The sequence below is a fragment of the Thermoactinomyces sp. CICC 10735 genome, assembly GCF_016055175.1.
Taxonomy (GTDB): Bacteria; Bacillota; Bacilli; order Thermoactinomycetales; family Thermoactinomycetaceae; genus Thermoactinomyces; species Thermoactinomyces vulgaris.
Genome location: NZ_JAECVT010000004.1, coordinates 459897 through 516831 on the forward strand (window position 1 = coordinate 459897; position 56935 = coordinate 516831).

Genomic DNA, 56935 nt, shown 5'->3' on the forward strand with positions numbered 1-56935 from the left:
GGGTTGTCGGTTACGGCCACAGCAGCGTGGCGGAACATGCCGTTGCACACATCGGAATTGAAAAGATCAGCCGGCTGGCATCGGCCGAATTGGAACTGTCCAACCCGTTTAACAGTTTCACCGAATACAGCCAGCGTTATCAGCGGCCAAAACGGGGCGATTTTTATGTCCCTCCCGTTCTGGAACAAAACCCCGGGTTGAAAGAAAAATTTTTGTCTTTGCAGGACAAAGCTTATGACACGTATGAGCAATTGCTCAGCGGCCTGACCGCGTATTTGGTGAAGGTGATCCCGCAAAAACCGGAAGAATCAGAGCGTGCCTACCGGATGCGGATTGAAAAAATCGCGTTTGAAGATGCCCGTTATGTCCTCACTTTGGCCACGTTCACCAACCTTGGCATGACCGGGAACGGACGCGCATTACGGGACACTTTGGTCCGTCTTCTGTCCAGCCCTTACGACGAATGCCGCAAACTGGCCAAGGAAATGGAACGGGAAATCAGCCAGGTGATCCCGACGCTGTTGAAATATGTAAAACCGAACGATTATCTGCTACACACCAGAAAAAAGCTAAAGGAGCTTTTCTTTGAACAAACAGCGTCTTTGCAACCGGTCCAAGGCCCGCGCGCCCGCATGGTTCACATTCCGGACTATGAAGAAGCTTTGACCGAATTGGTCACCCGTTTGATCATCAGCGAAACGGCTCTTTCTTATGAGCAAGCACACCAACAAGCCCGTTCGTATTCCAGAGAACAAAAAGAACAAATTGCCGAAACGGCTTTAAGCGAACTGCGCTTTTTTGACAATCCCCGATGGGAATTTGAACATATTCATTACCAGTTTGAATTGCTCATTTCCGAGGCAAATTGGCACCAACTGCTCCGCCACAACCGTCGCACGCACTTCAGCCATGGTTTGCCAACCATTCATCTCGGATATACCATCCCTCCCCACATCCGGGAAGCCGGACTGGAAGAACGTTACCAATCCTTCCTCCATGAAGCGGAAAACGTCTACCAAGACATTGAGTCATGGAATCCGGAAGCCGCCGCCTATGTGGTGACGAATGCGCACCACCGGCAAGTCACCGCCACGGCCAGCCTGTGGGAGCTGTACCATCTGATCAATTTGCGAACATCCCCGGAAGCTCAATGGGATATTCGCCAAACGTTTTTATCTTTGTTTGAAGAACTGAAAAACCACCATCCGGCACTGGCCAAATATGCACAGCGCCGGATTAATAACTGACCGCTTTGTCACGGCATGGAACCCGCTTTCATGCCGTGATGTATTATTCTGTTTCAGTAAAAGCAAAATATTCATGAATTACCCGATAAAAGGTATAATAGACTTATAACAGAAACGGAGGTGTTCGATCCCGTGTCCAAACCTTTTGCTCAAAATGAACTGATTTCCACCAGCGAGCTCAAGGAAATGAATAACCGCCACTTCTTTGATGATCTGTTGAACACCTGCAAAAAGCTCGGATTGGTCCATGACAATCAGTTGCGGGCCGTGATTTTGGATATAAAGACGTATGAAAAGCTGATGCACCGTTTGGAAGAACTGGAGGAAATCTTGGAGGACATGAAATGGAATGAAATGTTGCAGGAACGGATCCGGCTTCCTGAAACCAAATGGCTGGAAAAGCCGGAACAAATGTCCCGCCTTGCCTTCTTTGAACAAACGATCGACAAAGGGTCATCGTCCTCATGATTGAAAAGTATCACCCGCAATTTCGCGACGACTTGTTATTCATCGCCAGCAGGTTGGGACGAAAACGGTTCCAGGAATTTTTGATCCAACTGGATCGCGCCATTGTCCAAGTCATCCGAAACCCTTACAAAGCCGCCCGGTTAAAATATCCCCCGCTGACCGGATTCCGGAAGAAAAAATTTTTTTCCGTCGCTCGCCCACGCAAAAGACAACGCCCTGATCTCCGATTGATCTACCGGTATATTCCCGAAAAAAAAACCATCTATTTTGCAGCCGTCGGATTTCGTATTGCTCAAAAGCCCCGCAACCCCCATGACGTTTACCAACGGGCCAAGAAAAGAGATTTGTCGGAAGGAATCGAAAACAATTCATCTTCCAATTAATCACCTCTGTTCATTCGGATTGTTATATTCATCCAATGACGAAATGTATTTTTTTGTGATATAAAATAAATTGTGTAAATGTGTAAATTTCTTGAACAGAGGTGATCGGATGGTCGATCTATTAGACAAGTATGTACTGGCAATCAATGATGTGTTATGGACGTATGTCATCGTGGCTTTGTTAATTGTTGCGGGTTTATATTTTACCATTCGTTCCCGCTTTGTCCAATTCCGGTTTATCAAAGAAATGTTTCGTTTGCTCGGCGAAGGAATGGGAAAAAAAGACGGGATTTCATCGTTTCAGGCATTTTGTATCAGTACGGCATCCCGCGTCGGCGTCGGGAATATTGCCGGTGTTGCCATGGCAATTGCAATCGGCGGTCCGGGTGCTGTTTTTTGGATGTGGCTGATTGCCCTCATCGGCAGTGCCTCCGCATTCATTGAAGCAACCTTGGCGCAAGTTTATAAAGTAAAGGACGGGGATACGTTTCGCGGCGGACCCGCTTATTATATGGAAAAAGGGCTCAACAGGCGGTGGATGGGGATTTTGTTTGCGATCCTGATCACCTTGTGCTTCGGCCTTGTTTTCAACTCCGTACAGGCAAACACCATTACGGTGGCTTTTGAATCCACCTACGGCATCAACCGGGCCGTTCTCGGACTCATCATTGCTGCGGTTTTTGCAATCATTATTTTTGGCGGAATCAAACGGGTGGCCCGCTTTACAGAATGGATTGTTCCGATCATGGCGGTCATCTATATTTTGCTCGCTCTTTATGTCGTGTTGACAAATATTACACAGTTGCCGGCCGTATTCAAGCAAATTTTCGCCGGTGCGTTCGGGCTGGAACAAGCAATCGGCGGCGGAATTGGTGCGGCCATGATGCAGGGGATCAAGCGCGGACTGTTTTCCAATGAAGCCGGAATGGGTAGTGCGCCGAACGCGGCGGCAACCGCCACGGTTTCACATCCAGCCAAACAAGGGCTGATTCAAGCTCTCGGCGTCTTTGTGGATACATTGATCATCTGCAGTTGTACAAGCATGATTGTCTTGTTCTCCAGCGCGTTTACCCACGACAACCTTTCCGGCATTGAAATTGCCCAATTGGCTTTGAACCAGCAAGTGGGTGTGTGGGCGGAACACTTTTTGACCATCAGCATTCTCCTGTTTGCTTTCTCCTCCTTGATCGGCAACTACTATTACGGAGAAACCAATATCGAATTTATTCGCGAAAACAAAACCTGGCTGTTGATTTACCGTTTGGCCGTAATCGCCATGGTCATTTGGGGCTCCATCACTCAAGTTCAAGTCGTTTGGGATCTGGCCGATTTATTTATGGGCTTAATGGCGATTCTCAACCTGATTGCCATCCTCCTTTTGGGAAAAGTGGCATTTGCCGTGCTCCAAGATTATCATCAACAGCTGAAAGAAGGGAAAAACCCGAGTTTCGCCAGCGATCAGATCAAAGACTTGGCCAATGCCGATTGCTGGGAAAAAAGCGAGTCCGCCCGTCGGACAGGATGACACCATCCCCCCGCCCGGGGGATTTTTTCATTTCTGAAACGAAGGGAAAAAACGGTGTTTCTTCATGATTTCATCCGGATCTGCCCCATACATTTGCCAAGCTTTTTCCTCCGCGGGAATGCGAATCAAATAAAGGAAAAGGAAGTTTACGAGAGGAAAAACGATCAACGTGCCATAGGCTCCGAAACAAAGCGGCAACAAAACAAACTCCAACAGGACCACAACATAATTCGGATGTCTTACGTAGCGATACGGGCCGCGGTTTTGGGGCTTCCTGCCAGGAATCACATAAATCCGTGTGTTCCAGAATTTCCCCAGAGACCGCATGACCCATATCCTTAACCCTTGCACCCCCAGAAACAACAGAAACGGCACCCACCACCATGCAACCGGCTCCGTCCTTCCCCATCGTCCCTCCAAAAGCAAACTGAGAAAAAAGCATCCATGAATCAAAACCAGCCACGGATAATGTTTTCCGCCGTATTCAACACCACCTTGTTCCCGGATCCACCGGGCGTTTTTTTGTGCAATCCGCAGTTCATAAAGCCTTTGCACAATGACCAAGACCCATAACAGCCAACTTCCCCAGGCCGGCATGATCATCCCTCCTTATCCCAATGCAACAAAGATAATTCCAAACTGAAACCCGGTCCCATCGCTGCCATGAGGCCGTAACTTCCCGCAGGATGCGTTTGCATGAGCTCCCGTTCCAAAAGAAACAAAACTGTCGCTGATGACATGTTGCCGTAACCGGCCAATATTTCAAAGGCTCCGTTCAGGCTCCCGGGAGGAAGATTTAACGCTTTTTGATAAGCTTCCAACACTTTTTTCCCACCCGGGTGGGTTAGAAATACATCGATTTGTGATAAAGGGACCCCGGCTTCATCCAAAAACCGTTGCACCACCGGCTTCACTTTTTTCAACACCAGTTCGGGAATGCTCCGGGAAAAAATGACTTTTAATCCGTCCCCGGTCAAGTCCCATCCCATCACCTCTTCCGTGTCCGGCCACAAAAAACTTTGTGCCCCGGTGATTTCCGGAAATGTCCCGTCCGGAAGCGAAACCTGATCCCCGCAGATCAAAACGGCGGCCGCCCCGTCCGCAAACAACGAAGTTGCCACCAGGTTGCTTTTGGAATGATCCAAGGGACAAAAGGTCAAACTACAACATTCCACGGCAAGCAGCAATATTTTTTCCGATGGATTGGCTTTGGCAAATTCATAAGCTTTGGATAATCCTGCCACCCCTCCGGCACAGCCCAATCCCCAGACCGGGGTGCGCTTCACATCGCTTTTCATCGACAACCGGTTGATCAAACGGGCATCCATACTGGGCGTTGCAATCCCGGTCGTTGAAACAAACACCAAATGATCGATATCCTCCGGGGTCCATCCTTGCTTATCCAGACACGTTCGGATGGCCTTTTCCCCCAGTTCGATCGCAGTTTCGACGTAAATCCGGTTCTTTTCCGTAAACGGGTGTTGTTGTTTATACCAAGAGATCGGTTGGCTGATATAACGGTTGTGAATGGAAGCATGATCAAAAATGGACATGTAACGTTCGATTTGCGGAAAAGATGGGGCAAAACATTCCCTGGCAAATGTTTGGGCTTCTTCCTGTTTCACAGAATACGGGGGGACTGCGGTTCCCACGGCAAGGATTTTGGGCATGACAGACACTCCTAAACAAGTGAAATTGTTTAGGAGTATTTTTTTACTTTTCCCTTCAAAACATACTGTTTTTTATCAATTGAAGACTGGCGGTTATTTTCGCAACCATTTTTCCAAAAGAAAACGCAAAACCCCGACCGCCAATGCAAAGATGACGGCAAAGAGCATGCCGGAGGAATCCTCTTGGGTCATCGTCAAATAAATCATGGTCCCCCAAGCAATCCCCTTGACCAGGGAGTGCCAGATAAATGAACCGATCATCAAAACGATAAACAAAATGATCCCGGTGGAAGTCGACTCCAAATGCCTGGAGATCACAAACGTTAAAAACAATGTTTCAATAATAGGAATCAGATTGGCAAAAAGCCCAAAAATTGCTTTGATCAGGTTCCCCAATTTCTGTCTTCCTCTCTGTCGAAAAGTGGAGAAGAACCGATCCTTCAACCGGACCGGTTCTGTTTTGCTCACGATCAGTTGGCATTTTCCGAAGGCGGATTTTCATATAAAGTACGATCCATATAATCCGAAATTTCTTTGTCCACCTGTTCAATGGGAAGTGTCTCCCCGTCATGGTAAAGAGCATTTAATCCCCATTCCAATCCCCAATTCATGGCTTCATCTTTCTCTGCCGTGCGATGGTCCGCCGGCTTGCCGTCGGGCCGGTACACGACCGGCGGTTCATTTGTGACCACACATGTCGTTACATCGCTCCGGCCTTTCCGCTTGGAGCGGATGTAGACCGCTGCATTTCGTTCAGGCAACGATTCCACCAGACTGGTCTTGATATATTTCCGCGTCAGGCTTTCCACTTCATCCGAACCTTCCGTCTGACCGCAACTGATGACCATCCCGATATAGGAACGGATCGCTTGCATCAATTCTTGATTTTCGAAGTGATCGATCTCTCTGGTCACAAGCCCCAGCCCAAACGGATATTTTTTATCCTCTTGCAAAATCTCGGTAAGGAGCGGAATTTGAACCATGTGGGCTTCTTCCACCAGCATTAAATGGAATTTGGAAGCAGTGTTCCGTTTTCGTGCTGCCTGATAGTAAAGGTTGATCAAATAACCGACCAAAACCCGCAAGTTGTAGTCTTTGATTCCATTGGTGTCAATCAAGACAATATGTCCTTCATCCATATACTTTTGGGGATCCAGGCTCAACCCTTTCTGGCAGAACAGACGGCGCAGCGTTGAATGTTGCAAGATCCGGTCTAACCGGTACAGCACCGGCTCCACTTCTCTTTTGATTTCCTGCTCATCGGTGTTGACCCAGAAGCGTTTGATATAAGGATCTTGCACGTTTTTGACCACTTTTTCCCTGAACTGATGGTTTCTGAACAGATCATCGATGCCCAAAATCGTATGGGTTTCCTTATCTTCCAACAGGCTCTGCACCGCAATTTCAACGAGCCGGCGCGAGCGTTCAATGGATTCTTCTTTAAATTCAAAGTCCACTAGTATAGTGGCCAACTGTTGGGCCATCTGTCCGGGGATGACGTTCTCCGGACAGTGAAGCATATTCAAAGCCGGAAGATGAGTGGTATCATCCGACAGATTCAGGTGATGGATTTTCTCCCGGGGGAACTTCACGCCGAATTTTTCTGCGATGCGCAGACGGTTTTCAATGATCGCCACCAACTCTTTGGCCGGGTCAATAATGGTGAAACCCGGGCTTTCATCCGGATTGTCAAACCACTCATCCAAAAGTGACTGGACCATGTCCATCGCGACACTGGATTTCCCCATGCCGCTGGCACCCGTTAAAACAAAATGTTTGTTTAACTGTTCAAAGTTGACGCGCACTTCCCGGTCATCAAAAGGATGTTTCAATTTTCCGATTTTCACGCCCTCCGTCAATTCGCCCGGCTCCAATGTCCTTTCGTTTTCTTGCAAATGGGCCACATATCCCCGCGCGTTGGGGCCATCTTCTGCCGGAGGACGATAAATGTAATGATTGGCCGGAGGCAAATGGAACAAGCTCGAAATCTCATCCGACGTCCAAGCCATCAGGGTCAACGGCCAGGGAATCGGAACCAGGTTGTTGTCTTTCATGGGATTCCACCAAGGTTGGCGGATAAAACGGAGTTCCCCGTCATACTTCATCGCGGTTTGAACCGACTCTGCCGTGGAACGGACCACCGCTTCCGCGTTTTCGTGATTGGACCAGATGGAAAGGCGCACTTGAAAGGAAAGTTCACGCCCGGTCAAGCGTTGAATCAAACCGGCGCGACGAATCCGCTCTTCCGGTCCCATGTCTTTCTTCTTTTTGCTGGTCAACAGGCTCCGGGCACTTCCCGAACGTTCCTCGACAGCCCGCCAGCTGACCGGGGAAAATTGCAAATCCAAATAGGTTCCGGAACGCAAACAGTTTAAAATGCTTCCCAATTGGCTCTGTTTGCTTTGGAGCAACGAGGTCAAGGGATAACCTTTGGTTTTGAATTTAAAGATGAAGTGTCCGCCGGTCCCCCCTTTTTTCGGAGTGGGGAATTCTTCCTCTTTGATGTCATGCAACTCTGCAGAAGGATAAACACTGCGCAAGGTGTCCTTTACACTGTTCTCCTTGTCCTCGGGGTAAGCCAGGTAAATTCCGATCTGGTTGCTGCCCTCCGGAATGGCAAACCGCCAGCGGAACCAAGGGCGCCCGTATTGGACACGCATGCGGATCGGGCGAATCATGCTCCCGAAAGTTCTTGTCAATTCTGAGATTTTATCCAAATCCAGTTCGGTGTCGTATGAAGGCAGAATGCGTAAATATTTCACTCCCTTTTTGGCCCGGCTCCGATAATGGGATTTGGTGGACCAACGCCCGGCCAAAACGGCAATGACAATCAAAATCCCGAGTAAAATCAGCCAGGGAAGTACGGCAAGCGCCCAGATTCCGATGGATGAGAGCGTATCCCATGCCAAGTTGGTCGCTTTACCCGCCGTTTCGGCTTGATCACTTTCCCCGAACAACTCTGCGAGAAACTTCCACAAATACAAGATCCCGATCACAGATGCCACGCCGATAACCGTGTAAAAAAACCATTTGGCGACCTGACGCATCTGCTCTTCACCGCCCTTGGGCACATTATTCCAAGGAAACAATCCAACCCCACCTTTCTTTTAACTCCGTCCAGTCCTGTATCAGGCATTCTCCCGCTGTCCTTCTTTCCCTTCACCAATCAGAAGCAAGGATTCATTTTTTCAGTATTTTCATCGGATCAACCACTTGCCCGTCTTTTAAAATTTCAAAATGCAAATGGGGACCGGTGCTCCATCCGTTGGAACCCACCTTGGCAATCACATCCCCTTTTTTGACTTCCTGTCCGACACGGACTTGGACATCTTGCGGATACATATGGGCATACAGGGTTTGGTAGCCGTTTCCGTGATCAATCACGATCTTCCAGCCATACCCGCTGGATGTCCTTGATTCCACCACCACACCGCTATTGCTGGCAAAAATGGGGGATCCCAAAGGTTTGGCAATATCAATCCCTTCGTGTTTGCGATACACCTTTTTCAAGGGGTGAAAGCGAAGCCCGAAAGGGGACGTCACCTTTCCCCCTTCCACCGGCCAGAGAAACCCGCCGGAAGCAAGGCCGTTTGCTTTTGAAATCACCGGCTTGGCAAAGGATTCAGCGTATTCTTTGACTTTCAGCACATAATTCTCATAGTCATGGTTGTATTGCCAGACCGGTCCGCCACGGGCAAACCAATCTTTTCCCTCCTGATAATTTCTCGCCAAATAATGGGCGGTGGAATAAATGGCATCAACCGGGTTGTTCGGATCCGCTTTGCCGTCCTGATCCCCATCGACCCCATATCCACCGTATTTTTCAATCAATTTCGGATCCGTGATATCCACGGAATCGGGCAAATCCCCCAAACGCGTTCCGCCCGGGTAATCCCATCCGACCCACGTCTTATCCATGAATTGCGTGTGTCCCTTCGCTCCTTTGGAACTTTCCCTCAAATCCCGGCCGAAATTGGTCTCAACTTTGTGGATGGCAGCCAGGATTTGCCAAGGCACGCCGTATTTTTTCCCGGCTTCCTGATAGATGGGCAAGTAGGCTTCCGCCTCTTTCGGAAAACCTTCCGCCACTTCCCATTGTTCCATTTGATTTGTTTTGGAAGAGGAAGATGAAAACAAACTGACAAACACCGCTCCCAGAACGGAAATGAAAAAGAAAACAAATGTGGCCATCCCCATCAAACAAAGGAAGACAAACCCTTTGACATTCCGGGACAACCCTTGATTTCTCCGGATTTGACGGCGGCGGAGGGCGGAAAGTTTCGGTCTAGTCAAAACTTCCACGCACTTCCACCTCCTGTGCAATCCAATTCCCGTTTTGCTCCGTCAATGTCACCTGATAAACCCGCTCGATGGGAATGGTTTTTCCGTTCTCGCTTTCTTCGGCGACGGTCTCCGCCAAACACCGGACTTCACCCGATTGCTCCTGGCAATGGAGATTGTGGATTTCTTTCAACACGCTGATGAATTTCACGCCTTTTTCTTTCAGGAAATTTGTCTCCTCTTCGAGCAAGGCCAACAAGGAATCCGAGGCATAAGGCTTCACTGACTGAAGCCACCGGTCCACCTCATCTGTATTGCGGTTTGCATAAGCCCGCATGAAAGCATCTGCCGTTTGTTGCGCCTTTTGGAGCTGCTCCGGTGACAAAGTGGGTAAAACCTCCTCCGGGTTTGCGGTTTGTTCCGGTTGGCTCTGAGGCTTTTTATCCTGCTGACCGGCATTTCCCACCCAGCCAAGATGGATCAGCAGATACTTGGCTGAAAACCCGGCAACCACAAAAACAAACAAAACCAATAAAAACAGGCGACGGCGTCCACTGGGCAAATTTGTGTTAAACAATCATTTTCCCTCCTGTTTGCCAAAACCGCCGATGCAAACCAGCAGCTATTTCCGCACTTTGATCTTTCCGGCTCGTTGCGCGAGTGTTTGGGTGTACTTGGTCATCTGTTGGATCGGAATTTGGATATTAAATTGCCCTTTCAAGCTGTCATCGATTTTGCCCATGGGGGCTTTCATGATGCTGAACAATTCCTCCCGTTTCCAAATGACACCAATCACCAAAATCAGTTGCATGGCAATGGTCCAAATATAACCCACCTGTTCCGGCGGACTCATTTGATAGAGGAATTGCGAGATGGTAAGCAACATGCTGAAGAAAACACCGATGATCAATTTGATCAACTGATAACCGACAAACTTTTTAAACCAACTGACGGCAACACTGGACCAAGACGGGTTTAACGCGATCAAAAAGGCAAAGGGAGCAAACAAAGCAATCAGCACGAACAAAAACTGATACACAATCATCGCTCCGGCAATGATGAAAAAAAGCAATCCCAAGATAAAATGGGAAACACAGAGCAGAATTAACAAGGTTAAGCGTTGGAAAACCCCGTCCTTTTTCACCATCGGGTTGTTCATTTCTTTGGCTTCATATTCCACGGCCTGTTCCCGTGCCGTGCTTCCGGGTTTAAAAGCCAGGATTTTTTCGATTCTCCCCCGGGTCAACTCGGAATCATTGGAAGTTTTTGCATACTGCAACATGATGTAAGGTTCATAAACCATCATATTGTAGAGCTTGTCGGAAATGACCAGGGACGAAACCTCCGCGGGGTAATTCATCTTATCTTCATCCAGGTCTTCCTGAAATTCAATGCCGACCCCCATCAACTCTTGGCTCAGGCCGCTGCTGATTTCATTCAAATATTTCATCACACTGCCGGCATTGGCAAAAAAAGCGATCCCCAGGATCAAAATGGCCACACTGGTGAGCATTCCGGTCAGAGCTTCCGTTGTGTTTTTCTTAATCAATCCTTTGTATGCAATCCAAGCTCCGGCAATAATGATCATCAATGTCATAAAGTTGCCCATCAATCCTGTGTTTCCGTAACCCGCCCCGGTAAAGCCGGCCAATTGCTGAACCGCTTTTTCCACAGCATCGGCAAACTGATCCACCACATCAAGGGAAAAGGCATTCTCCACAACCAAAATCACGGTAAAGTTCCACGACAACAACGCTTGCCAGATAAAGTTGTTAATCTCGTTGAGCAGAATGTACGCCTGATTGGATATTTTTGTGTCCCATTCAAACATGGATGTCTCGTCGGTGTAAATTTCAAGGTTATACTGGCTGGGCTGATATTTGGCAAACCGCACATCATATCCTTTGGCTTTGGCTTTTTCAACTTGTTCCTTCGGGAAAATCGTCAACAAATCGGTAATCAGGCTGTAGCCATCCGATTTTTGTTGCTGCTCTTGCTCTTCCTGGGCCATGGTGACGGGATGATTCCCCAGCATGCCGGCGATCAGTATGAAAACAACAAGAAATCTTAGCAGATTTTGTCTTCTGTTCATCGAGCAGGTCTCCTCCGCTTTATTCTTTATCGGAAACCCCTTTATGGGACAGATTGATATGCATCCGGTTGCACATCTTTGGGTCGTTTTTGCTTCCTGGAACCGGGACGGGTGTCGAAAGCCTCAAACAGCCGCTCTTCCAAAACGCGGATTTCGACTTCATTCACCCGCTTCTCCAAATCGGACATCAAACAGGTTCCGGTCGGCAAGCTCCGAATCGTTTCAATGTTTTCTTCATTCGGCTCAATGCCGAGGATATGGCAGGCCGCTTCCGCTTCTTTTGCATCCCGGCACCGGAAAACAAACCGGCACCCCAGATTGGACCGAATCTCTTCTCCCAACAAATCTTTGGCGTTTTGGCTGATTAAGTAGATGGCGGCGTTCTTGCTGCGCCCGGTCCGTACCAATTCTTCCAAAATCGCTCTTCCTTCACTGACTTTCGCCAATCTCCATGACTCATCAAACAATACCAGCTTAAACTCATTCGACGACTGGTTGGAAAAGCGGCGGGAAAAATCGGAAATCGCCATCAAGAGCGCAATGGCCATCCGGCCATAATCGGATTTGCTTTCATCCGGAAGTTTTAAATCCTCCACCTGCAAAATGGTCAAACGCATGGACAGATCAATGGCTTTTTGCGTGCCATCTCCGAACAACAGCTGGCCTTGCCCGGATGTTGCCAGATAGCTTAACACATCCACAATCTCTTCCAGGCTGTCCTGCCGTTTTTCCGGGGCTTCTTTGGTCACCTTGCGCAATTGATCAATGACTTTCATCATGCTCGGGTCCGGATGTTTCAACACTTCATCGACAGCCTTTCCAATCACAATTGCCTCATAAGTGCCGTCTTCGGACCGCGCCAAAAACTGCAGTATTTTTTTGGCCGTCTCGCCCGCCGCTTGTTTTTCAGACGGGCTGACCACGCCCGCCAACGGATCCAGCTTCCCGCGGTCTTCACTGCTTGCCCGCAGGGTGACCACCCGGGTCATGTCCTTTAATTCCGGCAGTGCATCCACCCAGTGCGCCCGCTCATCTTTGGGGTCAAAAATCAGCACTTTGGCACCGTTTAACAGCGCTTGATAGGCAAGTAAATTGGCCCCCAGCGATTTTCCGGCCCCCAATGCCCCGATAAATGCGGCGGAAGCGGTCGTGCTCAATTTTTTATCCTTGGGGCCCCGGTCATGTTGGAAAAAGACCGGCAAATTGCGGGACATCCCGATAAAATGACCTTGTCCGTCCCCGAGCTGCCGGGTGGCTCCGATCATTCCGGCGGCCACGGCAGCCGGCTCCATGTAATGAATATAGTCGTGGATGTACCTTTTCGCACCGGGAATGAATTCATTAAATCCGCGCCATTGGTCTCCGTAGGGAACTTCCACTTGAATCATCATGTCACTGTACAAATCTTTCACCAGCTGAATCCGTAAGTTCAACTCTTCAAGCGAAGAAGCATAGACACATAAAACGACAGAAGTTGTGATTAATGGAAATTTATCGGTTCGCAAATGGTTTTCCAGTTCATTGGCATCCTGGCGGCTGTGCAAAATGTGATATGCAGTTTCCACGCCGCTTTCCGCTGCGTGTTCGTCCTCGGCTTTCAGTTCTTTTTTCTTCTTCAACACCTGGGATAACGCTTTGGCGTACTCGATCGTCTCCGTCCGGACGGAGGCCTCCACGGGAAACGAAAGGTTTTGCAGATGATATAACCATTCCAATCCCGGAAAAGGCGATTTATCAGGGATGTGAGAAATCGTCAGAAAAGCCATATATCCTTTTTTGTTTTCTCCCGACACGTGTTGCTCAACGATCAAATTCCGGCCGTGCGAATCATCAAAACGGCCTTCTGCCAATGTCAAAATATCCCTGGCCGGACGAATTCCTTTTTTCCCTTTGACTTCTGCCGGAAGAGCCTTGGGTTTCCAATCTTTCCGCCGCGGCGCTTCCCCGATCCCGCGATAAAATCCCCGACGGATCAACCATTCCAAGTCAGCGGTATCCACACGTCTGGCACGCAAATAACCATTGATCCTGGAAAAAATCATTTCCTCCTGCACACGATACGCCTGGATTTCCTCTTCGAAAACCTCCGGGGCGTCCGTTCCGGCTTGATTGTTTAAATACCTTTTAAAATCCTTCCAGATATAACGGAGCTCATTCAAAAAAGAAAGCCCTTTGACCGTGGCTGGCTTCAACTTGACGCCCATAAAAAAACGATTTTGGTGTATTTCTTTTCCGCGTAAATGTTCCACTGCCGCCTGAATATGCTTTTTTCCCGTCTCTTTCAATTCGTCACACAAGCCTGTCTCCATCGCCCGGCGCTGCTCTTCCAGGCTTTGGTATTCAGGCACAACCAATGCATGCGTATCTGCATGGATATTCCAATAAAAAGCCTCCAAATTCGAATGGAGGCTGAGCTTATCATCCATTGACCGATAATCATAATTAAACCGCTGTAACTCATAATAAGCATAAACGGCTCCATCTTGCCCGAAAACCAAGTTATCTTCAAAATACTTCACGGGAAAAGGTATGCGCGTCACGGCAACTCCCTCCTGGATGCAAATCGGTATGATACTTCCCCTTCGTATTGATACGGATCTCTAGGTTTTTCAATTTCCTTGTAACGCGCAAAGTGATGCGGACTGAAAAAATGTTCGATCCATCGTATGATAAACCGGTGCGGCGCTTTGCCATCCAGCGTTTTTCTTGTAAAAAACCACGAAACCAAGGCTGGAATCCCTATAAATTTCACAAGAAAAAAATCGATCCAGCTGACCGGCGGAAACTTGTTTAAAATCACCATCACAATCAAGGCTCCGACAAAAAACGCCATTTGCCGGTAAGATACCGGTAATGGTAAATGGATTCCCTGTATGGAATAGACGGTTTTTTCAATGCGAAAAACCTGGTTGTACACACGAATTTGCTTCATTCCAAATAAGCCTCGAACAACCAGCGAAATCCGTCGGAACCAAGTGATGAAATCAATTCGGGTTGGAAAATGAAGACGCTGACCAGCATCGCAAACAACGCAAAACCGATGAACGCAGTAAATGCGCGTTTCCAAAACAATGTCAAACTGATAAAAATCACTGCCAGAAAAAACAACGATCCGATTTCCGCCCCGAGCGTTTCCTGGAGTTTTTCGCCAGGGCCTGCTGCAAGTAACATCATATGTGCCATCTCGTCAGACCTCTCCTTGTTCCGTACTGATTACATACCAACGCCCGCCCTCTTTGACGAGCTCAAAGCGGTAATGATCCGTGATCTTGGCTCCCGAAGCCAGATCCTCAAGCAAGACATCGCAATCGGCAAGATAGACATCCTGTTTTTTACGGACGGTAAGCTGTTTCATTTCGGAAAATGACATGATTCCGGTCAAACCGGGCAAAGATTGATTGTTTTTTTCGAAATAAGCAATTTCTTCAGATGTTCCGGTGGTATACACCTTCCAAAAAGATTTCATGAACTGTTCCACTTCGTCACGAATCTTTTGGTCAACCGCTTCCCCGCCATTGTCTTTCCCGCTCTTTTCCTCCTCAGCGGGTGCCTCTGCCACCGGCGGCGGGATAAAACGGGGGTATCCCACGACGAGATAAGACTCTCCGGCTTTCTTGACGGGAACAATCATATACCGGTCCACTCTCTTTTGGTCATTGGGATTCTTCACGTTGCTGAGAATGGTTTCGGCATATACCGTCACTTCCGTCACACCGGACCGGTCATCCCTTTCTTTGACCGCCCATGCACTCACGTTGCGGGCGTAAGAATTCCACTGAACCTGTTTAAAATCAAGCCCCCCTTGCACATCCATATTCGGTTTCCAAAAGGGCTTCAACCGCTCTGCCCTGGATTCCTCTTTTCCTTGCGTCCAAAAAAGATATTCTCTGGCGAATTGTTCCGCAAAAGCAAGTTCCCCGATGACAGGCTGTGTGTTTTTTTGTGCAGGTTCTCCTCCGGCTGCTTCCAATTGGCGCGGGGGCAACTGAATCAAGCCGAATTGAATGGCCAAAACCACCGTGGAAACACATGCCGTGTAAATAATGAGCAGCCAAAACAAAATCCTCGGAATCTTGCGGCGAATGATCGGCCGTTCCATTTTTCTCCTCCTTAATGATCTGAGAAGTCACTCAAGTTTTGTCATCTGTTCTGCCTGGATAATGTATCGTTTTGGAGCCGGTCCGACATATGTGAACGGATAGCAGGTTGTCAGGGTAAGTACCGGTTTTTCATGCGGGACGATCACTGTGCGGTCATCCGGGGTGGTGATCCATGTTTTGGTAATCGTATATGCAAATTTGCCGTATTCAGATTGGACGATCAATGAATCTCCCGGCTCCAACCGGCCGATTTTGCGGAACACCGTGTCCCGGTGTCCCGATAAAACGGCGTTATCCGGTTCTCCCGGAAGCACACTTCCGGCATAATGTCCGACTCCTTTGTCCAGCTCATCCTCATGCGTTCCCTCAATGATCGGCATTTTGGCCTCCAACGCGGGAATGATCAAATCAGCAAAATGTTCCCCTTTCTCCGGCCTTTTCTCCTCGGGGACAATCAGCCAATCCTCTTGCGGTGAAGAGCCCGTTCCGGCCTCCACCACCGCTTTGGGAACGGCCTCCGACGTGGTTTCCACCGTTTGCCGTTTCAGGAAATACGAAACCCCTGAATAACCGGCGTAAAAAGCTCCCAAGATCACAATCGAGAGAGCAACGGCTTTGTCCCATTTCAAGACGATTCCACCTTATTCTTGCGAAGCACGTAAACGGAGCCCAGCATGGACAAAGCGCTTCCCAGCAAAACGCCGTTTAAGTCATTCCCGGCGGTATCCGGCAAAACCCCGCCTTCTTCCGTTTGCGGCCGGTTTTGCTTCTGATTTTGTTCCTCGTCACCGGCTGCAGCCAAATGCTTGGTCTCAGCCCCGGCGTTTTCTTTATTTTCAGCGTTTGCCGCTTTGGGCGAATATTGCTTCTCCTCGATGGACTCTTTTGGCTTCGTCACTTCGGAGACAATCTGGTTGGCCACCGGGCTTTCTTCCCGGTCGTGGGATGGTTTCACTTCCTCTTGCTGTCGGGATTCAGGCTGTGCGGATTCTTTGGGAACTTCTTGAAGATTCGACACTTGCGGACGATTTTCGTCAGAGGATGAATTTTCCATGTCTGATGGATTATCGGATGATACCGCTTCTTTTTCCTTCACTTTTGGAGAATCGGATGGAATGACCGCTTTGCCGATGTCTTCAGGAATTTCTTTCATGGAGGGAAATTCTTTCTCTGCTGGTTGATGATCCTTTTCAGGTTTCGGGGTTTCTATCTTATTTTCCAATTCCACCGGTTGGTCCGACAATTTTCTTTCCAATTCTTTTCCTTCGGACTGCGGTTGCTCGATTTTCTGGTCCGGTTTGCTCGGAGGCTCATCCAACGGATGTTGGCCGGGTCCGAAATCACTGTTGGCAAAAGCGGTTCCCACTCCCGCCGACAAACCCGTCACCAAGCAGACCGACAACGCCGCAGCCATTTGATTCACGTTTTTTCCTGCCAACGGCTTGGGTTTGCGCCGGTTTCCCCTTGGATTGGGATATTCAAGGTCAAACTGCCTCAACAGGCTGGAGTAAAGGTTTCGCGATTGAACATCTGTACGAAACGACTCTAAAATTTGTTTGGGATCTTTCACTTCAATCCCTCCTGTCCCTCATTAAAAATAAACATTGAAAGAAAAACTCCATGCCAAACCGATTTAATCAAACATCAGGCGGCTTTTCATCCGCCCGGCACAATCACTTCTTTATCAAAAATGGGAGCAGGCATCCTCCCCCCTTGTAAAAACCGTCGTCATAACTCTTCCTTTTCCATATAATATTACATAAATCGTACTTTTTTCAACACAATTTCGTAAAATTTGCAGATGCGAATTTTTTATCAATTTTATTATTTGGCTCACATTTTTTCTGTCGGGACTCGCTTCATCGACAATGTTATTATTTATAAAAATAGATGAATGCGATTAAATCATTGTTTTTATTAATTGATTATTAAATTTTTTACATAAAAAATGCCGTCTTTCTTCATCTGCAACATTGCAGACCCAAAAAAACGGCAATTTTTGTGAACTGATTTTTCTCCTCGTGGTTCAAGCTGTCCAATGAATCATTCTTTTCTCTAAATTTCCTGTAAAAAGCTCCAGCACGATGCCATCCGGATCTTTAAACTGGACGGACCATCCTCCTCCCCGGAAAACTGGTTCCCTCACCATCTCCACCTGATTTTTTTTCAAAAGGGAAACTGCATGAAAAAAATCCGGTTCGCGGATGGTAAAAGCCACATGGTCCATTCCGGGACCCGATGCGGCGGAACTTTCTTCCGGCCTTTCCAATAAGCAAATCCAGGCATTCCCCCATTCCAGATAGACATCCTTCCGGCCTTTGTGCACCAGTTTCATTCCCAAAAGACCACTATAAAACCGGAGGCTTTGCTCCAAGTTCCTCACTCTCAAAGTGAGGTGATTGAAACCGCTGACGTTCATCCACTCTTCTCCTCCTTTTCCGTCACACCATCACATGGAGTGTGTATGTCTGGCTTCCGACCAGGCGACGGTAGGAATCCACCATTTGGTACGGGATTTCAATGGAGTAGGACTGTTTAAACAGGTTGGGGGAAAGACGCAACCGGTCTTTTCCCTCCCAGATCCACTCATACCGCTTCCCTTGATAGAAGATCCCGTCTTTATACAACGGGAAGGTATTTTCCCCGGGTTCATTGAAGCACACAAAAAGCGACAACTGATCAAAAAATTGCAGCAACCGGAAGTTGCGGGCGATATTTTCTTCTTCAGTTTCCGTGAAATATTCACGCAACTGATTTTGTCTGGCCAATTCCTGCTCCCGGAACCTGCGGCAGGCGGGATCGGTCTCATTGGTAAAAAAAGAAGCATAATGCTTGCTGCATAAAAAACCGGCATAATGATCATTGGCAACCACTTTGGAAATCCCCCGGGTATAGGCTTCCAATTTGGGCAATAACGGATAATCGTAAAAGCTGACCGGACAATTGTTTTTTTCATCCCAAAGCACGGAGCGGTCCAGCTCTTCCCACCCGATATCATGGTGGGAAATGGCAAACAGCGTTTTGGCGAGGGGCTGAACCGGCTCATCAATATGCGCCGCCATTTCCCCTGCGATCAACGCATGGTCGTGTTGTTTGATCAAAATGAAATAATTTCCCCGTTTTCTGACGATCATTCGAAGCCCCTCCTTTTCAAGCCCTTCACATCGCTTTATAAAGCATCATTCATAAACAAAGCCGCATCGGGTTCCTGTTCATCCGCCGACTGATCCGTTTTTCCTTTTTGCTCCGATTTGCACGCTTCTTCTATCAACTTTACAAGGGCTTCGTTGAAACTCAGATTCCGTTTTCGGCAATAATGCTCAAACGACCTTTCCAAATCCCTCGGCAAAATCACCACCCGTTCCGACTTTGCAGTTTGAACCTGATCCACATTTTGCTGTACAAACCGTTGAAACACATCCATCATGGCTTCCCCCTTTCTTGTAAAAAGAAAAGCCAAACTTCCAAAACAAGAAATTTGGCTTCCGGGTCTCACTCCATCTGCTCCAGATCCAACGGGTTACCCCACTCGTTTTCATAAATCAGTTTCGACAAATCCAACCGGGATTTCCAACCTTTCTCTTCCAACATGGGTTTGGGACGAAATTCAACCGGATAGCCGATGCAAAGATAGGCAACCAGCCGGACTCCTTCCGGCAACTTCAAAAGTTCCTCCGTTTTCTCTTGGTCCAAAATGCTGACCCAGCCGATCCCGATGCCCTCGGCACGGGCCGCCAGCCACATGTTTTGGATGGCCAGACACGTGCTGAACAAATCGGTCTCCGGCATGGGACCGCGCCCCAACACAAAAGGGGCATCGCGATTCCGGTCACAGGTGACCGCCACATTCACCGGCGCTTCCATGATCCCTTCCAACTTTAAATCCCGGTACAACTTTTTCCGCTCTTCTTCCGGGATTTTTTCCAATTGCCCCCGGTTGGTCTCGATAAATTGATCTTTTATGGACCGGCGCAATGCATAAGAGTTGACAAAAATAAAATTCCACGGCTGCATAAATCCGACCGAAGGCGCAAAATGAGCCGCCTGTAAAATTCTCTTCAATGCATCTTTGGGAACCGGCTTGCTTGAAAAATGACGGATGTCCCGACGGGCTCGGATCACCCGGTAAATCACTTCCTGCTCCTCTTTGGAAAAAGTATCGTGCAAACGAATGCCTCCCTCATTTTTCCCGGTGACAACAATGTCTTGCCGGACATTCGCTTTCGGTGGCCGGAACCTTGTTCGGCCCTCACTTCTATTATATTCCTTTTTTAAGATGGTTTTCTACAGAAGATCCAATGATTCACGGCGACCCACCCTGACTTTGGCTTGCCGGTTTTGGAAATCCCAATGGGGGTAGTAAGCGTTTTTCACCAGCAGATTGGGGCCCGCACAGCGAGCTTCTTTGCAAAAACAATGAACTTCTTTGGCAACGGGACTGTTGAGCCAACGTTCAAACACATCACTGAGACGGTCACGATGAATGTTTCCGAGCGGAGGAACATCCCCGAAGTCGGTCACAATCACATCCCCGGTGAAAACATTCACATTTAACCGGTTGCGTCCGTCCGGATCCTGGCGAACGGTCACGTTGGCCTCTTGATGCAGACGCCTCCACAATTCACGGTCTTCTTTTTTGTCACTGCACGGATAAAAAGGAAGGGTCCCAAACAAAACCCATACATCCGGATGCCGGTGATCCAACAGTTTCCAAACGGCTTCCCGATACTCATCCAAACTTAAAAGCTCCATGTTTTTGGCAAAGTCACTGGGGTACAAAGGATGGACTTCGTGCCGTTTGCATCCCATTTCTGCAACGGTTTGGTGCATTTTTTCAATATATTTGGCCGTAAACGGGCTTAACAGGGACTCTGCCGAAACAAAAACCCCTCTTTTGGAAAGCTCGCGGGCATTATCGATCATCTGTTCATACAACCGCTCCGCCACTTTGGGCTTGATTTCCTTCCCGAAGTTTTTAAAGGCCATCCGGTAAAAATCTTTTTCATCCCGGTAATTGTATGAAATATGCAGAACATCCAAATCATCAATCCAATCCAGATACCGGTTCAGCGGCAACGTGAGATTGGAATTCAATTGCGTATAAATCCCGCGTTCCTTGCAATATTTCAACAAGGGTTGAATGGTGTTTTGGACGACTCCGGGATTCAAAACCGGCTCGCCGCCGGTAATGCTGACCGTCTTTAAGGTATCGATTTCCTCCAAAGCTGCAATCAATCGTTCAACCGGAATCGGAATGCCTTCCCGTTCCACCAATTCCTCCCCGACCGCACAATGTTCACAGCGAAGATTGCACAACTGTGTCACCGTGAATTCCACACTTGTCAATTCGTACCTGCCTTTTTCAACTCTTGTATACCAAGGATCCCACGGATCCCAATCGGGCGTCAGTTCTTTTTTTTGATTTGTCATCCTTATCATGGCCATTGCTCCTTTTAACCTGCCTGCAATACATAAAACACTGTGTATGAATATAACGCAACGATCTTCCGGGCGCAATGCCCGCTTTTTATTACAAAAGGATTCCGTATGTAACAAACCGGTCCATCTGTTTCTTTAATTTAACCCCATTATTACATGTACTTTACATTTGCCCGAAAACAAAGACAAACCATTCCCGGAGCCGCTATAATGAGATCAACAAAGAGGTCACGGAGGGAAAAACAATGAACCACGCATCGGTGGGATTATTTAACGCAGTGTTAATGAGTGTTCCGGTTTGGACGATGATTTACTTCGGCATCCGCTTGCTGGCCGGCTGAACCTGATCATACACAGAAACCAATTCACGGGAGGTATGCCTGATGCAAAAACCAATGGCTGGATTATTTAACGCGGTGTTATTAAGCATTCCATGTTGGGGACTGATCGGTTATGGAATTAGTTTGTTGGTATAATCAGCGGATCTTATAAACGCCTTCATCGGGAAAACAAGGATGAAGGCGTTTTTTATTTACTCCGATTTTCCTCTCCTTTATAATAACTTTTTAGATAGAAGCAGAGAAGAGGTGAAGCCGCGATGAGCATCGGACCAGCCTGGCTGCAGTGGATCTATTTGTTCTTTTGGATTGGTTTTCTCGTTTTTCTCGCCATTGGCGGTTATTTTATGTTCCGCAAGTTTTTAAAAGCCCTTCCCAAAGAAGATGGAAAATCGATTCTTGATTGGCAGGAATATTACATAAACGAGACTCTTCATTTGTGGAATCAGGAACAAAAAGAACTTTTAAACGAACTTGTCCAGCCGGTCCCCCAATTGTTCCGGGATGTGGCCAAACAAAAGATTGCGGCAAAAATCGGGGAATTGGCTTTGAAAGACCAGGCCGAGGCATTAAATGAAGAATATATTATCCGCGGTTATATTCTGGCCACCCCGAAACGGGACCACAAGTGGCTCATCAAAAAATTGAAAGAAAAACAAATCGATCTGTCCAAATACCGGCATCTTTTGGAGTGACACAGAAAAAACTTGCCACTTGCCGCTCAACATGGTAAACTTAGGTTCATAATGAGTTAAAAAGCTGGTATCGCAAGTCAAGTTTCATCTTGTGGCCTCTTGTTTCAAAACAATAGGTTTTCAAGTGCTTGAGTTTGGCCGCTTTTTAATGGAAAGAAGGAGGCCCTGAGATGAAGGGAACAGTAAAATGGTTTAACGCCGAAAAAGGTTATGGATTCATTGAACGCGAAGACGGCGGAGATGTATTTGTTCATTATTCGGCCATTCAATCTGAAGGATTCAAAACACTTGAAGAAGGCGAACCTGTTGAATTTGACATTGTGGAAGGAGACCGCGGTCCCCAATCCGCCAATGTCGTACGTTTGAACTCTGTACGCTGATTCAACGCAGACAACAAAGCACTTTCCAATGGAAAGTGCTTTTTTCATCTTTATTCAGATCATCCGCAGCAGAGCTTGCCTTCCGGTCATCCCCGGCTTGATTCCTTTCGCCTCCGCCGTATGCGTGACCGATTCCAGCGGCGCATCCAACAACTGCTCCAAGGTTCGGACCCCCAGCGCACGCGCCGCAATGATGTTCCGCTCCGAAAGCCGTTCGTTTAACAACGCGACATCCAAAGCACCGCACATAATATATCCTTTATCGGTCGTAACCACCAACAGGGTTGTTTTCGGCAATTTGACTTCAATTCCCAAAACTTGCTTTCCTTCAATATCCAAAGGTTTCAATTGGATCATCCGATTCCCTCCTCATGCGGACCGTTTTTATACAATGTATGTGCCGCAAACGGTGCATGTGAGGAAATCTTTCGGATCAATGATAACGAGTGACCGGGGACACGGAACGCAAACGGGGCAATTTCCCGTCCTGAACCATTTTCAGCTTCAACATTTCAACCAGATAAACCCCCAGCATTTGCGTGATTTCATCATCATCCATCTGCTCAATGAGCTGCATCATGTGTTCACGGGACTGCTCCTCCAGTATGCTGAGTACAATGGCCACGGCATCTTCTTCATCATCATTTAATTGATCGCGATACAAATCGTAAACCTCATCCACAAAACTCATGCAACAACCTCCAAATCCATATGAATTTATGTCACTGTCGTTCGTTCTCAATTACCTGCTTTGAAAAACCTGCGTTCTTTGCATCGTTCGACGGCCACCGGTTTCTTAAGCTGATAGGCCAGCAAATCCCGCAAAAACTCGGGAAGAAAGTACTTGATTAACCTCGCGTTTTTTAAAGACAGATAACCGGCCCCGAATATAAACATATCAATCATTCCCACCAAATAGGTTTCCTCTTCTTTCCATTCCCCTTTTTCCCCAAACCGGATGGATGTAATCTTTTGGTACGGTTTGCGCCTCGGGTCAAACCGTACTTCGATTCCCGATACACTCAGGGTTCCCAAGATTTCTCCGCGAAAGCCGAAACCGCGGATCGGTTTTTGTTGAAACTCCGCAAGCAGTGACTCTTCCAGCGCATTTTTCAAATCCCTTCCGCTGATTTCGACCAACACCGGATTGATCGGATGCGGACACGTCTGGTGAATCATTTCCAAGGTAACCGTTCCTTTGGGCAAATCGCATAACAATTGACCGCTGTTGACCAAGGCCACATCCGCCCCGACCCAATCCCGGATGCCGTCCGCCAACAAATTGGCAAAAGGCGACTCCGCATTCCAGTTGACGGTGAGCGGTTCCTCCAAACGGGCAACGGGTTGGGACAGGTTTTGCTCAGCCCGCTCTTTGTAACGGCGGATCAACAAATTGATGCTTTCGTCAGGCACCTGCCCCGCCAGATCATGACAGCGTGCCGTTACATCCTGAACTGACCGGGTGGTTTCATCAAAGAAAACCGTCACTTGGCCGACCGCCTGACCAAATTTTCCTGCTGCAGCCAAATATGTATTTCTCACTTTCTCGGCTTTTTCCAGCAAGTGATGGGTATGTGCGCCGATGATGATGTCGATTCCATCAATTTGTTCGGCCAGCTTCCGGTCGTTTCCCAAACCCAAATGGGAAAGCAATACAATAATGTCCGCCCGGTTGCGCAATGATTCAACCGTCTGCCCAAGGATGGCAAAAGGATTTTTCACCTGCCAGCCCATCATTTCATACACCCGGGGATAAGGGATCGTCGCCGCCAGAAAACAAACACGGAGGCCGCCGGCATCTTTCCATTCGTAAGGAACAATCCAATCCGGCCGTTCCACCCCGTTTACATCAAAAACATTGGTGGACACCACCGAAAAAGGCGCATCATCATACAACATCCCCAATTGTTCTTTGGAAAAAGTCAACAATTCATTATTGCCAAAAGTGACCATATCGTAACCGGTTCTCTCCAACAAAGCACGGTTGACCCTGCCGTCGGTTCCTTCGGTTTCCAACCGGAACCGGTCCATATGGTCCCCGATATCCAAAAGAAAATGCGGTTCCCCTTTTTCTTCGAATTGCTTCTGCAATAAATCCACTTGCGTGTAAATCTTCCCGGCCTGATCCAAATGACTGTGCAAGTCGTTGGTATGCAATAGATGAACTCGTTTCAATCGGCTCACGAAAATCCCCTCACCCCTGTTATTGGCTGCGACGTTCTCACAACTCTTCGAAAAAAGTCAACTGTCTCGGAGCCAGTCCGCTGAAGGTAAGATTCAGTTTGCCAATTATCTGCTTGGCATTTCCGGCCGCGTCCCCTTGTGAGTTATTGTTGAAAAGCACGGTCACCTGACCGGTTCTGCCCTTTAATTGCTCAATGATATTTTTCCATTCGTCCAGTTCTTCGTCCGAATATCGGTACGCATACCGCACATCCCGCCAGTTGGGTTGCCCGGTGTTATTCCATCCTTCCAAATTCCGTCCGTGCATGCGGATGAGCGCATGTTGCGGATGGGTGACTTCGACAACCGGAGGAACCGATCCTTCCCCTGCCTGGGGTTCATCGCAAATGGTATGGATCAGTTTTTCCTCCCGCAAAAAACGAAGGGTGGACGATTTGAACCGGGGCAGAAACCAGCTTTGATGCCGAAACTCAATTGCCACCGGATAATCACGAAATGCTTCGCGAACCCGCCGGATATATTTCACATGCTTTTTGGTGCAGTCAAACCACGGCGGAAACTGAAACAGCAACATCGACAATTTTCCATGTTTGATCAACGGTTCCACCGAATCTTTCATTTCCTCCACCAGCTCCGTCCACGTCCGGACCGGAGCACGCTCCAGGCGGCCATGTCCGGTCAGCTCCCGGTAAGCCTTCACCACAAACCTGAAAGAAGCCGGTGTTTCTTGTGCCCAACGCTCCATTCGGTCCGGCGGGGCAATGGCATGAAAGGTGCTGTCCAATTCAACCACCGGAAAATGACCTGCATAAATGGCCAATTTCTCATGGGACCGGGTTCCGGGCGGATAGATGTCATGGTCGCCCCACCCGCATAAACCCACCTGAACCGGGTTTATGATTTCGCTCATCTTTCATCCGCCTTTCCCCAATTCAACAAGTAACTAAATATCTTTTATTTTACCATTTGTATAAAGCAAAAAAAATGAAAGGCACACGAACCTCCCCTCCCCGCCGGCAACAAAAAACGGGGAAAAGGGGCGCAAGCGGCTTCCCGCTTTGAAATCCGGCATAGACTTTCTATTTATAGAAATATAAAATAATGGCAGACTCCTTTAAATGCAAATTCCGATGAGGGGGCCGGATTCATGCCGTCCTATTATACCATTCATCAGCATGTCGTAGAGCAAATCAAAGAGTATTGCTATAAAAAATACCCTGACGAAGGGTATGGTTTTTTAGCGGGGCATCTCACCACCATCACACATTTTTTTCCCGTTCCCAGCCAAAACCGCACACCTTGTTCATTGGAACCGGAACCCAGCGCCTATTTTGACATCATTAAACAAATCCGTTCCAATCAATTGGAGTGGCTGGGTGTCATGCGTTCACACCCGCTGACTCAAGCCTACCCCTCAAACCGGGATCTGTCTGCATGGAGTTTTGCAAACAAAAGCTTGTGGATCATGTCCTTAAAGGATAAAGAAATGCAATTTTGCGCTTACTATATACATGATCGCAAAGCCATTCCGCTCATGTTTAAGATCATCGAATGAATGTAGAACAGGAGTTTACACCATGAATGAACATATTTCAGTATTGCACACCGACAAATACCAACTGACGATGATGTATGCCCACTTTAAAAATGGAACCCACCTCCATCAGCGGGCATTTGATTTATATTTTCGCAAACTTCCTTTCGGCAACGGATATACGGTTTTCGCGGGGCTTGAAAGAGCCGTCAGGTATTTGATGAATCTACATTTTACGGAAGAGGACATTGAATATATCAAATCCTTTGATGAACCGTTTGACCCGGCGTTTTACGATTACTTGAGAAACTTTCGTTTCACCGGAAATATTTATGCCCTCCCGGAAGGAACCCTTACTTTCCCGGGGGTTCCCATGCTGCGTGCCGAAGGATCCATCATCGAATTACAATTGATCGAAACCGCGCTTCTCAATTTTATCGGTTTCCAAAGCTTGGTCGCAACCAAAGCGGCAAGAATCCGGCATGTGGCGCCCGATGAACAGCTCATGGAATTCGGAACCCGTCGTGCACAGGAAAAAGACGCTTCCGTCTGGGGTGCCCGCGCCGCCTATCTGGCCGGTTTTGATGCAACTTCAAACACATTGGCCGGAAAAAAATTTGGCATTCCCACCAGCGGAACCCACGCCCATGCATGGATCCAGGATTTCCCGAGCGAACTGGAAGCGTTTCGCGCTTATGCCAAAGCATTTCCCGATCATTGTGTGCTTTTGGTGGACACGTACAATACCTTGCGAAGCGGTCTTCCGCATGCCATCCAAGTGGGAAAAGAACTCAAAAAACAAGGAAAAACCCTAAAGGGAATCCGGATCGACAGCGGGGATCTCGCTTATTTATCCAAACAAGCCCGCCGGATGCTGGATGAAGCCGGACTGACGGAAACAAAAATCGTCGCCTCGAGCGACTTGGATGAATTCACGATTTTAAACCTGAAATCGCAAGGAGCCAAAGTGGATTCATGGGGAATCGGCACAAAACTGATCACCGCTTATGACACCCCCTCCTTGGGAGCCGTGTATAAAATGGTTTCCCGCTATGAAAACGGGGTGTGGGAACCCACCATCAAAATTTCTTCCAATCCGGCCAAAGTGACAACACCGGGCCGCAAAAACGTATACCGGATTCTCGACCGGAAAAACAAGGCACACGGCGACTTGCTCACACTCACCGATGAACAAATCGATGAAAACAGACCACTCACACTGTTCCATCCGGTTCACACATTCCGCCGCAAAAAAATGAAGCGTTTTAAGGCGGTCCCGTTATTAAAACCGATTTTTCAAAACGGAAAACTGGTTTATGACCTCCCTTCACTCAACGAGATCCGTGCTTATCACCGGGAACAGCTTTCCCAGTTTTGGGAAGAATATTTACGGATCTTAAACCCTGAAGAATATCATGTGAACTTGTCGACCAAACTTTGGCAAACGAAAGAAGAAATGATTCAAAAAGTGTATCAAACGATTAAAACCGAGGAAAACGGCCATGCTGAATCATCCGGTGATTCCACCCCGTGAAAAACCGGCACCAGACGAAAAGGACCTGCTTCACAGCAGGTCCTTCTTTTTGGGATCAAGTCGTAAATTGTTCTGCTTCGGTCGACTCTTTCAAAGCGGTAGTCGATGAGGTTCCTCCCGAAATGACCATGGATACTTCGTCAAAGTAGCCGGTGCCCACTTCACGCTGGTGCTTGACGGCCGTATAGCCTTTTTCCTGGCTTGCAAACTCCGCCTGTTGCAATTCAGAGTAAGCGGCCATTCCTCTTTCGCTGTAGCCTTTGGCAAGTTCAAACATTCCGTGGTTGAGCGAATGGAATCCGGCCAGGGTGACGAATTGGAATTTATAACCCATTTTCCCGAGCTCTTCTTGGAAAGTGGCAATGGTTTTTTCATCCAATTTTTTCTTCCAGTTGAAGGACGGCGAACAGTTGTAGGCCAGCCATTTGCCGGGATATTTTTCATGAATGGCTTCTGCAAAGCGGCGTGCTTCCTCCAGGTTGGGCTCAGACGTTTCACACCAGATCAGGTCGGCATACGGAGCATAAGCCAATCCTCTTGCAATCGCGGTGTCCAGACCGTTTTTCAGGTAATAAAAACCTTCCGGAGAACGCTCGCCGGTGATGAACGGATGATCATAGGGATCAATGTCGCTGGTGATCAATTTGGCGGCATTGGCGTCAGTCCGGGCAATCAAGATGGTGGGAACTCCCATGACGTCCGCTGCCAGGCGGGCTGCAATCAGGTTGCGGATTGCTTGTTGTGTCGGAATTAACACTTTTCCGCCCAAATGCCCGCATTTTTTCTCGGAAGCCAGCTGATCTTCAAAGTGTACTCCGGCGGCTCCTGCTTCAATCATCGCTTTCATTAACTCAAAGACATTCAACGGGCCCCCGAACCCGGCCTCGGCATCCGCCACAATCGGGGCAAACCATTCTCTTTCCCTTTTTCCTTCCGAATGCTCAATTTGATCGGCCCTTTGCAAGGCCTGATTAATGCGTTTGACCACATGCGGAACACTGTTGGCCGGATACAAACTTTGGTCCGGATACATTTGTCCGGCCAGGTTGGCATCGGCGGCAACCTGCCAACCGCTCAAATAAATGGCTTTCAAGCCGGCTTTCACTTGTTGGACCGCCTGGTTTCCCGTCAGGGCACCCAGTGCGCGCACAAAAGATTCTTTCTCCATCAACTTCCACAAACGCTCGGCCCCTCTGCGGGCCAAAGTATATTCAATTTTCACCGATCCCCGCAATTTCAGAACTTGTTCAGGCGTATACGGACGTTTGATCCCCTTCCAACGCGGATTTTCTTCCCAGTCTCTTTTTAATTCCAACGCTTCTTGTTGTTGAGTCATTTCGCTCATCCTTTCTTCTTGATGAAATCAATCTAAATAGCGGGAGGCATTCAGGGTCAAAAATTCGCTGAATTCATCTTCAAACACCAATTCTGAAAATATTTCTTTTGCCTGGTTCAACACACTGTCATCCTGCGCATCTTTGCGCAACTTGTTGAATTCCTGATCAATCCATTGGCGGACCAATTCCGCAGTGATTTTCCGGCCGTCGGACAAAATCCCTTTTTCATGCCGGATCCAATGCCAAACCTGCGCCCTGGAAATTTCCGCCGTGGCGGCATCCTCCATCAAATGGTCAATCGCAGCGGCTCCGGATCCTTTGAGCCAAGCCTCCAGATACTGCATGGCCACCCGGATGTTTTTCCGGAGTCCATATTCCGTGATCATGCCTTCCGGCACGGCCAACAGATCTTTCGCCTCGATCTTGACATCTTCTCTCTTCTTGTGAATTTGGTTTTGGGTTGTCATGTATTGGTCAAAAACTTCCTTTGCCACCGGAACCAAACCGGGATGTGCCACCCAGGTCCCGTCATGGCCGTCTTTGGCTTCTCTCTCTTTATCCAAACGGACTTTTTTCATGGCTTCCGCATTGGCTCTTTCGTCCTGTTTGATCGGAATCTGTGCGGCCATCCCTCCGATGCAGGGGGCATTTCGACGATGGCAGGTCTGAATGGCCAACAAGGTGTATGCCCGCATAAAGGGCACGGTCATGGTCACCCGTTCCCGGTCCGGCAGAATCACATCCTCATGGTTTCTCAAACGTTTCAGATAGCTGAAAATATAATCCCAACGACCGCAGTTCAATCCGGCCGAATGCTCACGCAATTCATAAAGAATTTCGTCCATTTCAAATGCGGCCATGATGGTTTCAATCAAAACCGTGGCTTTGATCGTCCCTTTCGGAAGGGAAAACTCATGCTCGGCAAACAGAAAGACATCATTCCACAACCGTGCTTCCAAGTGACTCTCCAATTTTGGAAGATAAAAGTAAGGACCGGATCCTTTTTCGATCAATTTCTTGGCATTGTGGAAAAAGTAGAGGCCGAAATCGACCAGTCCTCCCGGAACCGGATTTCCATCCACCAAAATCCGCGTCTCATCCAGATGCCATCCGCGCGGCCGTACGATCAACACAGCCGGGTTTTCTTTCAACCGGTATTCTTTTCCGTCCGGATTGCGATATTCAATTGTCCCGTTCACCGCATCCCTTAAATGGATTTGACCGCCAATGGTGTTTTTCCAGGTCGGGGAATTGGCATCTTCGAAATCGGCCATAAAGACGTTGGCTCCGGAATTCAACGCATTAATCACCAGTTTCCGGTCTCCGGCCGGCCCGGTAATCTCCACCCGCCGATCCTTCAAATCCTCCGGCAACGGGGCAATCGTCCAATCCCCTTCCCGAATGTGTTTGGTCTCCGGCAAAAAATCCGGCAACTCTCCCTGATCCAGCCGTTTCTGCCTTTCTTTCCTGTTCAATAACAGTTTGTCTCGCATCGGGCTGAAAGCACGTGCCAGCTTGGCAATAAATTGCAACGCATCGTCGGACAAGATTTCCCGATATAAGGGCGGCACCTCTTTAGAAACCCTGATTCCCTCTGACACCAGCTCAGTCATTCGATGATTCCTCCCCATTTTCGGCCACCTGTTATTATATAACAGATCTTGCTTTCAACATTTATATTATCACAGTTACTGTTATATAACAACAGAAAAATTCATTTTTTTCGAATTTATATTTTTAACAAATAAAAATAACCGCTCCACGGAGCGGTCCAACGGCTTAAATGTCAATATCCAATTCGGCGCATTCTTCATCGAGTGTCAACTCAAATTCTTTAATTCCCGCCTCGAATTCCGGGTCGGGTGATTCAAGCTTGATTTCTGTCGGATCCCATTCTTTTCCCATTCCCTTTCCCCCTTTTTTGGATGAATGGTGAATCAGAAATGGAAACAATCCAACGGATCGATGGCAAATGATTGGTATTTATTAATATATTTTATACAATATTTAAATTATTCCTTTTTATGATAAAGCGATTCTTTCATCTTTTTCAAATCAGCCCATCATGAGATGGACTGATTTGAATATCACCCTTCAGCCCTTTTTTGACGCCACCGCAGCAAAAAGAGCCGATACAGATGACTCAACACCACTTTCGTGACGGCATAAACCGGGACCGCCAACAACAACCCCAAAAAACCGACCAGACTTCCGGCAACCAAGAGCAAAACGATAATGGTCAACGGATGAATGTTCAAGCTTTTTCCCATCACAAGCGGAGAAACCAGATTTCCTTCAATCTGTTGGGCAACGATGGTGACCACCAGCACTTTGACCACCATGCCCGGGGAATCAATCAATGCAACAATGACTGCGGGGATGGTTCCGAGAAACGGGCCGAGAAACGGAATGACGTTAGTAAACATAGTGATGATGGCCAAAATCAATGAATACTCCAAGCCGATGATCAAATATCCGATGTAAACCAAAACCCCGACACAAAAACTCACCAAAATTTGTCCTTTGATGTATGAGCTGAGCGCAAAATCCATATCCGACAAAATCCGCAATCCCTTATCCCTTTCTTTTTCAGGGAGCCATTGCAAAACATAATGGGGAAAACGCTCCCCTTCTTTTAACATGAAATAAAGAATGAAAGGAACCGTGATAAAAACCATCACGATATTGGTCAGCACTTGGAAGAAGTTGGCGACATTGGCGCCGATCGCTTTATAACTGGAATTCAAGTAATTGGTCACATAGGTCATGATTTTCTTCCAATCCAGGTTGTCATTCACCCACGGATGATGGCTCCACCGGATTAACTCTTCTTTGGCCGCATCGGTGATCGCCGGCAAATTTTGGATTAAATGGGTCAACTGTTCTTGCAGAACCGGCGCCACCAACGAACCGAGCAAAAACAACAAGCCGATGATGGCAAGGTAAATCAACAAAATGGAGATGGTGCGGGGAATCTTTTTCTTCTCCAGCCAGCGGACCAACGGCCGGAACAAATAAAATAAAATCCCCGCCAGCAAAAATGGGAAAAACAAGGTTTGCACCAACACCACCAAAGGTTGAAAAATAAAGTTCACTTGATTCGCCAACAAAATAATCAATAATATAATGATGATCCCATATCCGATCCGAAATGCCTTTGTATCCGGCATAAGCTCTCAACTCTCCCATCTGTCCCGTTTTTTCAATTGTCCAAAGGTGGCATTAATCATCCCGCCCAATATCAAAATCATGGCAGACAAATATATCCATCCCACCAATACAATAATAGCACCCAAATTCCCGTAAATATGTGAATAATTGTTGATTGAAGCATAATAAGAAAAAGCCAGCGAGCTGAGTTGCCAGCCGATCGTCGAAAAAACGGCCCCGGGCAAAGCTTCCATCGTGCCGATTTTCCGGTTGGGCGCAAATTTGTACACAAAGAAAAACACCAGAAACAGAACGCAACTGCTTAAAATCCACCGCAGCCAAATCCATACTTCATAAAAAAAGTCACTCAACCCGAGCAGACCGAACACAAACTCTCCGATGATCTTTCCAAACACCGGCAATATCAAAGAAACCGTGATGGCGATCAAAAGCCCCATCATTAAAACAATTCCCAAAAGCCACTGGATGAGAAACGGCCGGGTTTGTTCGACCTGATAAGCATTATTCAAGATGCGGATGACCGATTGAAAAGCGATGGAAGCCAAATATAACGTGACAATCAGGCTGACCGAAAAAATGCCTCCCCGCTGTTGATCCAATATGACCCGCAAATTGTTCTCCACAAGCACATACGTATCTTCCGGCGCAAAAGGCTGGATCAAACGCAGGATGTTGTCGCTGGAAACAGGAAGATAAGCCAGCACGGTTACCGTAAACAATAAAAACGGAAACAAAGACATCAAGAAGTAATAAGCCAACTGGGCGGCAAGATCATAAAGCCTTTCTTTCAAGATCCGTTGTTTCAATTCCCTGATGAATACCCAAAACACAATGTTTACCTCCAAAGTTGAACCATTTTATTCCAACCGAAACGGATGGATGATCGGAATCTTTTTTTTTAATTTTTTTTTCGTCTTTTCTGCTTTTTTAAACCTCCTTCTTTTTCTTCTTACTTTTATTTCCTTGTCCCGGCTGCTTTAGTAATGACAAATTTGAAAATCCCGCAAAAAACTTCCTTTTATATTTAAGAAGTTTAAAAAACACTCATTCCCATTTTTTTTAAAAAGGTGTAATATAATAATAATTAACGGATTGTGAGGTGATCGGTTTGAAACAATTGGCCCTTCACGAAATCGGTGAAGTGATTCGCAAGGTTCGAAAAGACCGCGGTTTGAGATTGGAAGACCTTGCCGATGAAAACATTTCACCGGCGACGGTTTCCAACATCGAGCGTGGGGTCGCCCATGTGAGTCCTGAGAAAATTTCATATCTTCTGGAAAAATTGAATCTCCCCATGCATAAATTACCAGAAATGCTCATGAAAGAGCAAGAAAAATTAAAAAAAGTTAAGTTTGAACTTCTCTCCATTGCCACATTGCGAAGAATCGGCCTGATCGATGAAGCATTGAAACGCCTGGATGCGCTTAATCTGGATGAAAACAACCCGTTCATCGCCCAAGCTTACTATTACAAAGGCGAGTGCTACATGAGCAAGCAAAAGTGGAAACAGGCTGAGCGCACCTTGTATAATGCCCTTCGCATTTCTCAGCAAAACCCTTATAAAGAAAGCAATATGGAAGCAGCCAGTTATCTTTTGCTCGGCTTGATCCGTTACAAACAAAACAATATCGAACAGGCCCTGGAAATGACAAACAACGGCATTGAAGCCTTTAAAGACTCAGGAGATAATCAGCACATCAAATATTTATTATACCGCAACAAAGGTGTTTACCTCCAGCGCATGGGACGAATCACCGAAGGGATACGCCTGGTTCAGGATATATGGGATATGATCCCCCAAATCAACGATATCAGCACCCTGCTCAGCTTCTATTGGTTGCGCGCCGAATTTTCCCGCTTGTCCGGCTTGTTGGATGAAGCCATTGATTATGCGACAGAAGGCATCGAGATTTCGAGAAACAACAAGCAGTATGACAGCATGTGTGATTTATGGACGGTTCTCGGCAGTGTTTACACTGCAAAAAAAGAATGGGAAATGGCAGAAACTTCGTTCAAAATGGCTTTGAAACTGGAAGGAAAATTCCCGCCTGACCAGCGGCTGACCACGGTTTACACCCGCCTGGGCATCCTCTACATCAAACAAGGCCGCAACGACGAAGCCAGCCAGATGTTAAAAACGGCAATCCGGTTGGCTGAGAAGTTTAACGACGCTCCCCGCTTAAGCACCAGTCTTATTATTCTCGGTGATTTGTGCCTGATGTGCAACCAAAGGGATGAGGCAATATTAACTTATAAGAAAGCGCTTGAAATATCTCAAAAACATAAGTATCAGGATAAAGAATTCAAAATTTGGTTTAGTTTGGCACGCTGTTATGATGGACATGATGAAAAGGAATTTCAGAATTGCATGCGAAATATGTATAATGTAAAAAAAGGTTTTAATAGATGGGAGGTAGAGGATTATGAAAATAACATCTAAATTTATTGTCTCCGGGGTTGTGGCTGCTGCTGTGGGATTGACCGGATTTGCCTGCCCCACGGTTCATGCAGCTCAAAGTGAACCGGGCGGATTAATCGCTCCCTTCCAAAGCGAACCGGGTGGATTATCCATCGAGGCGAATCCCTCCCAAAGCGAACCGGGCGGATTGGCAACTCTTTTTCAAAGCGAGCCAGGCGGACTTTAAAAAGGAAGATTCTTTCATTGGATCCTCTTCAGAGGATCTTTTTTTAGTGCTGATAAGTCTTTCGGTTTTCGATGAATGAGGAGATATGATATACTTTTGTTCATGTGATACGGTACACAAAAAAGTGTCCCCCTTACCCTTCGACAAAGAAAGGATGTATTAAATGAAGGAAATGGATGCACATCAAATCATTGAGTTTATTCAAAAAAGCGAAAAAAAGACTCCCGTGAAAGTACACATTAAAGGGGATTTGGAACATATTGATTTAAAAGGTGCCCAAACCTTCATCAACAACGGGGTGGGCGTTGTTTTTGGCGACTGGAAAGAACTCCAACCCATTCTTGAAGAAAACAAAGACAAAATTAAAGACTATGTCATCGAAAACGACCGACGAAACTCGGCCATTCCTCTCTTGGATTTGAAAGACATTCCGGCACGGATTGAACCGGGCGCCATCATCCGCGAAAATGTCGAAATCGGAAAAAACGCAGTCATTATGATGGGGGCCATGATTAATATCGGAGCTGTCATCGGTGAAGGAACCATGATCGATATGAACGTGGTGGTCGGCGGCCGCGGAACCATCGGGAAAAACTGCCACATCGGTGCAGGCACCGTGATTGCCGGCGTGATTGAGCCTCCTTCCGCAAAGCCCGTCGTGATTGAAGACGATGTCGTAATTGGTGCCAATGCCGTGATTCTGGAAGGGGTCCGGGTCGGAAAAGGAGCGGTTGTTGCCGCCGGTGCGGTCGTGACCAAAGACGTTCCCCCAAACAGTGTGGTGGCGGGAACCCCGGCACGCGTCATCAAATCCATTGACAGCCAAACCCGTTCCAAAACCGAAGTGATTCAGGCATTGCGCGAACTTTAAAACATCCAAGCCCCATTCAGGGGCTCATTTTATATTTGCAGGAGGAACGAGTATGTCAGACTGGCAACATCTGGATCAAACTTATCTTTTTCCAACCGTCCGGCGGCTGCCGGTCACCATTGCCGCGGCCGAAAACAATTGGTTAATCGACACTGAAGGAAAGCGCTATTTGGATCTGTTCACGGGCCTTGCCGTCAATATTTTGGGACACTCCCATCCCCATTTGATGAAAGCGTTGAATGAACAGGGACACCGCTTTTTGCACATCTCCAATCTTTTTCTCAACCCGCCGGCCATCCGTCTCGCTCAACGGCTGGTTCAAAACACCGTCGGCACCGGCCGGGTCTATTTTGGCAATTCCGGAGCCGAAGCCACTGAAGCAGCCATCAAGCTGATCCATAAATGGTCAGTCAAACATGCTCCGGACAAAAAAGGGATCGTCGTGTTGAAAAACAGTTTCCATGGCCGTACGTTGGGCGCCTTGAAACTAACCCGCCAACCCGGGGTGTATCAGGATTATCCGCTGATTGACTATCCGGTTTATGAAGTGGAAGCCAACCAACCGGAAGAATTGATCCGGGTTTGCGAAGAAAACCGGCCCGCCGCCATCCTGGTGGAACCGATTTTGGGATCCGGGGGCATCATCCCGCTAACGGAAGAATATCTGCAAACCATTCAGCAAATCTGCCAATCCAAAGAAATACTTTTCTTGGTTGATGAGATCCAAACGGGCCTCGGGCGCACGGGCACCCTTTTTGCTTATCAGGCTTATTCACTGAAACCGGACTTGATTTTGTTCGGAAAGGGGATCGGGGGCGGCTTGCCGCTGAGCGGAATCATTGCCGGCGAGAAACTGCAAAATGAATTCAAACCCGGGGATCACGGAACGACCTTTGCCCCCTCCCCGTTGAGCGCCGCCCTCGGCAACGCGGTGTTGGATGTCTTATTGGAACAAGGCATGTTGGAACGAGGAAAGAAAACAGCCGATTTGTTGTGGTCCCGTTTACATGAACTCAAAGAAACTTTTCCACCCCTGATTCAAAGCATCCGGGGGCGCGGCATGATGATCGGAATCCGGACTTGTCTTTCTCCGGAGGCACTTCAATCTTTGCAAAAAAACCTGATGGAAGACGGCATTTTGGTCAATATTACCGCTGGAACCGTGATACGGCTGCTTCCTCCCCTGACACTGACGGAAGAAGAAATCGACACACTCATGGCAGCATTGAACAAACACCTGCAAGCAAGAAAACTGGAAGAGGAGGGTTAAGATTGGATGTCAAGCAAGCTTCGCCTTTTATCGAATTGCGGCATCAGTTGCATCAAATTCCGGAACCCGGCTTTCAGGAATTCAAAACCCAGAAACATCTGTTGAATTATCTGGAAACCTTGCCAAAACACCGGCGGATCATTCGCACTTGGAAGACGGGTATCTTGGTGAAAGTTCCCGGAAAAAACCCGAAAAAATGCATCGGTTACCGGACCGATATGGACGGGCTCCCGATGGAAGAACAAACTTCCTATCCCTTCCGCTCGCTTCACGAAGGTTATATGCATGCATGCGGACACGACATGCACATGGCAATCGCTTTGGGCATTTTAACGCATTTTGTCCATCATGAAACGGACGATGACCTGCTTTTCATTTTCCAACCGGCGGAAGAAGGGCCCGGAGGCGCATGGCCGATGCTGCAAAGCCCTGAATTTAATGAATGGAGACCAGATGTCATCTTTGCGCTTCATGTCGCTCCGGAATATCCCGTCGGAACCATTGCCTTGCGTCCGGGTTTGCTCTTTGCCAATACATCAGAACTTTTCATCGATCTTCACGGGACCGGCGGCCATGCAGCCCGTCCCCATCTGGCCAATGATATGGTCATCGCCTGTGCCCAACTGGTCCAGCAACTTCAAACCGTTGTTTCCCGCAATCTGGATCCTTTGGATGCCGCCATCATCACGATCGGAAAAATTGAAGCCGGCACGAAACAAAATATCATTGCCGGCCATGCCCGTCTGGAAGGAACCATCCGCACCAAATCCATCGAGTCCATGAACTTGGTCAAGAACCGGATCCGGGAATTGGTCCGGGGCATCGAAACCGGCTTTCAATGCCGGGCGGACATCGATTGGGGATGCAACTACTGCCAAGTCTACAATGATGAAAAATGGACAAAGTCTTTCATGGAGTTCGTCAACAGACATACTCCTTACGAGCTGGTGCAATGCGATGAATCGATGGCCGGAGAAGATTTTGGTTACTTTTTAAATGAAATTCCCGGATTTATGTTTTGGCTGGGTGTGGAGACCCCGTACGGATTGCACCATCCCAAAATGGAACCCCGGGATGAAGCGATTCCCGTCGCTGTTTCGGTCATGACCAAATACTTGGAACACTTGGGCAACCGCCCGCAAACATGGTGACATCCTCTTACGAGGATGTTTTTTTAGCCCAAAATCCAAAAGAAAGGTTTACCTTTTGTTCATCTCAGGGTACTATATAATAGAACAATGTTATGTTATGGAGGTTGCATCATTGAATAAGCTGATTAAAATCCTGATTCATGCAAGCACCTGGTTTGCACCGGTTCTTCTCCCGCTGATTGCCTGGTTAATTGTGAAAGACCGGGACGTCAAACGATTGTCTTTGCAAGCCCTTGTTTTTCATGCCATTTTCTTGCCGCTGTTTTTCATCTCCAAAGTTCTCTCCTTTCTTTTGATCGGAATTCCTTTTGCCATTCTTTTCGGCATCATGTTGATTTATTTTCCGGTCAAGGGAATTGCTTACGCCTGGTGGGAAAAACAGTATGAATACCCCGTTGCCAAATGGTTTATCCATTAAATACACCCTGCAATTTTGTGCAGAAGCGAAGTTAATGACAAAGCAATGGATTTGTTTCTCTGGTCCGTTCGTTTTTTTGAAAGTACATCAAGCTGCACGATGGTGTATTTTTTTGGCAACAGGTTGCAAATAAACAGAGGCTGCCCGTTCATCTCCATTCAGGCAGCCTCTGTTCATCTCTTCTAATTCATTCATCGGACTTTGCCGTGTTTGTAAAATAACGCCAAATCAGGGCGTTTCACCTGCACCTCGGGATCTTTTCCGGAATCAGAAAATCCGTTCAAGCCCATGTTGAATGCATACGAGAAACGCGCCGTCTGCACCGATTCCGAAATCTGCGGATTTATTCATCGGGATGGCATTCAGCAGGGATATGGTTGATTCCGACCGTGCGCTCCACTTTCATGACAAAAGCGATCCCTTTTCCGGGTTTATCCAATTGGCCGCTTTTCATGATCGCATCCAAAACCCGTTCGGTTTTTTTTCGGTCAATCAAAGTCAGAATCACTTCTTTTTCCGGTTCGATGACAATATTGAAAAGCTTGGCTTTTTCATGGATTCCCGTGCCGCGCCCCTGCAGAATGGTGCCCCCTTCGGCGCCTGCCTTTTTGGAAGCTTCCACGACCTCTTGTGCAAACCCTTTGTTCACGATAGTCACAATCAAATCATATTCAATGTCCGGTTGAGCCATTTTTTTCATCCTCCTTCCGGGAATCGGATTCAAACAAATGAGAGATCCCGGCAATTTTTTTCGTATTCATGACAAAACCGATCCCGTTTCCCGGCCGGTCGAGCCGTCCCGCTTCTTTGATCGCTTTCAAAATCGGCTCCAGTTTCTCTTCGGGAACCAAGGTTAAAATCACTTCCTTCTCCGGTTCAATGTGAATGCCCAGAAACGACACCCACTCATGGATTCCGCTGCCTCTGGCGAACATCACCGTTCCGCCTTCCGCCCCGGCTTGTTTGGAGGCTCTCACCACCTTTTTGGCCAGCCCTTTTTTCACCACCGTAACAATTAGTTTGTGATCAGGTACTTTGCTCATTTTCTTTCTCCTTCCTTCTGTATAAAATTCCCAGGATCAATACAGAAAGGATCGGAGCCAGTGCCACCAGCGAAACCATGCCGAACCCTTCCATCAAAGGGTTGCGCCCCTCGATGACGGTGGCCACGCCAACGACCATGGACAAAATGAAAGTAACGGTCATGGGACCGGTGGCAACCCCTCCAGAATCAAACGCAATCGCTGTGAAGCTGTCTTTTGAGAAGCGGGCCAACAGGAACACTAACAAGTATCCCGGAATAATAAAGTACCACAAAGGAATTCCGGCAATCACCCGTAACATGGACAAAGCCACCGACACAGCGACCCCGATGGATACAGTATATAACATAACTTTTTCCGGAATGGAACCGGTCGACACTTTATCCACCTGTTGGTTCAAAATTCTTACGGCCGGCTCTGCAAAAGTGGCGGCAAACCCGAGAAGAAGACCAATGGGAACAAGAATCCAGTTATACGAGAGATCCCCGAGAATCAAGCCCATCTGTTCACCGACGGGCATAAAGCCGATATGCACCCCCTGTAAAAAGAAGACCAGTCCAAAGAAAGTAATGATAAATCCAACGGCGATATTCCCCACTTTGCGCCAAGGAAGTTTCAAATAAAAGAACTGAAAGAGCAAGAAAATCACAAACAAAGGAGACAATGCAAGGGCCACTTCAACCATGGTATCTGTCAGTCCGTGCAATGGATTGATCATGCATACACCACCCCTAACAGCAGTACAGAAAGAACCGGGCCGACCGAAGCCAATGCAACCAATCCGAAACCATCCGTGGAAGCACTTTTACCGCCGAGGACGGAAGCCACGCCCACGCCCAAAGCCATAATAAACGGAACGGTCATCGGACCGGTGGTGACACCGCCGGAGTCCAGTGCGACCGGAACAAATTCCGTGGGAGCGAAAAAAGAAAGCACAAATATGATGGCATATCCTCCCATTAACAGATACAGGATCGGGATATTGAAGATCATTCGGAGCATGGCAATTCCCACCGTTATCCCCACACCCAGTGCCACGGTGGAAATCAAAATGCCTTTGGGAATGGTTCCGCCGGTCACCATATCCACCTGGGAAGCCAGGACGATCACATCCGGCTCAGCCACTGTTGCGGCAAATCCCAAAACCACACTGATCAGAAAAACCACACTCAATTTCCCAAACTTTGACATGGAAGAGCCGATCATTTCACCGATGGGAAGCAACCCGATATCCACCCCGACAAAAAACAAGAACAATCCCAGTCCAACCATGACCACGCCGGTTAAAAACTGTAAAAACATTTCAACAGGCAAACCAATGACCGTGAATTGCAACAAAAAAATCACCACTGTCATGGGAAGAATTGATAAAAGGACTTCTTTTCCGGTATCTTTGAGTCGATCCAATTCGAATTCCCCTCTCTGTTCAATTTTGTGTTGCCAAGTGCAGCCATACAATGTTTTTTTTGTATGCTGCATTTGGCTTTTTCACAAGTCCACGTCAATTTCAGTCCGGATCTTTTCATCCTTTGAAATACCAAGGTATTTAAGGGTTTCGGAAGGGGTGGAGTGATGGAAATGCTTTTGGAGAAGAGAGATGGCGACTCCTCGTTTATAAGCATGATATCCAAACGTTTTCCGTAAAGAATTCGTGCCGATTTTTCCTTGAAAACCGGCCGCTTTTCCCGCTTGTTGGATGATGCGGTAAGCTTGTTGGCGTGTAATGGGTTTTTGGGTTTTGGAGGATTGAAATAAATAGTTCTCATGTTTCAATTGGTTCGATTGGACATAATGCCGGATCGCTTTTCTTAGCTTGGGATTCAAAAACACTTCTTGATCCCCGCCGGGTAATTGATAAAATTCCTTGTACGTGCCGTCAGGATTTATCACGTCGCAAACTTTTACATTTAATAGCTCCGTAATTTTCAAACCGGTGTTAATCCCAAAGACGAAAAGCAAACAATCCCGCTCGGAATGGGCTTTTAAATATCGCTTCATTGCTGAAATGATCTGTTTATCCCGAATCGCTTCGACAAACTCCAGCTCTGTATCACCTCGATTCGTGTTACATAACCACATTATATCATATGATTAAGTAACATTCAAACAAACCATTTTCCCAAAGGCCGTCCGGATTCCAAACATCATCCAAAATCTCGTCTCAACGGAAATGCCGTTTTCACTCCATCAATCCCATGAATAAAGAAACAGGTTTCAAATGTCCCGTGACCGGGAATTTTTTATAATGAAACAATGTTGTGTTATGGAGGTTTTGTTTTTGGATAAGAGAGGCATCAAAATTTTGGTTCACGCAAGCACCTGGTTTGCCCCCGTGCTTGTCCCGCTGATTGTCTATCTCATCTTTAAAGATCGGGATCTGAAACGTCTGTCGCTGCAAGCCATTGTTTTTCACGCCGTATTCTGGCTGCTGATTTCCGTCTCTTTTGTGTTATCATTTGTTTTGATCGGAATTCCATTTCTCGTTATTTTTTCCATCATGGGACTCTATTATCCGATTAAGGGAATGGTATACGCTTGGAAGGAGAAGTACTTTGAGTATCCGGTGGCCAGATGGTTCATTCACTGAACAACAAATCCCCCTTTTTCCAAAGGGGGATTTTTTTATAAAAACAATTTCCATAAAAAAACCTGCCACCTCAAGCTGTGGCAGGTTTGATCCGGGATCAACCAATGGATCCTTCCATCTCGTAACGGATTAACCGGTTCATTTCCACCGCATATTCCATAGGCAATTCTTTGGTAAAAGGTTCAATGAAGCCCATGATGATCATTTGCGTGGCTTCGTCTTCGGTCAGTCCGCGGCTCATCAGGTAGAACAATTGCTCTTCGCTCACTTTGGATACGGTTGCCTCGTGTTCCAACACCACATCATCATTTTTGATTTCGTTGTAAGGAATCGTATCCGAAGTCGATTCATTATCCAAAATCAACGTATCACATTTCACATTAGCTTTGGATCCGGTTGCATTTTTTCCAAAGCTGGACAATCCGCGGTAGGTGACTTTTCCGCCTTGTTTGCTGATGGATTTGGAAACAATCGTGGAGGTGCAGTTTGGAGCCAGTGCCACGACTTTTGCCCCGGCATCCTGATGTTGCCCTTTCCCTGCTACGGCAATGGACAACACATCCGCTTTGGCTCCTTCCCCTTTCATGATGACAGCCGGATATTTCATCGTCAGTTTACTTCCGATGTTTCCGTCAACCCATTCCATGTGTGCCCCTTTATGAGCAACAGCCCGTTTGGTAACCAGGTTGTAAACATTGGGAGACCAGTTTTGAATGGTTGTGTAACGGCAGCGGGCGTTGTCTTTCACAATGATTTCCACCACCGCACTGTGCAATGAATCCGTGCTGTAAATTGGAGCCGTGCATCCTTCGACATAATGGACAAAGGCATCTTCATCGACAATGATGAGTGTCCGTTCAAATTGTCCCATGTTTTGCGAATTGATCCGGAAGTATGCCTGAAGCGGAACTTCACAACGCACTCCTTTGGGAACATAAATAAAGCTTCCGCCGCTCCACACGGCACTGTTCAATGCGGCAAATTTATTGTCCGAAGGCGGAACCACCGTTCCGAAATACTCTTTTAACAGCTCCGGATACTCGCGGACGGCTGTGTCGGTGTCGCAAAAGATCACGCCTTGCTCTTCGAGCTCTTTTTGCATGTTGTGATAAACCACTTCCGATTCGTACTGTGCAGAAACCCCGGCCAGGAATTTCTGTTCAGCTTCCGGAATTCCCAGTTTATCAAACGTTTGTTTAATTTCATCCGGTACTTCGTCCCAAGATCTTCCTTGGCGTTCAGACGGTTTTACATAATAAGTGATATCATCGAAATCGAGATCGTCCAGTTTTCCGGGCAAAAGAGAAAACCATTGGCTGTTTTCGGCATTGGGCAACGGCATTTTGTAAAACTGCTCCAATGCTTTCAAGCGAAACTCGAGCATCCAGTCCGGTTCGCCTTTCATGCGGGAAATCTCTTCCACCACTTCCCGGCTCAACCCTTTTTTCGAACGGAAAACCGAGACATCCTTATCGTGAAAACCGTACTTGTAATCCGACAGATCCGGCAATTGGTTGTTTGTCGTCACGGTTTTCTCCTCCTTATGATTTAGATTCGCGATATTCATTCATCCCTTTTTCAAGTGCTTTCCATGCCAATGTCGCACATTTGATGCGTGCCGGAAATTTTGCAACGCCGGTCAGCGCTTCAATATCTTCCAGCGGGAATTTATCCAGATCGACTTCTTCTCCTTGCATCATCCGGGAAAACAGATCAACCAGTTCGAGCGATTCTTCCACGGTCAATCCTTTGACCGCTTCCGTCATCATGGAAGCGGAGGCCAGGCTGATGGAACAACCTTCCCCCAAAAACTTCGCGTCTTGGACCCGGCCATCTTCAATCCGCATCTGCAAAGAGATTTTGTCACCACAAGTCGGGTTGTTCAAATCGATGGTTATCGCTCCGTTTTCGATTCTGCCTCGATTCTTCGGTTTTTGATAGTGTTCCAAAATCACGCGACGATAGAGATCATCCAAAGACATGGCCAAAATACTCCTTCGTTTTGATTAAGCCTTCCGCCAACCGGTCGATGTCCGATTCATCATTGTACAAATAAAAGCTGGCTCTTGCCGTTGCCGGTACTTTCAACCAGCGCATCAGCGGCTGGCAACAGTGATGCCCCGCCCTGACGGCAATCCCTTCCGCATCCAAGACGGTTGCGACATCATGAGGATGCACTTCGCCCAAATTAAAAGTAACCAACCCGATCCGCCCTTCTTTGGGGCCGTAAATGGTGATTCCGTCAATCTGTTGCAACTTATCATAAGCATAAGCAGCCAGTTTGCGATCGTGCTCTTCAATCCGGTCCATGCCGATGGATTCCAGATAATCAATGGCTGCACCAAGACCGACCGCTCCGGCAATAATGGGAGTTCCCCCTTCAAATTTCCAGGGCAGCTCTTTCCACGTCGACTCATAATCTCCCACTTGATCAATCATTTCTCCGCCATATTCAATGGGTTCCATTTCATTCAGCAAATGCTCCCGGCCGTACAAAACGCCGATTCCGGTCGGGCCGCACATCTTGTGTCCGGAGAAAGCGAAGAAATCCACGTCCAAATCCTTGACATCCACTTTGATGTGGGGAATACTTTGCGCGCCATCCACCACGATATATCCGCCTTTTTGATGGATGTACTCCGCAATTTCTTTGATGGGATGGATCGTTCCCAGCACATTGGACACATGCTGGATGGCAATGATTTTCGTTTTGTCGGTCACGGCTTGGCGTACCAAATCCATCGTCAGGGAACCATCTTCTTTGAGCGGAAAATATTTCAACCGCGCTCCGGTCCATTTGGCCACTTGCTGCCACGGAATCAAATTGCTGTGGTGCTCAGACGGAGTGATCAAAATCTCGTCCTCCGGCTTCAGCATGGAAGTGGCAAAACTTCTTGCGACCAGATTCAGCGATGTGGTGGTTCCCCTTGTGAAAACAATCTCTTTGGTTGAATCCGCATTGATGAAACGGCGTACCTTTTCACGAGCTCCTTCATAGGCATCCGTCGCTCTGGAGCCCAATGTATGGACACCGCGATGCACATTGGAGTTGTCCTTTTTATAATAGGCTTCCACCGCTTCGATCACTTGAAACGGTTTTTGCGATGTTGCTGCACTGTCCAAATAAACCAACGGGTGGCCGTTTACTTCCTGATCCAATATGGGAAAGTCTTTGCGGAATTCATTCATGATTTGATTTTCCTTTCAATCAGCCGATGAATCTGTTCACGCAATAATTCTGACGGAATATCCGAAATGATTGCATCCAGGAAACCGTGGATAATCAGTTTCTCTGCTTCCTTTTTGGGAATTCCACGCGACATGAGGTAATACATTTGCAGGGGATCCACTTTCCCCACGCTTGCCGCGTGTCCGGCGACGACGTCGTTTTCATCGATCAACAAAATGGGATTGGCGTCCCCGCGCGCTTCCGGATGAAGCATCAATACTTTTCCGGATTGTTGCCCATCCGATTTGCTGGCACCTTTTTCGATTTTGGTGATACTGTTCAAAATGCTCGATGCCTTATCCGTCATGACGGAACGGGCATTGATATAGCTGGTGGTGTACCGGTTCCAATGATAAATCGATGACGTCACATTGGCTCGCATCTCACCCGTTCCGAGCACAACCGCCTTCACATCGGCCCGGCTGCCTTCTCCTTTGAGATGGGAAGTATTGTCGGAGACAACCTTTCCGTCACTCAAATCGGCGATAATCCATTCCAAATGACCGTCCCGGTCGACAAGGGAGCGTCGGTAAACCACATTCACCGCAGAAGCGCCCAGATTGCTGATGGTGGTCACACGGACTTTTGCCTGTGCCCCGACAAACGCCTCGATGACGCTGTTGTTCATGGCCCCCGGTTCATCCGGATCCGACACAAAGTTGGCCACAAAATCAACACGGCTTCCTTCTTCGGCAACGATCAGAATGTGAGGCAAAAGTGCAGCTCCTTCACCTGACAACCAGAATAATCCGTTCAACGGAATTTGTACATCCACATTCTTTGGTACAAACAAGAACACCCCGCCGCTGTAAAGCGCAGCATGAATGGCGGTCAGGCGATGTTCGTCTTTCTTCACTCCGTCCGTCATGAAGTATTTTTTGATCAACGGCTCATATTCTTTGGCGGCCGTGCCCAGGTCAGTGAAGACCACGCCTTTTTCACTCAATTCTGCAGACAGTTGCTTGAAAATGACACTGGCGTTTTTTTGCACCACCACACTGGGCTGTTCGCCAAACACAAATTCTTTGACGCCTTCCGGGAGTTCATCCAAAGATTGGACGGGAGCCTCTTCCCGGAACGGTTCGAACCCGGTGAAATTCCAACGGCTGATGTTGGTTTGTTGTACTTTGGGCAGTGGAAGTTGGGCAGCTTTTTTGAGTGCATCCAAACGACTTTGAAGCATCCAGGCCGGTTCCTGATTCTTTTGGGATACTTCCGTTACAACATTTTCATCAAAAAGCAATCGGGTATCTGTACTCATCCAAAATCACCAACCTTACGCCTTTTGACCAACGGTTTCGTCTTCAATGCCCAACTCTTCTTTCACCCAGTCGTAACCTTCGGCTTCCAAACGTTCAGCCAGTTCCGGCCCTCCTGATTTCACAATCCTTCCTTGCATAAACACGTGGACATGGTCCGGTTTGATGTAATTCAACAAGCGTTGATAGTGGGTGATCACGATCACGCCCATTTCCGGGCTCAGCATCGAGTTAACCCCTTTGGAAACGACTTTCAACGCATCAATATCCAATCCGGAGTCCACCTCATCCAAGATGGCAATGCGGGGTTTCAACATCATCATTTGCAAAATTTCGTTCCGTTTTTTCTCCCCGCCGGAGAAACCTTCGTTCAGGTAACGGGTGGCAAACTTCTCATCCATTTCAAGGATTTCCATTTTCTTATCCATTTCACGGATGAACTTCATCAACGAAATTTCGTTGCCTTCCCCTTTTTTGGCGTTGATGGCGCTGCGCATGAAATCGGAATTGGTCACGCCGCTTACTTCAGCCGGATATTGCATCGCCAGGAACAATCCGGCACGCGCTCTTTCATCCACTTCCATTTCCAAAACATCTTCCCCGTCGAGCGTGACACTCCCTTGGGTGACCTCGTAACGCGGATGACCCATCAAAGCGGAAGCCAGGGTGCTCTTACCAGTCCCGTTCGGACCCATGATCGCATGAACTTCTCCGCCATTGACCTCCAAATTGACGCCTTTGAGGATTTCTTTCCCATCCACGGATGCATGCAAATCCTTTATTATCAATTTTGGTGCTGTCGACATAGTCTCATCCTCCATCATGTCTTTTGCCCTTGTTTATCTCCTGAACCGCAACGGGTTGTCATCAACCGGAGATATTCCCTCAACACCGTCCGTTTGGACAGCGTGAAAAGAAAAACCAATCGGACAATCACCCTAAATTAAAGTGATTATCACCTGATTCTCATTTCATTTTACTTCACGATATGGGGTATATCAAGTGAAGATTGGAAATCGTGCGGTTTCAGTCCTCCTCTTTTAATGTGAAGTTATTGGTATTTTTTCTTCATGGGCTCAAAACTACTCATAAATATAACATTTCATCGCCGCACATGAAACTTCATTCTTTGGAATCCGGCAAACGGATGCAAACCTTTTCAATATCATCGCTTTTTCCCGTGAATGCCCCGGAAATCTTTAATTTTCCCTTGCTTTTCAGCCCGTTTTCAGGCAAAATATCTTTAGGAGGTTTTTTTCGGAATTCATCGAAATATTTTGCCTCGGGAGATCGTTTCTGCCATCATCAGGTTGATCATCTTTTTTTATTTCCGCACCTTTTTGAATAAGCGCGTTGGTAGGAGGAGTTTTTATGGAAAAAAGCACTTACAGGGTTTCGAAAGAACCATCTTGTATGCCCCCATCTCTTAGCTCTCCGATCGGAATTTACACCAAACCCGCCACAGACACACAATACAAAACAAAAAAGCAGCGATCTTTTTTATTTGGCAACGTGATCATTTCCGAAGAGCCGTCAAACTTCAGCATACCCCTGAAAAAAAAAGATCAAGAACGGTATTTGAACAGCTTTCTTAAAAAAAAATTGCTGCAGCTTTGGAAAAAACATCGCCACATCCTCTCCGTTTCACACCCGTCTGAAGAAAAAACAAACCAGGAAAGAAAACAGATCTACGAAGAATTAAAAATGCTCTTGATCCAATCCTATGAGGAAGATTTCAACATCCCTTTAATTCCGTTTACTTTGTTCGGCTGGTTGCAGTACGTCAAACTCACCGCGCAAATCACGGGCAAAGCCAAAGATGCAAAGCAATGGGATGAAATGGCGCTGTTTTTCCAACAATGTCACAAAAACGATTTGTTGACAGATCTCTTCGAACAAAGGCCTTCAAACAAGTCTCTTGATCAATAAGACTGTTTGACTATGTGTAATGATAAACAAATGAACAAGGCTTCATTTATTCATCTTTGTATGATTCCATTTATAAGCAACCTGAATCAGGATGAGATATAAAACAGCAAAACACCGCCGGAAAAGGCGGTGTTTTTTGTTGGTAAAACTTTTCAGGAACCTTGCAGTTTGTTCATCATCATATATTCTTCTTTAAAATAGTTAATCACTTGTTCCATGATCACTTTTCTCGTCAAAATGCCAACCAGCTTCCCTTTCAAATCAATGATCGGGATATAGGGCCGGTTGACCAGCACTTCGAAAGCAAACGAAAAAATGGAATTGGCCAAAATGCCTGAATGATTTTTATTCATCGCTTCATGAACCGTATATCCTTTCAATTGCGAAAAATCAATTTCATTGCCTTGGCTGATCTTTAACATAAAGTCCAGAATGTCGGTTTTGCTGATGATCCCCTCGACTTGTTCTTGATCATTCACCACAGGCACCGAATTGGTCCCCTTCCGGGTCAGCACCAATAAAGCACGCTCCAGTGACCAGTCCGTGTGGACAACAACAACTTTTTCCTTCGGAATAATGTAAGGAGTAATCTCGCGTGAAAATAAATAATTGTTTTGATCCCGTTTCTGCATAAGCAAAAACTCCCTTACTCTTGGTAATCCCTCCGGCCATTACCACAGAGTGATAAAGATAAGCCCGAATTGACGTCAAAATCTTTTCTCTTTTTTTGTAATGATAACAGTTCCCCAACCATGTTATCTTGTTCCCGAAACCGCTGTCAACGTTCTTATCACTCTTTTATCCATTCCTTAACTTTATTTTATAACAACGCCGGTGAACCTTGAAATATTACGGCCATTAAAAAACAATCCGGCAATTTGCCGGATTGTCAACATTAGTGGGAGAGGTTTTGCCCCTGAATCTGGGAGAGGTTTTGTTGGACCAACGTGGCAGCTTGTGACATGGCCATTCCCCCTCCGAAGGCACTGCTCACGCATGCCGCTTCCAGCACCTCTTGTGCGCTTGCTCCCTGATCACAGGCTCCCTTTGTGTGATAAACAATGCAGTATTCATCATTGGTATAAACGCCGAGTGCCAGCGCGATCAAATGTTTCTCCTTCTTTGACAGGGCACCGTCTTGAAAGCAAGCTTCCGTAAACGCGTTGTACGTTTCCACCACATGCGGAAGTTGCTCTTGGAGTTGGCCGATTCCTTTTTTATAATCCGTCAGGGATTGTTTGACAAAGTTTTCTTGCATCATTCATCTCTCCTTCCATGACTAGTTTTCCTGTACAAAAGAAAAATATACAAATATTCAAATCTATATCTGTAATTACAGTTATTATCTTTACATTAATAAATATATTATTTTAAAATAGAGTAAGATCTTGAACCAATATTGAGAAAGCTTTTTTATAACAGAAAGGAAATGAAAATGGATCAGCAAAAATTACAATTGATCGGCATCATCTTACGCATGGTCAAAGAAATTTATGGAAAAACGATTCATTTGGAAAAGATCTTTCAAGCCAGCAGCGTACATATTTTAGCCCGCGACTTCGATCCGTTTAATGAAATGATTAAGATATTGGAGCTTCCGGATGAAGCCCACACATTATTTTTGGAACTGGTTCAATTGTATTTGGATGACCAAATGACATTGAATGAACTTTTGCTGGAATTTGAAAACCAAACCGGCAAAACCAAAGAAGAAGCTCATGCTTAATCCCATGGACTCCCGCATGAGGAGTCCATGGGTTGTCCATGGGTGTCCTTTCCCCGTTTCTTTTCATTTGATTTCCCCCTGGATCACCGCTCTTTCCCCCGCCATCCGTCTTGGATCCCCGTTCCGCCGTTTTGGAGTTTCATGCTTAAATTATTATCTATAAACTTCACCAACAAAAAATGCGATAATAGTAAAAGTTTATATCATAACAGAAAGGGTTAACCTGTATGAGTACCTGGTTTCTCATCTCACTGGCCAGTGCCGTTACTTTCGGGTTGTCCGGATTTTTGATGAAAGTCAGTTCCGCCCAAAGCGGGGATGATGACTTTTTGTTATGGGGATTATACTTGACCGGCTCTCTCGGATTCGTCTGGTGGGCTGTCAAAACCGGCGATATCCAATTCACATGGCTCAACCTCGCGGCCGGAACTTTGGTGGGAATCGGTTCGGCTTTTGGGAACTTGTTATTTATGAAATCCCTTTCAATCGGCCCTGCAAGCCTTACCTCTCCCCTGGCCAATGCGAACATCATTTTGACCATGGCCATGTCCATGCTCGTTTACGGCGAGAGCATCACGGTGACCGAAGCGACCGGTGCATTTTTGTTAGTTTCAGCCATCATGCTGTTACCGGTGGACCCCAATGAAAACTTACGGATTCAAAACAGGCGCTGGTATCTGCTTATTTTCCTGGCCATGTTGCTGTTCTTTTTCAGAAACGGCGGATTAAAGATTACGGAAGAAATGAATCTTTCCAACACATCCATTTTGTTGATCAGCTATTTATTCGGATGGATTTGGTTCACATGGCAAATTCTCCGCAAGGCGCCGCCGGCCGGGTTTCGCCAAAAGAGCCGCCGCACGGGAATGGTCTGGGGATTGGGAGCGGGATTTTTTTCATTTGCCGGGATGCAACTCTATGCCATCGCTCTGGATCACGGCCCTGCGTCCATCATTGCCCCGATCTTTTCCACAAACAGCCTGGTGGTTGCGCTTCTTTCCATCCTTGTTTTTCGTGAACGCTTATCCCTGATGCAATCCGTGTCTTTAATCCTGTTGTTTGCCGGACTGATTCTGATCCGCATTTGAATCGGAAAAAATTCTCCGGAGGCCCTTCGGTTTTTTTCGAACTTTTGTTATTATTAATCCTTACTCTATGCAAGCAAGGAGTTTTGTCTGATGATCGAAATGTTGGCATTTCAAATCCTTCTGTTGATTTTATGTGGTGTCATTCATTTGGTTTGTCTCTTTCTTTTGGATACCCGGTTTCGGGTAAAAGCGTTTAAAACCATGAAAATCATGCTGTATGTATCGCTCGCCGTAACCGTTCTCCATGTGATCTTTGTTCCCACTTTCGACGCCAAAATGATGTCCGTGTTTTCGCAATCTTTATGGATCATGATGATGTATGAACCTTTGGTGTTTCCATCCCCCCGGTATCAGCACCGGGTGTGGCCCGTCAGTGAACAGTTTGGAAAAAAAGTCATGTATCCCAATCTGGTCATTTTTTTCATCACCTTTTTGTACGCTTTGAAAGCCGGCTACATTTTCGCTGAATAACCGGATTCGCGAGGTGAATCTTTTTCGCATCCGGCCGTCACTTCCGGAACCGAAATCCTAAACCGCCCGCAACTTTCCGTCTCACACCGCGGTTTTAAACCGACATCCTTACGCAAAGGAGATCCAGATCGATGAAAGCACCCGATTTTTCACTTCCCGATTTAAACGGAAACATCCATCAACTGAGCGATTACCAGGGACGGATTGTCTGGCTTGAGTTTTGGACGACCTGGTGTGCCGCTTGCCAGGAGTCCCTGGCCAAAAAAGAAATTTTTTACCGGTCTTTAAAAACGAACCAGGTCGCCTTTCTTACGATCCATGTCTCCGGGCGCGAACCCGATCCCGACCGGGTATACCAATTTGTCCAAGAAGCCGGTTTTCATTTTCCGGTGCTACGCGACCATGGAACCCGAACCTACGACGCTTACCGGCTTTCCTCGGTTCCCACCGATGTCCTGATCACACCAAATGGCGAAATTCACGGCATCTATGACGAAACCGTCCCCTTCACCACGGTCATTCAAGAACTGGGAGCCCTCCTCTCCCGTGAATCTTTTTAATAAAAGGCGCCGGTTTTTCACCGGCGCCTTTTCCATCCGACATGAAACTCCCTTTTTCAAATGTTGTTTATACCGGCATCATGCGCCGAAGACTTTTTCTTAAATTTTCCCGGTAGGGCGGCCGGATCACGCCGTACTCGGTGATGATCGCGGTGACATACTCCGCGGGCGTCACATCAAAAGCGGGATTATAGACGTTGATCCCTTCGGGAGCAATCGGCTTGCCCCAGCTGCTCACGATCTCCTCCGGCGCTCTCTCTTCGATCGGGATCCCGTCACCCGTTTCCGTCTCCAAGTCAATCGATGAAGAAGGAGCCGCCACATAAAAAGGGATTTGGTGCGCCCTGGCCAGGACAGCCAAGCTGTAAGTGCCGATTTTGTTGGCAACATCCCCGTTGGCCGCGACCCGGTCCGTTCCGACAATGACCGCCTGAATCTCTCCTTGTTTCATCACGGCCCCCGCCATGTTGTCGCAAATCAGTGTGACGTCAATCCCTGCCTGCATCAGCTCATATGCGGTCAGCCGCGCTCCCTGCAACACCGGCCGCGTCTCGTCGGCATACACTTTGAGGTTCCATCCCTTCTCGCGGGCGAGATACAGCGGAGCCAGGGCGGTTCCGTACGCACCGGTGGCCAGCCCTCCGGCATTGCAGTGAGTGAGGATGCCCATTCCGTCGTGCAAAAAAGGAAGCAGATGCTCCCCGATTTTCCGGCACACCCTCACATCCTCTTCATGAATGGCTGTCGCTTCTTCCCACACCGCCTGCTTCAAGACGGATACCGGACTTCCTTTGAATGATTCCACCTTGGCTTTTACCCGGTTTAAGGCCCATGACAAATTCACCGCGGTCGGTCTGGCCGAACTCAAATATTCAACCACCCGTTCCAGTTCGGAAAAGAAAGTTTCTTCCCGCCCGGTGACGTGGCGCACGCCCATATACAAACCGTAAACAGCGGCGATACCGATGGCCGGCGCCCCCCGCACAGCCAATGTGACAATCGCATCCCAAACTTCTTCCGGAGTAAAAAGGTGCAAATAAACGGTTTCACGGGGAAGCCTTCGCTGATCCAGCAAAACCAGGTGGTCGTCTTCCCAAAAAACCGATTGCGGATGGGGAATTGTGTAATCTTGCTTCATTTCACCGTCAGCCCTTCCCCGGCTTCCCGGGCCAGCCGGATCAGATCAGCCGCTTGATTTACGGTTTGGCGCTTTAAGACCAGTAGCCGCCCGATTTTTAAAGCCTTGGTTTCTGCCTCGGCGCGGACGGCCGGATCTTCGATCGATTCCAAATCCGCCACGGGAGCCAAACCGATCACGCGCCGCATCATTTTGCAACCGGCAAAGCCCGCCGCGTCCTGAAGCACCTGGTGCAACACGTCATCCAGATACCCCGGTACGGACCACATTTCATCTTTGACATGCTCTTTCCAAAGCGCCCGAAAGGTTTGTTCAAAACCGATCCAAATCTTTTCGGCGGTTTCCAGCAACCAGCTTTGGTAGGTTTCCCTCTGCTTCAGATCCCCGGTGTGCGCTTCATGGGAAACAAAGGAAAGGAAAAGATTGGCGATCACAGCCCCCACGTCAAAGCCGATGGGACCGTAGTAAGCAAATTCCGGATCAATCACTTTGGTGCTGTCTTTTTTCACCATGACGGAACCGGTGTGAAGATCCCCGTGCAGCAAAGCTTGTGCCCGGGTCATAAAGCGTTCTTTCAAATGGGCAATTTCTTTTTTCAGGCGGTCATCGTTCCAGATCGATTCCACCGTTTCCCGGATCAAAGGGTTGAATGAATTGGTTTCGGCATCATAATAAGGATCGGTAAACACCAAATCCTCCGTGATCTTGCACATTTCCGGATTGATGAAGCGGCGGACCTTCTCCTTTTTCTCCCCGGCATCCAGGTAATATTCCGAAGTGAAAAAGAGCGTGTGAGCCAGATATTCCGCCAAATCCTTCGCTAACCGGGGGTATTCCTCTCCCGCGATCAACCCTTTTCGCAAAATGATGTGATCAGACAAGTCTTCCATCACGGTCAAAGCCAATTGATCATCGTAGAAATAAACGGCAGGCACCAAATCCGGCACCCGACGGGCCGCCAGTTTCAAGGCTTCCGCTTCGATGCGGGACCGATCCAGCGTCAACGGCCATGACTCCCCGACCACCCTTGCATACGGTAGCGCCTGTTTGAAGATGAGGCTCCGTCCAGTTGAATGGTCGGCAATGCGAAAGACCAAATTGAGATTTCCATCGCCGATTTCCCTGCAGTCAAGTTCTGCATCGGGGGCAAACCATTCTTTTTTCGAGCGGGCATATTGCACTGCATCTTCTTCCGTGAAATGTTTATAATTTTCAAACATTGGTTGTTTCCTCCTTCCTCCGGGAAGTCCCGCACAAAGGGCGGGACACCGGTCAAGCCGTGAACTCCGGATCTTGATAAGGATGAGCCACCCATCCGGACGGATCGATAAACAGACGCACGGCCACCACTTTCCGGTTCTTCATCAACGTGAAAAAGTGAGGGGTGTTTTCCGGCACGGAGATCACATCTCCGGGGGAAAGCTCCACATCAAAATACCCGGTTCCATCTTTTCCTTTAATCGTGAAAATTCCGTTCCCCGAGACGATGGCCCGCACTTCGTCTTCCGAATGGGTATGCACATTTTCAAACTTCTTCAAGAGCTCTTCCAAATTTTCTGTTGCTTCGGACAGCGCCACCACATCCCATTGGACATAGCCGTTTCGCTTGGCGAGCGATTGGATTTCCTCTTGATAGGCCTTGAGAATCTCCTCTTGCTCTTCCTCATTCAACACAAACTTCTCCCGCAGATGCTGCGGAAGTTTCTCTGTCGGCCATTGTTCAAACAACACGCCTTGTTCTTTGAGAAAGGAACGGACTTCTTGCTCTGATTCCAACCGTTTTCCCGAATTTCTGATGTAAATTTGCGCCATGTGAAAAACCCCTTTCCGTCGGTCTATGAATTTAAAAGCTGAAGCTTTACCTGATACTCAAACAAGAATTCAAAAGCTTCCAAATGGCGTTTGGCAGCAAATACACTGTCACCCCATGCATAGATCCCATGATTTCGGATCAGAACCGCAGGAACCTGCGGATCGATCACCTCGCGAACCGCTTGGGCCAAGTCAGGAATCGAGGCGTGATTGGGAACAACCGGCAGCCGGATCACGGCTCCCTCCTCCCAGATGTTCAGCGCCTTGATGATTTCATGCCCGGAAAAAGAGACGTACCCCGAATCCCCGCACTGCTCTGAAATGAGATTATTATGAACAGTATGAATATGGAAGATCGCGCGGCTTTCTTTTATTTTTTGATAAATCGCCGTGTGGACCAAAGTCTCGGCCGAAGGTTTGAGACAAGTCGGAAACGCCGGTTTTCCCTCTTTGTTCACCAGCAAAAAATCCTCCGGGGTATGAACGGTCTTATCTTTTCCGCTGGCCGTGATGGCGATCAAGTCCGGCTCCCCTTCTTGAACGTCCACCCGGACAGAAAGATTTCCGCTGGTGGCCGGAAACCATCCCCGACCGGCAAAAAGCTCTTTGACCTTTCGCAATTCGTGAAAAGCCTCTTCCACCTTTTCCATTTCCACCCGGATCCGTTCAGGATGTTCCAGTCGCGTCAAATTGCTTGCACCTCCCATCGCCCCGATCATGGCTCAAGATTTCAATCACATCATAAAAAGTGTCAAAAGGCTGGTGATTCAGCCCCTGCTTACGGCATTGTTCCAGCAAAAAGTCCCGGGCAATCGTAAAATCAGCCAGTTTGGCAGCGGCCAAATCAGTAATGCTGTCCCCGATCACAATCCGTTCATACTCCTTTTCATCATAAGAGCGGATTACACTGGTTTTGCACATGCCGCAATCCCCGTCACAATGCTCGTCACAGGGATGCGGCCAGACAATGCGAATCGTCTCCCCGCTGAAATCACTACCGTTGCAATAAATGTTCCCAGCAGGAATCGCGAAGCGGGATAAAACCGGGTACACGAAGAAGTCGATCCCTCCGCTGGTGATCAACAACCGGATATCATTCGACCGGCAATACCGGATAAAGTCTTCAAACCCGGGGCGGATTTCCGCCTGATCAATGGCATAACGCACAATCTCTTCTTTTCTTGCCGTGGGAAGAAGCGAAAACATTAGCCCCACACCTTGCCGGACACTGATACGCCGGGCGAGGATATCGTCTTTCAGCGTTTCCCAGCCTGGCGGGTTAAAATGCTTGAAAATATTGACAATATTATCCTGATTGGTGATCGTTCCGTCAAAATCACAGAAAATCACCCGCTTTAAT

The 56935-nt window shown here is 47.5% G+C and carries 64 protein-coding genes (2 of these 64 only partly in view); 20 read left to right on the forward strand and 44 right to left on the reverse strand.

Annotated elements, in window-relative coordinates:
• The 4 genes from I8U23_RS11215 to I8U23_RS11230 all read left to right on the forward strand — a co-directional run.
• A protein-coding gene (locus I8U23_RS11215) for an FAD-dependent thymidylate synthase (protein WP_049719650.1) crosses the window boundary here: on the forward strand, positions 1-1247 show its 3' portion. The gene continues 244 nt to the left of window position 1, outside the view; the window shows 1247 of its 1491 coding nt (coding positions 245-1491); its start codon lies beyond the left edge, outside the window; the stop codon is at positions 1245-1247.
• A 132-nt stretch (positions 1248-1379) separates the two neighbouring features.
• Positions 1380-1715: a hypothetical protein gene (locus tag I8U23_RS11220; RefSeq protein ID WP_037994104.1), complete on the forward strand. Its 336-nt coding sequence runs from the start codon at positions 1380-1382 to the stop codon at positions 1713-1715.
• The gene (locus I8U23_RS11225; RefSeq protein WP_037994102.1) at positions 1712-2098 is read left to right on the forward strand and encodes a hypothetical protein; all 387 of its coding nucleotides are present in this window, start codon (positions 1712-1714) and stop codon (positions 2096-2098) included. Before I8U23_RS11220 ends, I8U23_RS11225 begins: the two co-directional genes overlap by 4 nt.
• Positions 2099-2207: 109 nt before the next feature.
• The gene (locus tag I8U23_RS11230; RefSeq protein ID WP_037994101.1) at positions 2208-3623 is read left to right on the forward strand and encodes an alanine/glycine:cation symporter family protein; all 1416 of its coding nucleotides are present in this window, start codon (positions 2208-2210) and stop codon (positions 3621-3623) included.
• A gap of 27 nt (positions 3624-3650) precedes the next feature.
• Here I8U23_RS11230 and I8U23_RS11235 read toward each other — a convergent pair whose 3' ends face one another.
• From I8U23_RS11235 to yfkAB, 18 genes are all read right to left on the reverse strand, one after another.
• The gene (locus I8U23_RS11235; protein WP_049719647.1) at positions 3651-4220 is read right to left on the reverse strand and encodes an isoprenylcysteine carboxyl methyltransferase family protein; all 570 of its coding nucleotides are present in this window, start codon (positions 4218-4220) and stop codon (positions 3651-3653) included.
• A 2-nt stretch (positions 4221-4222) separates the two neighbouring features.
• Positions 4223-5293: a type III polyketide synthase gene (locus I8U23_RS11240; protein ID WP_049719646.1), complete on the reverse strand. Its 1071-nt coding sequence runs from the start codon at positions 5291-5293 to the stop codon at positions 4223-4225.
• Between the two features lie 93 nt (positions 5294-5386).
• Positions 5387-5689, reverse strand: a complete 303-nt coding sequence (locus I8U23_RS11245) for a hypothetical protein (RefSeq protein WP_037994096.1) — start codon at positions 5687-5689, stop codon at positions 5387-5389.
• 74 nt (positions 5690-5763) lie between these two features.
• Entirely contained in the window at positions 5764-8382 is a 2619-nt protein-coding gene (locus I8U23_RS11250) for a helicase HerA domain-containing protein (RefSeq protein WP_198051055.1), read from the reverse strand.
• Positions 8383-8473: 91 nt separating this feature from the next.
• The gene (locus tag I8U23_RS11255) at positions 8474-9595 is read right to left on the reverse strand and encodes a peptidoglycan DD-metalloendopeptidase family protein (RefSeq protein WP_121874378.1); all 1122 of its coding nucleotides are present in this window, start codon (positions 9593-9595) and stop codon (positions 8474-8476) included.
• The gene (locus I8U23_RS11260; protein WP_037994092.1) at positions 9579-10151 is read right to left on the reverse strand and encodes a hypothetical protein; all 573 of its coding nucleotides are present in this window, start codon (positions 10149-10151) and stop codon (positions 9579-9581) included. Before I8U23_RS11260 ends, I8U23_RS11255 begins: the two co-directional genes overlap by 17 nt.
• A gap of 45 nt (positions 10152-10196) precedes the next feature.
• Entirely contained in the window at positions 10197-11666 is a 1470-nt protein-coding gene (locus I8U23_RS11265; RefSeq protein WP_037994090.1) for a CD3337/EF1877 family mobilome membrane protein, read from the reverse strand.
• A 41-nt stretch (positions 11667-11707) separates the two neighbouring features.
• Positions 11708-14206 carry an ATP-binding protein gene (locus I8U23_RS13760; protein ID WP_052186651.1) on the reverse strand — a complete coding sequence of 833 codons (2499 nt, stop codon included), beginning with the start codon at positions 14204-14206 and terminating at the stop codon, positions 11708-11710.
• Positions 14203-14598 carry a TcpE family conjugal transfer membrane protein gene (locus I8U23_RS11275; RefSeq protein WP_037994089.1) on the reverse strand — a complete coding sequence of 132 codons (396 nt, stop codon included), beginning with the start codon at positions 14596-14598 and terminating at the stop codon, positions 14203-14205. The genes I8U23_RS13760 and I8U23_RS11275 overlap by 4 nt, the downstream gene beginning before the upstream one ends.
• Positions 14595-14849 (reverse strand): hypothetical protein, encoded by a 255-nt coding sequence (locus I8U23_RS11280; protein ID WP_037994088.1) that lies wholly within the window; start codon positions 14847-14849, stop codon positions 14595-14597. Before I8U23_RS11280 ends, I8U23_RS11275 begins: the two co-directional genes overlap by 4 nt.
• A 4-nt stretch (positions 14850-14853) precedes the next feature.
• Positions 14854-15765 carry a conjugal transfer protein gene (locus tag I8U23_RS11285; RefSeq protein WP_037994087.1) on the reverse strand — a complete coding sequence of 304 codons (912 nt, stop codon included), beginning with the start codon at positions 15763-15765 and terminating at the stop codon, positions 14854-14856.
• A 27-nt stretch (positions 15766-15792) separates the two neighbouring features.
• Entirely contained in the window at positions 15793-16395 is a 603-nt protein-coding gene (locus tag I8U23_RS11290; RefSeq protein ID WP_049719641.1) for a class D sortase, read from the reverse strand.
• Positions 16392-17336 (reverse strand): hypothetical protein, encoded by a 945-nt coding sequence (locus I8U23_RS11295; protein WP_037994086.1) that lies wholly within the window; start codon positions 17334-17336, stop codon positions 16392-16394. The genes I8U23_RS11290 and I8U23_RS11295 overlap by 4 nt, the downstream gene beginning before the upstream one ends.
• A 456-nt stretch (positions 17337-17792) precedes the next feature.
• Complete coding sequence (locus tag I8U23_RS11300; RefSeq protein WP_049719640.1) at positions 17793-18185, reverse strand: VOC family protein; 393 nt, start codon at positions 18183-18185, stop codon at positions 17793-17795.
• Positions 18186-18207: 22 nt separating this feature from the next.
• Complete coding sequence (locus tag I8U23_RS11305) at positions 18208-18900, reverse strand: DUF3891 family protein (protein WP_049719639.1); 693 nt, start codon at positions 18898-18900, stop codon at positions 18208-18210.
• Positions 18901-18935: 35 nt separating this feature from the next.
• The gene (locus I8U23_RS11310; protein WP_131470855.1) at positions 18936-19190 is read right to left on the reverse strand and encodes a hypothetical protein; all 255 of its coding nucleotides are present in this window, start codon (positions 19188-19190) and stop codon (positions 18936-18938) included.
• Between the two features lie 68 nt (positions 19191-19258).
• Entirely contained in the window at positions 19259-19933 is a 675-nt protein-coding gene (bluB, locus tag I8U23_RS11315; RefSeq protein WP_197051996.1) for a 5,6-dimethylbenzimidazole synthase, read from the reverse strand.
• A gap of 117 nt (positions 19934-20050) precedes the next feature.
• Positions 20051-21205 carry a radical SAM/CxCxxxxC motif protein YfkAB gene (gene yfkAB / locus I8U23_RS11320; protein WP_062842814.1) on the reverse strand — a complete coding sequence of 385 codons (1155 nt, stop codon included), beginning with the start codon at positions 21203-21205 and terminating at the stop codon, positions 20051-20053.
• Positions 21206-21803: 598 nt separating this feature from the next.
• Here yfkAB and I8U23_RS11325 point away from each other — a divergent pair.
• On the forward strand, positions 21804-22238 hold the full coding sequence (locus I8U23_RS11325; protein WP_049719638.1) for a DUF2621 family protein: 435 nt from the start codon (positions 21804-21806) through the stop codon (positions 22236-22238).
• Positions 22239-22408: 170 nt separating this feature from the next.
• On the forward strand, positions 22409-22618 hold the full coding sequence (locus I8U23_RS11330; protein WP_037994743.1) for a cold shock domain-containing protein: 210 nt from the start codon (positions 22409-22411) through the stop codon (positions 22616-22618).
• A gap of 54 nt (positions 22619-22672) precedes the next feature.
• Here the strand turns inward: I8U23_RS11330 and I8U23_RS11335 are convergent, their stop codons facing one another.
• The 4 genes from I8U23_RS11335 to I8U23_RS11350 form a co-directional block, all read right to left on the reverse strand.
• Positions 22673-22975, reverse strand: coding sequence for a YunC family protein (locus I8U23_RS11335; RefSeq protein WP_037994745.1), 303 nt, complete (start codon positions 22973-22975; stop codon positions 22673-22675).
• 76 nt (positions 22976-23051) lie between these two features.
• Entirely contained in the window at positions 23052-23309 is a 258-nt protein-coding gene (locus I8U23_RS11340; protein WP_049719637.1) for a DUF6154 family protein, read from the reverse strand.
• A gap of 47 nt (positions 23310-23356) precedes the next feature.
• Positions 23357-24802 (reverse strand): bifunctional metallophosphatase/5'-nucleotidase, encoded by a 1446-nt coding sequence (locus I8U23_RS11345; RefSeq protein ID WP_084712809.1) that lies wholly within the window; start codon positions 24800-24802, stop codon positions 23357-23359.
• 37 nt (positions 24803-24839) lie between these two features.
• Positions 24840-25712, reverse strand: coding sequence for a DUF72 domain-containing protein (locus I8U23_RS11350; RefSeq protein ID WP_198051056.1), 873 nt, complete (start codon positions 25710-25712; stop codon positions 24840-24842).
• A gap of 237 nt (positions 25713-25949) precedes the next feature.
• Here I8U23_RS11350 and I8U23_RS11355 point away from each other — a divergent pair, with 237 nt between their 5' ends.
• A complete protein-coding gene (locus I8U23_RS11355; RefSeq protein ID WP_037994753.1) occupies positions 25950-26357 on the forward strand; it encodes a M67 family metallopeptidase in 408 nt (135 codons plus the stop codon).
• 22 nt (positions 26358-26379) lie between these two features.
• Positions 26380-27870 (forward strand): nicotinate phosphoribosyltransferase, encoded by a 1491-nt coding sequence (locus I8U23_RS11360; RefSeq protein ID WP_037994755.1) that lies wholly within the window; start codon positions 26380-26382, stop codon positions 27868-27870.
• A gap of 55 nt (positions 27871-27925) precedes the next feature.
• On the opposite strand, the gene aceA is transcribed toward I8U23_RS11360, so the two are convergent.
• The 5 genes from aceA to I8U23_RS11380 form a co-directional block, all read right to left on the reverse strand.
• Positions 27926-29206, reverse strand: a complete 1281-nt coding sequence (gene aceA, locus I8U23_RS11365) for an isocitrate lyase (RefSeq protein WP_037994758.1) — start codon at positions 29204-29206, stop codon at positions 27926-27928.
• 27 nt (positions 29207-29233) lie between these two features.
• Positions 29234-30820, reverse strand: coding sequence for a malate synthase A (gene aceB, locus I8U23_RS11370; RefSeq protein ID WP_049719633.1), 1587 nt, complete (start codon positions 30818-30820; stop codon positions 29234-29236).
• A 166-nt stretch (positions 30821-30986) separates the two neighbouring features.
• Positions 30987-31112, reverse strand: coding sequence for a hypothetical protein (locus tag I8U23_RS13640; protein WP_255347178.1), 126 nt, complete (start codon positions 31110-31112; stop codon positions 30987-30989).
• Between the two features lie 182 nt (positions 31113-31294).
• Positions 31295-32377, reverse strand: a complete 1083-nt coding sequence (locus tag I8U23_RS11375; RefSeq protein ID WP_037994761.1) for an AI-2E family transporter — start codon at positions 32375-32377, stop codon at positions 31295-31297.
• A gap of 6 nt (positions 32378-32383) precedes the next feature.
• Positions 32384-33208, reverse strand: a complete 825-nt coding sequence (locus I8U23_RS11380; RefSeq protein WP_049719632.1) for a YihY/virulence factor BrkB family protein — start codon at positions 33206-33208, stop codon at positions 32384-32386.
• A 278-nt stretch (positions 33209-33486) separates the two neighbouring features.
• On the opposite strand from I8U23_RS11380, the gene I8U23_RS11385 reads away from it, so the two are divergent.
• The 6 genes from I8U23_RS11385 (at position 33487) to I8U23_RS11410 (ending at position 38733) form a co-directional block, all read left to right on the forward strand.
• Positions 33487-34818, forward strand: a complete 1332-nt coding sequence (locus I8U23_RS11385) for a helix-turn-helix domain-containing protein (protein WP_198051057.1) — start codon at positions 33487-33489, stop codon at positions 34816-34818.
• Positions 34802-35023 (forward strand): hypothetical protein, encoded by a 222-nt coding sequence (locus I8U23_RS11390; protein WP_037994764.1) that lies wholly within the window; start codon positions 34802-34804, stop codon positions 35021-35023. Before I8U23_RS11385 ends, I8U23_RS11390 begins: the two co-directional genes overlap by 17 nt.
• Positions 35024-35186: 163 nt before the next feature.
• The gene (gene dapD / locus I8U23_RS11395; protein ID WP_198051058.1) at positions 35187-35894 is read left to right on the forward strand and encodes a 2,3,4,5-tetrahydropyridine-2,6-dicarboxylate N-acetyltransferase; all 708 of its coding nucleotides are present in this window, start codon (positions 35187-35189) and stop codon (positions 35892-35894) included.
• A 52-nt stretch (positions 35895-35946) separates the two neighbouring features.
• Entirely contained in the window at positions 35947-37164 is a 1218-nt protein-coding gene (locus I8U23_RS11400) for an aspartate aminotransferase family protein (protein ID WP_198051059.1), read from the forward strand.
• A 2-nt stretch (positions 37165-37166) separates the two neighbouring features.
• Positions 37167-38315, forward strand: a complete 1149-nt coding sequence (locus tag I8U23_RS11405; protein WP_037994769.1) for an N-acetyldiaminopimelate deacetylase — start codon at positions 37167-37169, stop codon at positions 38313-38315.
• A 112-nt stretch (positions 38316-38427) separates the two neighbouring features.
• Complete coding sequence (locus I8U23_RS11410; RefSeq protein WP_231564587.1) at positions 38428-38733, forward strand: magnetosome magnetite crystal formation protein family; 306 nt, start codon at positions 38428-38430, stop codon at positions 38731-38733.
• A gap of 343 nt (positions 38734-39076) precedes the next feature.
• Here I8U23_RS11410 and I8U23_RS13460 read toward each other — a convergent pair whose 3' ends face one another.
• The 5 genes from I8U23_RS13460 to I8U23_RS11430 all read right to left on the reverse strand — a co-directional run bounded on the left by I8U23_RS13460 (position 39077) and on the right by I8U23_RS11430 (position 41819).
• Entirely contained in the window at positions 39077-39424 is a 348-nt protein-coding gene (locus tag I8U23_RS13460; RefSeq protein WP_037994774.1) for a P-II family nitrogen regulator, read from the reverse strand.
• The gene (locus I8U23_RS13465; protein WP_037994775.1) at positions 39405-39776 is read right to left on the reverse strand and encodes a P-II family nitrogen regulator; all 372 of its coding nucleotides are present in this window, start codon (positions 39774-39776) and stop codon (positions 39405-39407) included. The genes I8U23_RS13460 and I8U23_RS13465 overlap by 20 nt, the downstream gene beginning before the upstream one ends.
• Positions 39760-40494: a DUF1538 domain-containing protein gene (locus tag I8U23_RS11420; RefSeq protein ID WP_037994777.1), complete on the reverse strand. Its 735-nt coding sequence runs from the start codon at positions 40492-40494 to the stop codon at positions 39760-39762. The genes I8U23_RS13465 and I8U23_RS11420 overlap by 17 nt, the downstream gene beginning before the upstream one ends.
• A complete protein-coding gene (locus tag I8U23_RS11425; protein ID WP_198051060.1) occupies positions 40491-41183 on the reverse strand; it encodes a DUF1538 domain-containing protein in 693 nt (230 codons plus the stop codon). Before I8U23_RS11425 ends, I8U23_RS11420 begins: the two co-directional genes overlap by 4 nt.
• A gap of 81 nt (positions 41184-41264) precedes the next feature.
• Positions 41265-41819: a tyrosine-type recombinase/integrase gene (locus I8U23_RS11430; protein ID WP_198051072.1), complete on the reverse strand. Its 555-nt coding sequence runs from the start codon at positions 41817-41819 to the stop codon at positions 41265-41267.
• Between the two features lie 235 nt (positions 41820-42054).
• On the opposite strand from I8U23_RS11430, the gene I8U23_RS11435 reads away from it, so the two are divergent.
• On the forward strand, positions 42055-42363 hold the full coding sequence (locus tag I8U23_RS11435; protein ID WP_198051061.1) for a DUF4870 domain-containing protein: 309 nt from the start codon (positions 42055-42057) through the stop codon (positions 42361-42363).
• Between the two features lie 97 nt (positions 42364-42460).
• On the opposite strand, the gene sufB is transcribed toward I8U23_RS11435, so the two are convergent.
• From sufB to sufC, 5 genes are read right to left on the reverse strand one after another with little or no spacing between them, the layout of a single operon-like run.
• Entirely contained in the window at positions 42461-43891 is a 1431-nt protein-coding gene (gene sufB, locus I8U23_RS11440; RefSeq protein WP_037994780.1) for a Fe-S cluster assembly protein SufB, read from the reverse strand.
• Between the two features lie 13 nt (positions 43892-43904).
• Positions 43905-44345, reverse strand: a complete 441-nt coding sequence (gene sufU, locus I8U23_RS11445; RefSeq protein WP_037994781.1) for a Fe-S cluster assembly sulfur transfer protein SufU — start codon at positions 44343-44345, stop codon at positions 43905-43907.
• Entirely contained in the window at positions 44332-45552 is a 1221-nt protein-coding gene (locus I8U23_RS11450; RefSeq protein ID WP_037994783.1) for a cysteine desulfurase, read from the reverse strand. Before I8U23_RS11450 ends, sufU begins: the two co-directional genes overlap by 14 nt.
• Positions 45549-46853: a Fe-S cluster assembly protein SufD gene (gene sufD, locus I8U23_RS11455; RefSeq protein WP_049719628.1), complete on the reverse strand. Its 1305-nt coding sequence runs from the start codon at positions 46851-46853 to the stop codon at positions 45549-45551. Before sufD ends, I8U23_RS11450 begins: the two co-directional genes overlap by 4 nt.
• Before the next feature lie 15 nt (positions 46854-46868).
• On the reverse strand, positions 46869-47657 hold the full coding sequence (gene sufC, locus I8U23_RS11460; protein WP_037994789.1) for a Fe-S cluster assembly ATPase SufC: 789 nt from the start codon (positions 47655-47657) through the stop codon (positions 46869-46871).
• Positions 47658-48222: 565 nt separating this feature from the next.
• Between sufC and I8U23_RS11465 the strand changes: the two genes are divergently transcribed.
• Positions 48223-48780, forward strand: a complete 558-nt coding sequence (locus I8U23_RS11465) for a DUF928 domain-containing protein (RefSeq protein WP_049719627.1) — start codon at positions 48223-48225, stop codon at positions 48778-48780.
• Between the two features lie 152 nt (positions 48781-48932).
• Here I8U23_RS11465 and I8U23_RS11470 read toward each other — a convergent pair whose 3' ends face one another.
• Together I8U23_RS11470 and I8U23_RS11475 are read right to left on the reverse strand one after the other, a co-directional pair.
• Positions 48933-49412 carry a CBS domain-containing protein gene (locus tag I8U23_RS11470; RefSeq protein ID WP_037994792.1) on the reverse strand — a complete coding sequence of 160 codons (480 nt, stop codon included), beginning with the start codon at positions 49410-49412 and terminating at the stop codon, positions 48933-48935.
• Between the two features lie 263 nt (positions 49413-49675).
• A complete protein-coding gene (locus I8U23_RS11475; protein ID WP_037994793.1) occupies positions 49676-50041 on the reverse strand; it encodes a carboxymuconolactone decarboxylase family protein in 366 nt (121 codons plus the stop codon).
• Positions 50042-50215: 174 nt separating this feature from the next.
• Between I8U23_RS11475 and I8U23_RS11480 the strand changes: the two genes are divergently transcribed.
• The 4 genes from I8U23_RS11480 to I8U23_RS11495 all read left to right on the forward strand — a co-directional run bounded on the left by I8U23_RS11480 (position 50216) and on the right by I8U23_RS11495 (position 52625).
• Positions 50216-50506: a hypothetical protein gene (locus I8U23_RS11480; protein ID WP_037994796.1), complete on the forward strand. Its 291-nt coding sequence runs from the start codon at positions 50216-50218 to the stop codon at positions 50504-50506.
• A 227-nt stretch (positions 50507-50733) separates the two neighbouring features.
• A complete protein-coding gene (locus tag I8U23_RS11485; protein WP_049719626.1) occupies positions 50734-51594 on the forward strand; it encodes an EamA family transporter in 861 nt (286 codons plus the stop codon).
• Between the two features lie 90 nt (positions 51595-51684).
• Positions 51685-52065, forward strand: a complete 381-nt coding sequence (locus tag I8U23_RS11490) for a hypothetical protein (protein WP_037994799.1) — start codon at positions 51685-51687, stop codon at positions 52063-52065.
• 131 nt (positions 52066-52196) lie between these two features.
• Complete coding sequence (locus I8U23_RS11495; protein ID WP_049719625.1) at positions 52197-52625, forward strand: TlpA family protein disulfide reductase; 429 nt, start codon at positions 52197-52199, stop codon at positions 52623-52625.
• Between the two features lie 67 nt (positions 52626-52692).
• Here the strand turns inward: I8U23_RS11495 and mtnA are convergent, their stop codons facing one another.
• The 5 genes in view from mtnA to I8U23_RS11520 are tightly spaced (at most 52 nt apart) and all read right to left on the reverse strand, a layout consistent with a single transcriptional unit that may run on beyond the window.
• On the reverse strand, positions 52693-53763 hold the full coding sequence (gene mtnA, locus I8U23_RS11500) for an S-methyl-5-thioribose-1-phosphate isomerase (protein ID WP_049719624.1): 1071 nt from the start codon (positions 53761-53763) through the stop codon (positions 52693-52695).
• Positions 53760-54983, reverse strand: coding sequence for an S-methyl-5-thioribose kinase (gene mtnK / locus I8U23_RS11505; protein ID WP_198051062.1), 1224 nt, complete (start codon positions 54981-54983; stop codon positions 53760-53762). The genes mtnA and mtnK overlap by 4 nt, the downstream gene beginning before the upstream one ends.
• A gap of 52 nt (positions 54984-55035) precedes the next feature.
• Complete coding sequence (locus I8U23_RS11510) at positions 55036-55575, reverse strand: 1,2-dihydroxy-3-keto-5-methylthiopentene dioxygenase (RefSeq protein ID WP_037994803.1); 540 nt, start codon at positions 55573-55575, stop codon at positions 55036-55038.
• 23 nt (positions 55576-55598) lie between these two features.
• Positions 55599-56225 (reverse strand): methylthioribulose 1-phosphate dehydratase, encoded by a 627-nt coding sequence (gene mtnB / locus I8U23_RS11515; protein WP_037994823.1) that lies wholly within the window; start codon positions 56223-56225, stop codon positions 55599-55601.
• Between the two features lie 16 nt (positions 56226-56241).
• A protein-coding gene (locus I8U23_RS11520) for a 2-hydroxy-3-keto-5-methylthiopentenyl-1-phosphate phosphatase (RefSeq protein WP_121874381.1) crosses the window boundary here: on the reverse strand, positions 56242-56935 show its 3' portion. The gene runs 11 nt beyond the window's last position; only the last 694 of its 705 coding nucleotides appear in the window; its start codon lies off the right edge, out of view; it ends in the stop codon at positions 56242-56244.

Coding starts and splice junctions, on each gene's coding strand:
- I8U23_RS11225 (WP_037994102.1), top strand. CDS start 1,712: ATGATTGAAAAGTATCACCCGCAATTTCGCGACGACTTGTTATTCATC.
- I8U23_RS11230 (WP_037994101.1), top strand. CDS start 2,208: ATGGTCGATCTATTAGACAAGTATGTACTGGCAATCAATGATGTGTTA.
- I8U23_RS11235 (WP_049719647.1), bottom strand. CDS start 4,220: ATGCCGGCCTGGGGAAGTTGGCTGTTATGGGTCTTGGTCATTGTGCAA.
- I8U23_RS11240 (WP_049719646.1), bottom strand. CDS start 5,293: ATGCCCAAAATCCTTGCCGTGGGAACCGCAGTCCCCCCGTATTCTGTG.
- I8U23_RS11265 (WP_037994090.1), bottom strand. CDS start 11,666: ATGAACAGAAGACAAAATCTGCTAAGATTTCTTGTTGTTTTCATACTG.
- I8U23_RS11275 (WP_037994089.1), bottom strand. CDS start 14,598: ATGAAGCAAATTCGTGTGTACAACCAGGTTTTTCGCATTGAAAAAACC.
- I8U23_RS11280 (WP_037994088.1), bottom strand. CDS start 14,849: ATGGCACATATGATGTTACTTGCAGCAGGCCCTGGCGAAAAACTCCAG.
- I8U23_RS11285 (WP_037994087.1), bottom strand. CDS start 15,765: ATGGAACGGCCGATCATTCGCCGCAAGATTCCGAGGATTTTGTTTTGG.
- I8U23_RS11300 (WP_049719640.1), bottom strand. CDS start 18,185: ATGAACGTCAGCGGTTTCAATCACCTCACTTTGAGAGTGAGGAACTTG.
- I8U23_RS11305 (WP_049719639.1), bottom strand. CDS start 18,900: ATGATCGTCAGAAAACGGGGAAATTATTTCATTTTGATCAAACAACAC.
- I8U23_RS11310 (WP_131470855.1), bottom strand. CDS start 19,190: ATGGATGTGTTTCAACGGTTTGTACAGCAAAATGTGGATCAGGTTCAA.
- yfkAB (WP_062842814.1), bottom strand. CDS start 21,205: ATGATAAGGATGACAAATCAAAAAAAAGAACTGACGCCCGATTGGGAT.
- I8U23_RS11325 (WP_049719638.1), top strand. CDS start 21,804: ATGAGCATCGGACCAGCCTGGCTGCAGTGGATCTATTTGTTCTTTTGG.
- I8U23_RS11330 (WP_037994743.1), top strand. CDS start 22,409: ATGAAGGGAACAGTAAAATGGTTTAACGCCGAAAAAGGTTATGGATTC.
- I8U23_RS11335 (WP_037994745.1), bottom strand. CDS start 22,975: ATGATCCAATTGAAACCTTTGGATATTGAAGGAAAGCAAGTTTTGGGA.
- I8U23_RS11340 (WP_049719637.1), bottom strand. CDS start 23,309: ATGAGTTTTGTGGATGAGGTTTACGATTTGTATCGCGATCAATTAAAT.
- I8U23_RS11350 (WP_198051056.1), bottom strand. CDS start 25,712: ATGAGCGAAATCATAAACCCGGTTCAGGTGGGTTTATGCGGGTGGGGC.
- I8U23_RS11355 (WP_037994753.1), top strand. CDS start 25,950: ATGCCGTCCTATTATACCATTCATCAGCATGTCGTAGAGCAAATCAAA.
- I8U23_RS11360 (WP_037994755.1), top strand. CDS start 26,380: ATGAATGAACATATTTCAGTATTGCACACCGACAAATACCAACTGACG.
- aceA (WP_037994758.1), bottom strand. CDS start 29,206: ATGACTCAACAACAAGAAGCGTTGGAATTAAAAAGAGACTGGGAAGAA.
- aceB (WP_049719633.1), bottom strand. CDS start 30,820: ATGACTGAGCTGGTGTCAGAGGGAATCAGGGTTTCTAAAGAGGTGCCG.
- I8U23_RS13640 (WP_255347178.1), bottom strand. CDS start 31,112: ATGGGAAAAGAATGGGATCCGACAGAAATCAAGCTTGAATCACCCGAC.
- I8U23_RS11375 (WP_037994761.1), bottom strand. CDS start 32,377: ATGCCGGATACAAAGGCATTTCGGATCGGATATGGGATCATCATTATA.
- I8U23_RS11390 (WP_037994764.1), top strand. CDS start 34,802: ATGAAAATAACATCTAAATTTATTGTCTCCGGGGTTGTGGCTGCTGCT.
- dapD (WP_198051058.1), top strand. CDS start 35,187: ATGAAGGAAATGGATGCACATCAAATCATTGAGTTTATTCAAAAAAGC.
- I8U23_RS11400 (WP_198051059.1), top strand. CDS start 35,947: ATGTCAGACTGGCAACATCTGGATCAAACTTATCTTTTTCCAACCGTC.
- I8U23_RS13460 (WP_037994774.1), bottom strand. CDS start 39,424: ATGGCTCAACCGGACATTGAATATGATTTGATTGTGACTATCGTGAAC.
- I8U23_RS13465 (WP_037994775.1), bottom strand. CDS start 39,776: ATGAGCAAAGTACCTGATCACAAACTAATTGTTACGGTGGTGAAAAAA.
- I8U23_RS11420 (WP_037994777.1), bottom strand. CDS start 40,494: ATGATCAATCCATTGCACGGACTGACAGATACCATGGTTGAAGTGGCC.
- sufU (WP_037994781.1), bottom strand. CDS start 44,345: ATGTCTTTGGATGATCTCTATCGTCGCGTGATTTTGGAACACTATCAA.
- I8U23_RS11450 (WP_037994783.1), bottom strand. CDS start 45,552: ATGAATGAATTCCGCAAAGACTTTCCCATATTGGATCAGGAAGTAAAC.
- sufD (WP_049719628.1), bottom strand. CDS start 46,853: ATGAGTACAGATACCCGATTGCTTTTTGATGAAAATGTTGTAACGGAA.
- sufC (WP_037994789.1), bottom strand. CDS start 47,657: ATGTCGACAGCACCAAAATTGATAATAAAGGATTTGCATGCATCCGTG.
- I8U23_RS11465 (WP_049719627.1), top strand. CDS start 48,223: ATGGAAAAAAGCACTTACAGGGTTTCGAAAGAACCATCTTGTATGCCC.
- I8U23_RS11470 (WP_037994792.1), bottom strand. CDS start 49,412: ATGCAGAAACGGGATCAAAACAATTATTTATTTTCACGCGAGATTACT.
- I8U23_RS11475 (WP_037994793.1), bottom strand. CDS start 50,041: ATGATGCAAGAAAACTTTGTCAAACAATCCCTGACGGATTATAAAAAA.
- I8U23_RS11480 (WP_037994796.1), top strand. CDS start 50,216: ATGGATCAGCAAAAATTACAATTGATCGGCATCATCTTACGCATGGTC.
- I8U23_RS11485 (WP_049719626.1), top strand. CDS start 50,734: ATGAGTACCTGGTTTCTCATCTCACTGGCCAGTGCCGTTACTTTCGGG.
- I8U23_RS11490 (WP_037994799.1), top strand. CDS start 51,685: ATGATCGAAATGTTGGCATTTCAAATCCTTCTGTTGATTTTATGTGGT.
- I8U23_RS11495 (WP_049719625.1), top strand. CDS start 52,197: ATGAAAGCACCCGATTTTTCACTTCCCGATTTAAACGGAAACATCCAT.
- mtnA (WP_049719624.1), bottom strand. CDS start 53,763: ATGAAGCAAGATTACACAATTCCCCATCCGCAATCGGTTTTTTGGGAA.
- mtnK (WP_198051062.1), bottom strand. CDS start 54,983: ATGTTTGAAAATTATAAACATTTCACGGAAGAAGATGCAGTGCAATAT.
- I8U23_RS11510 (WP_037994803.1), bottom strand. CDS start 55,575: ATGGCGCAAATTTACATCAGAAATTCGGGAAAACGGTTGGAATCAGAG.
- mtnB (WP_037994823.1), bottom strand. CDS start 56,225: ATGGAAAAGGTGGAAGAGGCTTTTCACGAATTGCGAAAGGTCAAAGAG.